This window comes from Bacillus cereus group sp. MG4, assembly GCF_040460055.1.
GTDB lineage: Bacteria > Bacillota > Bacilli > Bacillales > Bacillaceae_G > Bacillus_A > Bacillus_A wiedmannii.
The window spans coordinates 1,153,432-1,211,102 of record NZ_JARVGZ010000001.1 but is presented as its reverse complement, the minus strand read 5'-3'; the positions used below and the strand labels follow the sequence as shown (position 1 = coordinate 1,211,102).

Sequence of the window (57,671 nt, the reverse complement as noted above, 5' to 3'; positions counted from 1 at the left end):
AATGCTATCTTCACCGCCAATATTCGCAATAATTGCTTTCACGCGCGTATTTTTAAATGCTGTCATTAAATCTTCCGCACGAGCCTCTGGGTTGTTATAAAGGTATTCGCTACCTTTTAAGCTATTTGGCATTGGAATAACCGTAAGACCAAAATCTTCTTCTAATCTTTTTACTCCTTGCTCATATCGCCATCTTATTTCAGAATCGCCTGCGCCTCCCCATGAAGGGCTTACTGTTGCTACGATATCTCCTGCCTGTAACCTCTTTGGTTTTATTAACATGTTAACACCGCTCCTACATAATGTAATGGACTACGATTATACAAACTGTATCATTGAAAAAACATGATGCATGACATTAGTTTCTTCATCATCAATCCGTTTACCTGCTGATATGCAAGAATTTAGCATTCGTGATGAATATAGGAATAATCGATTTAAATTTAAAAATCACAGTATGCAACATTGCATAAGAAAGATGGTTGCTATTTTCTACAACCTGTAACTATAATAGTTACAGGTTGGTCGTATCCAATCGAAAATAAAATCATCATGAATGGAGATGTTACATATGGGTATGAAAAAATTAATTTTAGCAGGTGCTTTAGGTATCGCAGCATTATCAGGAACGAATTTACCAGGATTAGAAGTAACAAAAGCGAGTGCGGCTTCAATTGAATCGAATTTCTCGACGTTAGAAGGACGAGTAGTAGAAGTAGATAACGGTGTGATTGTCGTAAAATCTAAGCAATACGAAGAACCTGTTAGTGTATATATGGATTCACTTTCAAACGTGAAAGTAGGAGATGAAGTAAAAGCTACTGGATCTATGATGCGTAATTTTACAGAATATATGGTTGCAACTGCAGTTGAAAATACAACAAATAAGTTAGGCATGCATATGAAAGAAGATGGTTCTCCTGATTATGTGATTGGGGAAGTATCAAAAGTAGGAACGAGGGAAGAGGAAGGAGAAAGTTCTACTAAATATGTCGTAGTTGAGTATCCATCACTAAACGGGAAGAAAGTTATTATTGATGTTTTCTTAACGAAGGGACAAGTATTTCATACGGGCGAGAAAGTAAAAATTGATATGAAGTTTGTAGGCTGGGGTGGAAGTTCTATTAACTGGAACACAACGGATCATATTGAAAAAGTTCATGATGTAAAGAGCGACGTTGAAAATAATGATGATGTTTGGATTTGGTCTTAATTAGACGCTTGTAAATAACAAATGTATCATGCAGTACCCATCGAATCATCATATGTATGATAATTCGATGGGTACTTTTATGTTTTTTTGAGAATAACGGATTTCTGATTAGAATATGATGTTAACACTGGAGCGAAGGTGAAAAAAACAATATGGAAAGAGGTGTTTAAGGGTGGAGCAAGATGAGGTTTATTTACGAGCTAAAAAAAGAATGGAGAATTTAAAAGCATTTTACATTCACTTAACGGTTTATATACTAGTGAACTTAATGCTTTTTATTATAAATATAAGTTCTGATTCAAGTAAATTATGGTTTTTATATCCACTTGCAGGTTGGGGGATCGGTATCGTTATACACGGATTGACAACTTTTCCATTTGGGATATTCGGAAAAGAGTGGGAAGAACGAAAGATTAAAGAATATATGGAGAAAGATAAGTAAATTTATTTCCGGAAATTATGAATATAAAATCTCATATGAATCTCTATGATCACACGCTTGATGCGAAGTCTATTTTATAGCTTCGCCTATTTGTTTTGTATTCGAAGTTAGTGCGAGTGAGTGTTCATATTCATTTCAAGCATCAATTGTATGTGAAATCAAAACTTTATTTGTAGTACATAATAAATACAGTTGTTTTACTTTTTTAATTACTTGTGGATGTAGGATGAAGTTGATTTATTACCCTATATTAAAATAAAAATAAACCACTGTTCGATTTGAATATTCCACGATATAATGATGAGAGTTTATGACAGAATAAATATTTACATAAGAAGTGAGGTACTGTATGAAAAAAAGAACGACAGACATTATTTTTATTATTATCGGTGCATTTCTTTTTGCGTTAGGTGTCAATTTGTTTGTTATCCCGAATGAGTTTGGTGAGGGTGGAGTAACTGGTATCACGATTATTACGTACTATTTATTTGAATGGTCACCGGGCTTAGTTAACTTAATTTTAAATGCGATTTTGTTAATAGCTGGTTATAAATTTTTGAATAAGATTACAACAATTTATACGATTATCGCTGTAGTTACGAACTCGCTATTTCTTCATTTGACAGAAGGTTGGACGATTGCTTCGGATGAAATGCTCGTAAATGCCATTTTCGGTGGAATATTTATTGGATGCGGGATTGGTCTTATTATTCGCGTTGGTGGAACAACTGCAGGTACTACCATCTTAGCAAGGATGACGCATAAATATTTAGGATGGAGCATTAGCTATGGTTTACTGTTCTTCGATTTAATTGTTGCGTTTTCATCTTATTTCATCATTGGTGCAGAAAAACTGATGATAACAATTATTATGCTATATGTAGCAACGAAAGTGATGGAGTTTGTAATTGAAGGTTTAAATCCGAAGAAAGCCATTACGATTATTTCTGATAACCCGAATGAAATAGCTGGGAAGGTAACTACGTTAATGGGCAGAGGGGTTACGGTGTACTCAGGTCATGGCTATTACACGAAAACTCCGAAGGAAATTCTTTATGTTGTTATTAATAAGCAAGAAGTAGTGAAGCTAAAACGAATTGTTCAAACTACGGATCCAGCTGCGTTCATCGCTATCCACGATGTTCGTGACGTATTTGGAGAAGGATTCGTTGATATTTCTAAAGCTTAGAAATTATTTTTTATTAAAATAATCTTAATACTAAAACGTAAGAATCTATTTTGAATAATCTTTTTTCAAAATAGATTCTTTTTATTTATCTTAAAATGTTGGTTTGTTTTTCTTTTTCTTGCAAAAAATCTAATTGTTTCTTAAGGTAAGGATGTAGAAGGATGAACAAGAGAGGGTTTAATGAAGATGATACATATTTTATTAGCTGATGATGATAAGCATATTAGAGAGTTGTTACATTACCATTTACAAAAAGAGGGGTTTAAAGTTTTTGAAGCAGAAGATGGAAAGGTAGCGCAAGGCGTATTAGAGAAGGAAAATATTCATCTTGCGATAGTAGACATAATGATGCCGTTTGTTGATGGTTATACGTTATGTGAAGAAATCCGGAAGTATCATGATATACCGGTTATTTTATTAACTGCGAAAGATCAGTTAGTTGATAAAGAAAAAGGATTCATTTCTGGTACGGACGATTATATTGTAAAACCATTTGAGCCAGCTGAAGTCATTTTCCGTATGAAAGCTTTATTGCGCCGTTATCAAATGCTGAGTGCAGACATTATTACACTTCACGGGACGACAATTGATCGTAAAGGTGTTGAAGTAAAGTGTAACGGGCAGACGATTTTGCTTCCGCTAAAGGAATTTGAATTATTATCACAATTAGCTAGTTATCCTGGGAGAACATTTTCAAGAGAAGAGCTAATTGAATTAGTATGGGGAATGGATTTTGAAGGAGACGAACGAACGGTTGACGTTCATGTGAAGCGACTGAGAGATCGTTTCTCAAAACGAACTGATGATTTTCAAATTACGACAGTGCGCGGACTCGGTTATAAGTTGGAGCTGAAATAAGATGAAATCACTATATTCTAGATTTGTTTTTATGACAGTTGGGATCATGCTTCTTAGTAGTATTATCGGTTTTTTATTAACGAACGTATATTATCAAGTGAAGTTAAAACCGTATAATAGTGAAAAGATTTTAACGTATGCGAAAGAAGTTAAGTCATTATATGAAAAGCAAAGTGATGGAAATCAAGAGGCGTACTTGCATTCTATTGCGAAATTAGGATATGAAATTTATATTGTCGACGACAAAAAGAATGGAAAACGTATCGGTAATGCGTTTCGTAAGACGACAATAAGTGATGATACCGTTCATAAAGTATTGAATGGCGAAACGTTTAATGGTGTTTCTACATATCCGACTCGCCTATTTATTACCGGTTTTTTCGATAATGAATTAATAAATAGTGTCGGTGTACCAGTGCAACACGGTGATAAACAATATGCTTTATTTATTCGTCCTGACATTCAGAACCAATTTGGTGAGATGCGAATTTTCTTAGCGGTATTGCTTGGGTTTATCGTTGTATTAAGTATTATTTTTATTGCGATTGCAGCAGGTTACATCGTTCGTCCTATTCGTAAATTTACGAAGGCTACGCAAAAAATTGCGAGTGGCGAATATGAAATTGAACTAGACGTAAAGCGAAAAGATGAAATAGGAACGTTATCTACAAGCTTCCAAAAGATGACAAAAAGTATAAAAGAACTAGATGAAATGAGACAAGAATTCGTTTCGAACGTTTCACATGAATTCCAGTCACCGCTTTCTTCTATACAAGGCTTCTCGAAAACATTGCAAACAGAAAAGATGAGTGAAGAAGAAAGAAACCATTACTTACGAATTATTGAGGGTGAAAGTAAGCGAATGTCTAGTTTATGTAAACAGTTACTTACGCTTGCTTCATTAGATAAAGAAGAGAAAGTGTTGCAAATAAAAGAATTTAATCTACAGAAGCAAATTAAAGACGTTATTTTTATGCTCGAATGGAAATGGCGGGAGAAAGATATCGCCGTTGAATTTGATGTACCAGACATTACAATACAAGGTGATGAAAACTTACTTCATCAAGTATGGAGTAATGTTTTCACGAATAGTATTAAGTTTTCAAACGATGGTGGAACAATTGAATTTGTTGTAGAAGAATTAGAATCAAGTGTGATGATCTCTATATCAGACAACGGAATCGGTATGGAAAGAGAAGAGATGGATCGTATATTTGATCGTTTTTACAAAGTAGATACGGCAAGGGCAAGAAACGTAGAAGGTAGCGGTTTAGGATTATCGATTGTGCAAAAGATTGTGGAACTGCATAACGGAAACGTTTCAGTGTATAGTACGAAAGGGGAAGGGACGACTGTTCAGGTGGAGCTTCCGAAATAGATAAAAGAGGCTGTTTGGGAACAGCCTCTTTTATGTCGTTTTTTGTCGATAAGTCGATATAATCGAAAAATCGTTGATATATTTTGAGTTGCGTCGATATATTGTGAAAATCGCTGATATAAATTTCACGTACTCCTATTTCTGCTATAAAGCAGTACCTTTCCCACGCTCTTCCTTAAACCGAACTCCAAAAGTATCCGCTGTAATCTCATCAGCTTTCGGCAATGCCCGTAATTTCGGATGAAGCAGCCATACGAGAGAAATAAATAAAATCCCGATGCTAGCGAGCGCGAAAATGAGTTGGCTACTAAATATATTTGCAGTGTATCCGCCAATTAAAGAACCGAACGGCATAGCAATTGTGCCCATACTTCGCACGACTGAATTGATCCGTCCAATATATTGATTTGGAATTACAATTTGGCTAATTGTCGCGAATAAGATGTTCGTGGCTCCAATTGGAATCCAAGCTAGCCCGAATAAGAGAATAGACAGCCATTGAAACGGTACGATCGTAGAGAGAAACCAAAAGAAAGCGCCAGCCGCAAAGCTAATAATAGAGACACGGCCAACATGACGTTTGCCAACCCATGAACTGAATAATGCACCGATGAGACTACCTGCTGATATAGCAGCTAGGAAGAAGCCATATGATTTCACGCCTCCTAAAGAATCAGCGAAAGAGGGGAGTATCGCCATCGTCATACCGATAGAAAAATTAGCGACAACCGAACCGATTAAGAATACGCCCATTAATGAACGGAAGACGATCGAAAAACCTTCTTTTAAATCAGAGAAATATTGTTTAGTCGAAAGTGTTGTACCCGTTTCGGTTTGCGTTGGCATTTTTAGTGAAAAGAACAAAAGGGCAGTAATCGCGAATGTAAAAGAGTCGATTACATATAAAGTAATTGCGCCAAATAGTGCTACTAATATTCCAGAAAGAGTCGTGCAAATTAAATCAATGCCTTGATACGCAAATGAAAAGAGTGAATTTCCTTTTAATAATTGTGTTTTATGCAGTAGAAGTGGTAAAGCTTTTGATTGTGCGGGATAGGCGAATTGTTCGATAAAGGATACGATGGGCATGATGATAAGTAGTAGTTGAACAGTTAATAGGTCGAAGTAGTGTGTAATAGGAATGATTAATATAAGAATACATTGCAAAACTTGTGTAATGACGAGGGTGTTTTTGATTGACCATCTATCAACGAATGGACCGGTAAGAAATTGAAGTGCAGAAGGTAATAATGTAAGGAAACCAGCCAATCCAGAATAAAAAGGATTACCACTCAGTTTATATACGAGCCACATCGCCGCTACATAGTACAAGCTATCTCCTATGTTTGTGAAAATTCTCCCTAAAAACAGTAAGAGGAAATTCCGGTTTTTTAATATGTCCATTTTATCTACTCCTTTATAAAAATTTTATTCGGTAAAATAAATTTGACCGTTTACGTAAAAAAAATCGTATTACGATTTTTCTTCTTTTTTCACAAAGCGCTGCATCGCTCGTTCGTCGATTTGTAGTGCAGTAGTAGAAATGTAATAAGATTTACTATTTGGATCTTTATCTGCGTCTTTTGCGATATCATTTAATTCAGCCATTAATTCATGAAATTTTTTCACCCACACTTGAAATTGTTCTGGCGTGGCATCAAACTCCCAGCAAGATGAAACGTAATTCCACTCTGCTGGGTCTTCGCTTACTTTTCGTAATGTAAAAGCTTCTTCTGGTGCAGCGAGAATATGGCTTTTCGTTCTTTCTGTCATTTGTAAAAAGATTTGGCGACCTGATTCGCTTAATATTTCTAAATGAGGTAATAGTTCCGCGGCAGGGGTGAAGCCTCTAGCGACAGATTGATAAAACTTTTGAATGATGCCATTCTTTTCTTCTGTATAAACAATTTCTATAAAACCATTCTTTTCTAATTCTTTTAAATGATAATGAATTTTAGCCCTTGGAATGCCGAATTTATCAGATAGTAGTTGTCCTGTATAAGGACGTTCGCATAGACGCATCATCATTTCGACACGAAGTGGATCGCTTATTGCTTTTAGTTGGCTATAAGTAGTTAGTGTTAACATGGGCTTCAACAAGATCAACTCCTCAAATAAAATTACTCGGTCAAGATTATTTGACTGAATTGTATCAAGGATTCTGATTATTTTCAATACTTTTCGAAAATTAAATCTTCTCCTCTGTAATCTTCTGTTCATATTCCGTTCATATTTCTTTTTTATGATAAGTGCATAGAAAGAAAGAGGAAGGAGCGAGCGAAATGTTTTTAGCTCTGCGTGAATTAAAACAATCAAAATTAAGATACGGATTAATCGGACTGATTATGGTGTTATTATCATTTTTAGTTCTTGTTATTTCAGGATTAGCAAATGGATTATCATATGATAATGCTTCATCGATTCAAAATATGGAGGCAAATAAGTTCGTTTTAGCAGATGATGCGGAAAATAAATTACTTCGTTCACAAATTAAGAAAGAAGATGTAGATAACGTAGTCAATCAAGTAGGCGACAAAGAGGCCGTTCCGTTTCGTGTGAAAGTTTCAACGTATGAAAAGAAAGATAGTTCGAAAAAAGTGGATGTTGCTATTTTCTCAAGTGAACGTGATTCATTTTTAGAACCGAACATTGTAAAAGGTAAGAAATTAAGTACAGCAAATAACGAAATGGTTGCTGACGAATCTATTAAAGAAAAAGGAATCGATATTGGCGATACAATTATTGATCCTGTTTCAAAGAAAGAATTTACAATCGTTGGATTTACGAAAGACCAAATGTTTAGTCATACACCAGTCGTGTATGTAAATGAAGACGTATGGGGCGCTATTTCACAACCAAACCAAAAAGATTATAGTGCAATTGCGCTGAATACAGATAAAGAAATTAAAAATGAACATGTTATCGACAAAAAAGAAGTACTACAAAGCATTCCAGGATTTAAAGAGGAGCAAGGAACATTAACGATGATCATTGCATTCTTACTTGTTATCGCTGCGTTACTAATCGGTGTATTTTTCTACGTCATTACATTGCAAAAAACACAGCAATTAGGTGTATTAAAAGCAATCGGTACGAAGAACTCTTATTTAGCAAATAGTTTAGTCGTGCAGGCGTTATTCTTATCAGTCGTTGCGATGGTAATCAGTATTGTTCTTGTACAAGGATTAGAACAAATTTTACCAGCGGGTATGCCGTTCTTATTAACAACACCGATGATTGCACAATATGCAGCAATCTTTATCGTAATTAGTATTTTAGGAACACTTATTTCGTTATATCAAGTATTAAAAGTTGATGCATTAGAAGCAATTGGAGGCGGGATGTAATGACTTCATTATTAAAATTAGACAAAATAAGTAAAGTGTACGGAGAAGGGAATACGGAAGTAACAGCCCTTCATCCGATGTCACTTAATGTGAAAGCTGGAGAATTTATCGGAATCGTTGGTCCTTCTGGATCAGGGAAAAGTACATTATTATCAATCGCGGGTGCTTTATTATCACCGTCAAAAGGGGATATTTACATTCGTGAGCAAAATATTACGAAGTTATCGGAAAAGGAAATGACAGACATTCGCTTGAAAAAAATCGGCTTCATTTTCCAATTCGCAAATCTTGTTCCATATTTAAATGTAAAAGAACAATTACTTTACATTGCAAAGCTTAAAAAAGAAAGTAAACAAGACTCAGAAAAGCGTGCGGATCATTTATTAGCGGCATTTGGATTAGGAGAAAGAAAAAGTCATTATCCAAATCAACTATCTGGTGGGGAAAAACAAAGGGTAGCAATCGCTCGCGCGTTCATGAACAACCCAGATTTAATATTAGCGGATGAACCAACTGCAAGCTTAGACTCAAAACGTGCACGTGAAGTCGTTGAAATGATGAAACGTGAAGTGAAAGAGAGCCAAAAAGCAGCAATTATGATTACACATGATGAAAGAATGCTTGATGTATGTGATCGAATATTGACACTTCGAGATGGGAAGTTAATATAAAGAAAAAAGACAATCGCACAAGTGTGCGGTTGTCTTTTGTATAAGTGCTTTATTTTGAGAATAACGCTTTAATTTTATTTCGTGTTACTAATAAAACGCCACCTAATACAGATAACATACCTAAAGCCATATTGTTTGATTGCTCACTACCAGCGTTAGGGAGTTCTCTAGCATTGTTGTTTGCATTTGTAGTACCAGTCTTTGTTTCTGTTTGTTTCGATTGAGATACTTCATTAATTTTGTTATCTACATTTTGCTTCGTTGTATGTACCTCAGCTAATTTGTCATCAATTTTTTTCTCAGTATGTTTAAAGTCGTTGATTTTAATATCTAAGTCTTGTTTTTTCTTTGTTAAGTCATCTGAAACAGTTTGTTTCGCTTGTTTCATTTCGTTAAGTTTATTTAGTAAATCTTCTCTAGCTTTTTGTAATTCAGCTAGTTTGTTTTTTACATCTTGTTTAGCTAGTTCTAAGTTAGCGGAAAGACTATCTAAATTGCCTTTAATTTTCTTAAGTTCCTCTAACGTGTTCCCAGTATTCGGCTTATTTTCTTTTAGCTCAGCAAGTTTGTCCTCAGCAGTTTGTTTCGCTTTCTTTAACTCAGCTAATTTTTCATCTACTTGTTTTTTAACTTCCTTAAGTTCATTAACCTTTTGATCAATGTTCTCTTTATGTTGCTTAATTTCATTCACTTTTTCATCGACAGTTTGCTTATGTTCTTTAATCTCATTCACTTTGTTATCGATATTTTGCTTATGTTCTTTAACTTCAGCAACTTTGTCTTCTACTTGTTTTTTATGCTCTTTAATTTCAGCGATTTTATCTTCGGCGATTTGCTTATCTTGCTGAAGTTTTGCATCTAACTCTTGTTTACGTTGTTTCATTTCGTTAATTTTTTCATCAGCAACTTGTTTACGCTCATGTAGTTCATTAACCTTCGTATCAACATTTTCCTTAACTTGGTTAAGTTCATTCAATGTTTGATCCACGTTTTCTTTGTGCTGCTGCAATTTCGCATCTAATTCTTGTTTATGTTGCTTAATTTCAGCTAATCGATCTCCCGTACTTTGCTGAGGAGTAGCATCAGTTACTTCCGCATGAGCAGAGTTTGCGCCAGCAATCATTGCTAAAGCTAGTGTAGACGCAGCAATTGTTTGTTTTGTTTTCATATTTTTGTACCTCTTTTCTTTCATATGCATGAGCTGTTTTGTGTAAAATTGAGCATATAGAAGTAGATTATCTTATCATTATATACCATGTTCGGCGCTTAGAGGAAGGATTTGCATAATAATCTATGATTATGTAATTTTTAAATTCTCTTATTTTGGGGTAGGGGAGAGATCTTTAGCTAGATGAACAATTTCTTCTATAGTAGAGTTTACATCCTTACAATTACGAATAACAAACAAATAATCAGCCTCGTTTTCTATCGGATCTACGACATCTTCGTGAAGTGACTCGGCCTGTTGGCGATTCAGAACTTCTTTGAAACTAGAATAACTACCTCTAAAAATATTGGTACTTCGCGTGCTTCGAGCTACTCTTTCATAAAGTACATCATCTGGGACGTCAAAATGAACGAGTATACGTACATATTCATTTTGTGGAAATAATTCGTTTAGTAAATATAACCTTCCGTTTTTACTGCGATTGGAGTTACTAATAATAAGGTGTAAATTTGTATGTTCTTTCGCATAATCAACAATGAATTTCGAAAGACCGTGTTTAAATGTATTTGAGCCTTCGTCCGGCTGTAATTTTTCATAATGCGTGTTAATGAATTCAGCTTGGTTATCTTGATCCATAACGAAAGAGTGGGGTAACTTTTTTTCTAGTTCTTTAGCAAATGTAGTTTTTCCACTGTGTGTTTTTCCTACTGTAATGATTACTAATCGTTTCATATTGGCCTCCATATGTATTGTTATCATTTGGGGTATTCGGTGTGAATCGACAATTTTCCTGCTAGAGAATATACAAAGTTTCGGAGTGCTAGTAGGCTGAAAACTTGACAAAAAAACTTATTTATGCTATAATTTACCAATATAAAAATAAAGTGTATAATAGGGTTCTCCTGGCCAGGGGAACCCTATTTTTGTTGTGAAAATGAAGGAGTGTATGTGCGTGAAAAAAGGTGAAGCGAGTGTAACGTCGCTAGTATCAGCTTTCGGAAGGGCGTATCATAGTGAATTTGATCGTCCTAAAATCTTTGATGATTATGTAGCTAAAGATTTTATTTCACAAAAAGAACGTAACGATATTGAAACGAATATGGTTCAAGGGATCCATTTTTTCAATACAGACATTGCACAAAAGTTTCAAAATAATCCACAAGAAATATTAAAATGGATTACACAAGTACAGTTATCACCAACACCTTTGGCACGCGCAGCATATTGTGAAAGAGTATTACTACATGAAATTGCATTAGGCGCAAAGCAATACGTCATACTCGGTGCGGGCTTAGACACATTTAGTTTTAGACATCGAGAATTAGAGAATGAAATAGAAATATTTGAAGTGGATCATCCTTCTACGCAGCAGTTTAAGAAGGAGAGAATAGAAGAAGCAGAGTTTGAAATTCCAAACAACCTTCATTTTGTTTCGATGGATTTCACGAAAGGATTTTCCTATGAGCAGTTACGGAATGAAGGATTTGAAAATAAAAAGACGTTCTTTAGTCTATTAGGTGTAACATACTATTTAACGAAAGAGGAACTTTCTAGTTTAATAGAATGTCTATTTGCGATGGTTCCAGAAGGAAGTTCTATCGTATTCGATTATCCAGATGAAAACTTATTTACGGAAAAAGGATTGTCCAATCGAGTTGAAAATATGGTAAAAATGGCTGCAGTAGGCGGGGAAACGATGAAATCGTGTTTTTCTTATACGGAAATGGAAGCACTGTTAGAGAAGGCGGGCTTACTCATTTATGAGCATTTATCACCAGAAGACATAAATAAATTATATTTCGAAGGACGAAACGATTATTTAAAAGCTTTTGAGACGGTGCATTATGTGCATGCGGTGAAGAAGTAGGAATTAGTAGGCATGGGGAGAGATCTCTGTGTCTTTTTTTGTGGAAAAAGGAGATGGGGAGCAATTGGAAGGGAAATTCGATAATTTGCAGAATATGCAATATGAATGTAAAAGTTTAAGTAGCGATGTTAAAGGAGAACGTAATGTACACAATTGGACAGGTTGCAAAATTTTTAGATGTATCTAGAGATACTTTGAAGTATTATGAGGAAAAAGGTTTGGTCAAGCCGAAGCAAAATATTGAGAATGGGTATAGAAAATATAATCATTTTGATATATATGATATAACAACGGTCAATTTCTATAGGGAAATGGATATCGAAATAAAAAAAATCCAGGAATTAAGAAAAAGTAAGAGTATAGAGGGAATAAAATCATTGTTAGAAGAGAAAGAACAAGAAGTTTTAGAGGAGATAGAATATAAAAAACTTCTTTTAAAAAAGCTTCAAATTGTAAAAGAAGATTGCGAAAAAACAACGCAATTCTTAGGGGAATACGTAGTAAAAGAAATGAAGCCATTAGAAGTAAACGGAGAAATAGAGCATTTTACTGCGTATGATGAATATGAATCTTTGAAAAAGAATACGGATAGTTTAAAAAAAGCAGTTACTTTAATATCTTTACGAAGAGTTATAAATTTCAACGAAGAAGGTATTATAGAAGATAAATTTATAATTGTAAGAAAGGTAGAGGACTTTGATAAAGAATTAGAAGGGGAAATTCTATCGCATCCAAAATGTATTTATACAGTTATTGAAAATGGAAGATGGGCAACTGGTGGGAAAAGTATTGATCATAATGTGGAATCCAGTTTAAGAAAAGCAGCAATAGAACAAGGGCATGAACTTTTGGGGATAGTGTATATAAATATATTACTTACCACATATGAAGAGGAACTTGAGCGTATATTTTTAGAAATTTATGCACCTGTAAAATAATGCTGACATGTATTGACCTGTGAGTAACCCCCAGGTTTAAGCTGAAAGTATCTGTAAATATAAATACTATTATGTTTACGAAATACTTAGTTTGAAATGGGGATTGTGCATGAATAGGGAAAAGAAACTCAAAAGACCAGTAGTGAGTTTTATCGTACTAACCAATATCATTTTTCTGCCACTTTTTTTGCTTGTAGGAGCTATAAGTATGCTAGGATTCCCAGCATGGTTTTTTGATGTAATGTTTTGTATATCGTCTTGGTCCTCAACTTTTGCTTTTGCCGTGTTATTTAAAAAAATCTATCCGGGGCAGAGCTTTATACAGTTTGTAAAAGACAAGTTCAAGAATAAACTTAAAGTTTCTGTAATTCTTATTGTGAGTATGATTCAAACTTTCATATTTTTAATGATTTTGTTTGTTGTGTCTAAAAATAGTGAAGTAGATTCTATTTTTACTGTCACTTCACGGGGAATGCTAATCTATTTCTTTGTTAAAAACTTTCTTGCGGGGCCATTGGGAGAAGAGATAGGATGGAGAGGTTTTGCGCAAATTGAACTCCAAAAGAGGCATTCACCATTAATAGCTTCGCTAATTATAGGGTTTTGGTGGGGAATGTGGCACCTACCTATTTGGTTTACTACAGGATTTGTAGGCATGGACCTAATTAAATATATTCTATTTTTTATGATCTCTATCATATCTATAAAAATCGTTATGACTGCATTTTATAATTTAAATCAGAATTTAATTATCCCAATCATCATTCATCAATTTTTTAATTTCTTTATTGGTATTATAAAAGGAAACTTAATCGATTTAATTATGTATAACGCGATTTTTTATTTAGTAGTTGCAGTTTTTCTAATTATTATAAATCCAAAGAGGGCTCTGTATGGAGTGGAAGATATAAATAGCAGGTATGGAAAGTATTATAGGGCATAGTGATGCATTTATGAAAGACAAGGAAAGCAAATTTAGTGATGGTAGATATGTTTGTTTTATGCAGTATCACTTAAAGCTCCGCCAATTTAATTATATAAATTATTTTTTTATGGAAACAAAAAGGGACAAGAAGATGTTGAAATGAGTTGTATGTACACTCCATATGTGTATATTTGCTGCTCAATAAACTACCATCTCACGTAAATTTATACCACATTTTCACTTTTATTTACAAAAAATACTATTAAATATTTTCGGATAATTGTTATAATATAATTAAATTGATATAAAAATTTTTTTCTAGATTGTGTATTTGAAGAATTCTCATGCAAAAAGAGCAAGTTCTCAAGTAGAGAGCTTGCTCTTTTTTGAAGAGAAATATGATTAGAAGTACATAAGGGGATAGCAGGATTTTATAAAAATACTTTCTGTATGTATCCACAACAATGTTTAGATGTAAAGGATTTTTAAATTTATAAAAAGATTAAGAGGCGATAGAGAATGAAAAGATATATTAGTATAAAAGGAATTGGAACATATCTTCCGAAAAGAAAGGTAGAATCTTTTGAAATAGATCGCATGCTACATGTGCCAGAAGGCTGGACATTAAAAAAAGCTGGGGTAAAAACAAGATATTTTGTTGATGGAGAAACGTCTTCTTATATGGGTGCAGAAGCTGCAAAAAAAGCTGTAGAAGATGCGAAGTTAACTTGGGACGATATCGATTGTATTATTTGTGGAAGCGGAACGATTCAACAGGCGATCCCTTCAACTGCATCACTTATTCAAGAACAGCTCGGGCTACAGCATTCTGGTATTCCATGTTTTGATATCAATTCAACATGTCTAAGTTTCATAACAGCACTTGATACAATTTCGTACGCAATGGAATGCGGGAGATACAAAAATGTTGTTATCATTTCTTCTGAAATTTCTTCTGTCGGATTAAATTGGGGACAAAATGAAAGCAGCATTTTATTCGGTGACGGTGCGGCAGCTGTTGTCATAACAAAAGGCGATCATACATCTTCTATTATTGCTTCCCATATGGAAACATATAGCTCTGGTGCGCATTTATCAGAAATTCGTGGCGGTGGAACGATGATTCATCCTCGCGAGTATAGTGAGGAACGAAAAGAAGACTTCTTGTTCGATATGAATGGAAGAGCCATTTTTAAACTATCTTCTAAGTATTTGTTGAAGTTTATTGACAAGCTACTTATGGATACTGGTTATACTCTAGCCGATATTGATTTAATTGTTCCTCACCAAGCAAGTGGACCAGCTATGAGACTCATTCGTAAAAAATTAGGTGTTGATGAAGAGCGCTTTATGACCATTTTTGAAGACTACGGTAATATGATTTCCGCATCTATTCCAGTCGCTCTTTTCGAGGCGATTAAGCAAAAGAAAGTGCAACGTGGAAATAAAATACTACTATTAGGTACTTCTGCAGGACTTTCAATCGGGGGCATCCTTCTTGAATACTAAGAAAACAGTATTAATTACAGGGGCACGTGCACCAGCAACTCTGCATGTATGCAGACTGTTTAATAACGCTGGACATACCGTTATTATTGCAGATAGTATTCCGTATCCATTAAGTAAAGTTTCAAAGAGTACGGATTACTTTTATGAAATTCCTTCTCCAAAGTGGAAAACAAAAGAAAGTATCCGTGCGCTACTATCCATTATTAAACGTCACAATGTGGATTTGCTTATTCCTACTTGTGAAGAAGTGTTTTATATATCTAAATATAGAGAAGAATTAAGCGCATTTTGCCATGTATTAGTAGATGATTTTCAAAAGCTATCATTACTGCATAATAAGTGGGAATTTATTCAGTTCGTAGCGAATTTAGGGTGGAAAGTACCTGCAACATATAGAATAGATGATGAAGAAGCGATACGTTCAATGATGCATAAAACGCCAGCTCATACTCCTTTTGTACGAAAACCGATTTTTTCCCGGTTTTCTGATAAAGTGGAATTTATTACAAAAGAGGATGCTCTAAAAGAAAGCATGATAGATAAGTCGAATTATATTATGCAAGAGTTTATAGGAGGGACGCAGCATTGTTCTTACAGTATCGCACAATCTGGGGAAGTATTAGCTCACGCTACGTATAAAACGGAATTTACGGCAGGCTTAGGTGCTACCATTGCGTTTCAGCATATGAATCAACCTAAAATTGATCAGTTTGTGAGACATATTGTAAAAGAGCTAAATTTCTCAGGACAAATTGCTTTTGATTTTATCGTTACAGAGGCTGGAGATGTGATTCCGATTGAATGTAATCCACGTACTACAAGTGGATTACATTTATTCGATGAGGAAATATTGCCGGCCTTCTTTCATGAAATGGTAAACAATACACTCATTCCAAAACAAAATTCGGAGTGTGCAATTCGGTTAGCAATGCTTTTATATGGATCTCCTTATTTAAAAAGTAAACAAAAACGTAAGCAATGGTTAAAAGTTTTATGCTCTTATCCAGATATCGTTTATCGTCACAATGATTGGAAACCATTTTTTTATCAGTTTTTTAGCATGTATAAATTGTGGCGTGAAAGTTATAAACAGGAACGGACTATTTTAGAGCAAACAACATATGACATATCGTGGGATGGTGAAGATTTATGAAAATGCTAGTAACTGGTGGAACGGGATTTCTAGGACAAAAACTCGCCTTTCGACTGAAAAATATGGGCCATGAAGTAACGGCAACGGGGAGAAATAAAACAATTGGTAAGGTATTAGAACAAAATGGAATTGAGTTTGTTCATTGTCCTCTTGAAGACAGGGATCGTGTGCTACAAGTTTGTAAAGGTAAAGATTACATCTTTCATAGCGGCGCACTTTCTTCCCCTTGGGGCAAATATGAAGATTTTTATAATGCGAATGTGTTAGGAACGAAACATATTATCGAGGGATGTCAAAAGTACGGTATAAAACGCCTGATCCACGTATCAACACCAAGTATTTATTTCTATTATGATGAGCGACAAAATGTAGTTGAAAACGCGAAACTTCCTGATACATTTGTAAATCATTATGCAACAACGAAGCACATGGCTGAACAAGCTATTGATCAAGCTTTCGCGCATGGTTTACCAGTTATCACAATACGCCCGCGCGCTTTATTCGGACCAGGAGATAATGCGATTCTTCCGCGTCTTATTAAAGTATGTGAAAAGGGTGCTTTACCGAGAATTGGTACTGAAGATGTTCTTGTTGATATTACGTATGTTGAGAATGTTGTAGATGCTTTACTTCTTTGTATGCATTCCCCAAAACATACATTAGGGCAAAAGTACAATATAACAAATGACGAGCGTGTAAATTTATATGAGGTTATAGAAAATGTAATGAAGCGTCTTGATAAGGAAGTAAAATATAAAAAAATTTCCTACAAAACCGCTTTTTCACTAGCTGCTATACTAGAAGGAATCTCAAAAACTATTTTATTCGGAAAAGAACCTATTCTCACAAAATATACTGTTAGTGTCCTTTCAAAAAGCCAGACATTAAATATTGATAAAGCTAAAGAAGAACTAGGATATGCTCCAAAGATCAGTATAGAAGAAGGAATTACAAAATTTGTAGACTGGTGGAAAATACAATGAAAATCAAATCTTTAAAGCTATATGATACAGGATATTGCACACATCCAGAAAAAATTGCATACTCCAAGGGCAGTTGGAAACAAATATGCTTTCCTGCTACAGTAGGGTTACTCGAGCATCCAGTATTAGGATATATTTTATTTGATACTGGATATGCGGGACATTTTAAAGAGGCGACAAAAAAATTCCCTTACTCTGTATATGCAAAACTTACGCCTGTTCATTTCACGGAAGAGCAATCTATTAAAGAGCAACTTTTTCTTGATGGTATTCAGCCAGAAGAAATTAAATATATTATTCTATCTCATTTTCATGGCGATCATACAGCTGGTTTACCTGACTTTCCAAAAGCGAAAATATTAACCTTCGCAAAAGCTTATGAGGATATTAAAAAGAGAAGTAAATTTGGTGCTCTATTAAAAGGGTGTCTAAAAGATACACTGCCGATGGATTTAGAGAAAAGAATGTCATTCATTGATCAAACTCCATCCCTTAACTTACCTTCTACATATGGAAAGTTTGAAGAGGGGTATGATGTATTTGATGATGGCTCATTATTTGCTGTTGACTTAACAGGACATGCAACGGGACAATTTGGTATATTCGTCCATTTACAGAGTGGAAAAATTGTCTTTCTTTGTGCAGACGCAGTGTGGCTAAGTAAAACGTATCAAAACCTTGTATTTCCTAGTAAGGTTGCCAACCTTTTAACTAGCGATCCAAAATCTTACCGAAAGAATATTGAGAAGTTACACCATTTATCACAAACATCACCTGAGATTGAAATTGTACCAACTCATTGTGAACATACATGGGATAAAATTAAATCAGGGGTGTACTATGAATAAACTACGAATTCTCAAGCAATACTTGAAAACAAAATATGGCTCGAGATTTTCAAATCGTAAACAGTTGGAACAGTTTCATAAACAACAAATAGAAAAACATCTTTTGTTCACGATAGAGGCGTCTCCGTTTTATCGCCAGTTATATACGCCTTTTTTAAATGAAATTCAAAAGGGGGATTTGTCTGCACTCCCTATTATTGATAAAGAAGTAATGATGGAACATTTTGATACATTAAATACAGCCCATATTTCAAAGGAAGAAGCGTTTCATGTAGCATTTGAAGCAGAAAAGACCCGGAATTTCTCCCCAACCATTCGTAATATAACTGTTGGTTTATCATCAGGAACTAGTGGAAATCGTGGGGTTTTTCTCGTTTCTGAGGAAGAACAAACGTTGTGGGCTGGCTCGATTATTGGAAAGGTGCTTCCTTCTAGCATTCTACATAAACACACGATTGCTTTTTTCTTACGTGCAAATAGCAATTTATATGAAGCGACAAAAAATAAGCGAATCTCATTTCATTTTTTGGATTTACTAGATTCGTTTCAGCAACATATCACGCGATTAAATGAAATACAGCCATCTATTTTAATTGCACCTCCGTCTATGTTACGGAAAATCGCTTACTGGCAGCAAGAAGGACTCATTACGATTTGTCCTCAAAAAATTATCTCTGTAGCAGAAGTGCTTGAAGATATTGATAGAGAGTTTATTTGTGCAACTTTTAAGCAGACAGTACACCAAGTTTACCAATGTACAGAAGGTTTTCTTGCTACCACCTGCAAGGAGGGGACGTTACACATTAATGAAGATCTCGTTCATATTGAAAAAGAATACTTAGATCAAGAGAAGGGGATATTCGTTCCTATTATTACTGATTTCATGAGGAAAACACAGCCGATTATACGATATCGTCTCAATGACATATTAATTGAGAAAAAAAAGCCGTGTAGCTGTGGCTCACCATTCTTAGCGTTAGAACGAATTGATGGTCGATGTGACGATATATTTATTGGAATAAGTGAATTGGATAATAAAGAAATATCTATTTTTCCAGATTTCATTAGAAGAGCAATTTTGTTTGCATCTAGTGACATTCAAGAATTTAAAGTAATACAACAAAGCGTAGACAAAATTGAAATTAAACTTAAAGCACTACCTGAAAATCTGGAATTATGTCAATCAAATGTAATGAAAGAGTTACATACACTATGGTCTACTAAAAAGTGTGCGATACCACAGTTCTCCTTTTCACATTACGATATTCAAGTATATGATAAAAAATTAAAAAGAATAGAGAGTCTTGTAAGGCGTGGTGAGCATAAATGATTCAGTTACATGATGTTCATTCCTTGCATAGCATTGATTGGGAATCCAAAAAAGATGGGGCATATGTGCGAGATAGTTTCCTGCCTCTTTTTCAAAAGGGCGTTACAGCATGTATCGAAAATGTTAACACGGAGCTCTTTCTATTAGAAATCGATGATCTCATCTTGCCAGTTACTCTTAATAACGCAGAGTTCGAAAATTCATATGTATGTTCTCCTTATACACATTACGTATCTTATGCGTTAGAAGAGCTATGGGAGTTGAAAAAACCATGGCTAGAGAAGCTATTAACCTATCCGATTCATCTTATGGGAAGTTGGCTACGACGAACGAATATTAATAAAGTAATAGTCGTAAATAATTGGATGCTTTCAACAAACCTTTATCACTCTATCAACGAACAACAAATCGAACAAATAACAAATCTATTTGTTGAGAAATTTCCAGAGCATACAATTCTATTTCGCTCTTTAAATAACGAATTATATCCCGTAACGACAGAAGCACTATCTACAGTAGGTTACAAGAAAATTATGTCTCGTTCTATATACTTATTTGATCCGAAACACTATAAAAAAATGAATCGAAAAAAACGAAAAGACTTATTAAACGATAAAAGCTTATTAGAGAAAAGCAATTATGAAATCATTACGAATGAAGAATTAACAAAGGAGGATATTTTACAAATTTCCCATTTATACAACCAACTATATATCGAAAAATATTCCGCCCATAACCCAATGTTTACACCCGCTTATTTATGGAATGCTCTTCAGCATCGTTTATTTGAGATAAAGGCCATAAAAAAAGGGGATACAATTGATGGTGTTATTGCTTATTTTATTCGGGATGGAGTTATGACAACGCCGATCCTTGGCTATAATACAAACTCTGACCAGCAACAAGGTTTATACCGTATACTTTCTCTCCTTATTACAATGGATTCTATCGAAAAGAATTTAATTTGCCATTGTAGTGCTGGGGCTGGAGAGTTCAAACGAAATCGTGGTGCAACACAGCAGATTGAATACAGTTATGTATATAACGATCATCTACCCCCTAGTCAACAAAAGGTATGGAAAGTATTAATGTTGATATTAAATACATATATAGAACCGATGGCAAAAAAACATCGCTTTTAAACAAAAAAACTTTTAAGATTGCTTGTTACTAGGAACTCTTTATTTAAGTGTAGCTGCAATACCTACGTTATGGAGTTTATATAGTATATTTTTAATAATTTATTTTATATTTATCGTTTGGATGAAAGAGAGAAGTGCTTGAAGAGTAGTTCTCTTTTTTCAGTTTTTGAAACGGAAATGAAAGGGTGAGAGGTGTAGTGAAGCAGAGATTATCGAAATTAGCAGATATACTAGTCAATCATTCTACGAAAGTACAGCCTGGTGATCAAGTGTTGATCCAAAGTGTTACAGAAATAGATCCCGCAGTCGTTCGTGAAATTATTAAGTCCGTAGAAAAAGCAGGTGGATATGCGCATGTATCAATGCGCGATGTGTCTGTAACGAGGCAATTAATTTTGTCAGGATCTGAAGAACAATTTAAGTTGTTAGCAGATGGGGAGTGTTACCGATTAAGTAAGATGCAAGTGTATATTAATCTCCGAAGCCCTAGAAATGCATATGAATTAGCAGATGTACCAGCAGAAAAAATGAAATTATATCAAAAGGTATTTGGAAAAACGCATAGTGAAGCAGTGTATAAAACGAGATGGGTGACAACGCGAATTCCGAATGCAGCATCTGCACAAGAAGCGAATATGAGTACTGAGGCTTATGAAAAATTTTATTTTGATGTATGTACGCTAGATTATAATAAAATGTCCAAAGCAATGGAGCCATTAAAAGAATTAATGGAAAAGACAAAACGAGTGAGGATTATTGGAGAAGGAACGGATTTGGAGTTTTCCATTGAAGGAATAGGCGTTTTAAAGGGGGATGGCACGGATAATATTCCGGATGGCGAAATATATACAGCACCTGTCAAAGATTCTGTAAATGGAGTAATAACATGTAACACAGTATCTGTTCAACAAGGTTATGCATTTCGAAATATAAAGTTACATATGAAGCATGGGAAAATAATAGAGGCATATGCAAATGATACAGAACGAATAAATCGAATTCTTGATACGGATGAGGGAGCAAGATATATTGGAGAATTTGCACTGGCGTTTAATCCCTATATATTACACCCGATGAATAATACGTTATTTGATGAAAAAATAAACGGTAGTTATCATATAGCAATTGGAGATTCGCTACAAGGTGCAGACAACGGGAATAAATCAGCGATACATTGGGATTTAGTAAACATTCAAAGGCCAGAGTATGGCGGCGGTGAAATTTGGTTTGATGATGTACTGATAAGAAAAGATGGACGGTTTATTTTACAAGAGTTGTTCGGATTAAATGAAGAAAATTTGAAGGGGTAAAGTGCTTTATTGAAACGATTGTCACTTTACCTATAAGTGACCGTTTAGGCCATCTTATTCTTCTTGTTACAATGATGTAAAGCAAATTAAAATACAACGCATTGAATTAAGTGATTTTTCGCATAATTTTACATTCAGTTAACATTAATAGGTTAATAGAAAAATTAGTACGAATTGTTATATAAGACGTGTAAAAAAGACAAAACCCCTTAAAAAACTCTTAATTTTTTACCCAATCAACCTTTACAATCCCTCCCTATAATGTGAATTGGACAAGCAACTAAGAGAAAGCAGAACATGTCAGTTTATACATTCAATTATTAGGGGGAGAATTTGTATGAAAAAGGCAGTTGCTTCATTAGCTGTTATGGCGGCATTATTACCGACATTTTCAGCACATGCGGAAGGGAAAGAGCAAACCCGAAAATCAGCTACAACTTTTAATGTTATTAGTGACATTCAAGGGGATTTAGGGGATTTTGATCACGTATTAAAAGATATGGACAAAGTGACACCACTTTCTAGAGCGCTTATTATGAATGGGGATATAACGCCAACTGGACAGCAGTCACAATATGATGATGTAAAGCGTGTGCTAAACAAAAATAAGCATCCAGAGAATGTATGGTCAACTGTTGGGAATCATGAGTTTTACGCTGGTAAATGGACAGCTGATGGGAAGCTCTCTCAAAGTACATGGCCAAATGGTGTAACGGAAGAAACGCTATTTAACCGCTACTTACAATTTAGCGGGCAAGAAAAGGTATATCATAAAAAAGAATTAGACGGTTATCCGCTTTTATTTTTAGGAACTGAAAAATATATGAAATACCACGATTCAAAAATGTGGGATGAAGTATTTATGAGTGATGAGCAATTAGGTTGGTTAAAACAAAATTTAGAAGAATATAGCCAAAAAGATAAAAATAAGCCCATTTTCATTTTCTCTCATCACGTTTTACCGGATACAGTATCTGGATCAAGACAATCACCGTATTTAAATGACTATTTAAACGTGGATAAATTGTACGATATATTAAAAGATTACCCGCAAGTTGTTTTCTTCACGAGTCATACGCATTGGGATTTAAACTTACCGGACTGGGCTGGAAAAAAGAAAATTGCAGGCGGAGATGAAAAAGGATTTACAGTTGTAAATACGGGCGGTATTGAAACTGGATGGATGTCGGCTGGACCAAATGGCGGAGAGAAGACTGCTCCTGATGGCTATTCATTTAAACAAGGGTTACAAGTGAAAGCATATGGTAGCGATGTGATGTTGACAGCCTATGATTACAAACGTGATAAGGAGATAAAAAAATTATTAATTAGTAATGCAAAAGTTGCACAAATGGCACCAAATGTAACCGCTGATGATAGTAAAAATGTAATCGTCGGTGCAACGGAGTATATGGAGTACTCTGTAGAGGGAACGAGTGAGTGGAATACGTATAATCCAGGAAACCCACCAAAATTTGATGGGGACAAAATTGTACACGTACGTCATAAAGGCGAAATGAATTTAGAGCCAGGATTAACACAGCTTCTTCGATTTTCGGCAAATAAGTGATTAGTAAGGGCCTACTTTTGAATGAGTGGGCTCTTTTTGTTTTGTCACTTTTTGTCGGCAAGTCGATATCTCATGTCGAATCGTCGATATATTGAAAAAATCGCTGATATATTTCAAGTTATGAACGATATATTTGAAAAATCGTCGATATAAATTTCATGTACCGTAATTAGGTTAAAATCATTAATGTAATTTCACGTACCGTATTGAAGTTAAAATTATTAATACAATTCCATTCACAAAAAACGAATTCCAATACATTTTTCCACCAGAAAGATGACTTCATCATTTTTACATGTAATAATAGTATCGTTACATACATTGTGAAAGAAGTACAAAAGGAGCGTTATTAATGAATTTAGCTAAATTCCCGAGAAAAAAATATACAGAGTCATATACTCCAATTGAAAAATTAAACAATTTTTCTGAAGCACTTGGTGGGCCGACTATTTATTTTAAACGAGATGATTTACTTGGTTTAACAGCTGGTGGTAATAAGACGAGAAAGTTAGAGTTTCTAGTTGCGGATGCACAGGCAAAAGGTGCAGATACGTTAATTACAGCTGGTAGTATTCAGTCAAATCATTGCCGGCTAACACTTGCAGCTGCGGTAAAAGAAAAAATGAAATGTATTCTTGTATTAGAAGAAGGGCTTGAGCCAGAAGAGAAGCCAGACTTTAACGGAAACTATTTCTTATATCATTTACTAGGTGCTGAAAATGTAATTGTTGTACCAAACGGAGCAGATCTTATGGAAGAGATGCATAAAGTAGCGAAAGAAGTAAGTGAAAAAGGTAATACACCATATGTCATACCAGTTGGTGGATCAAATCCTACTGGTGCAATGGGATACGTTGCTTGTGCGCAAGAAATTATGGCACAATCATTTGACCAAGGAATTGATTTCAGTACAGTTGTTTGTGTAAGTGGTAGTGCTGGTATGCACGCTGGTTTAATTACTGGTTTTGCTGGAACACAAAGTCACATTCCTGTAATCGGAATCAACGTAAGTAGAGGAAAAGCAGAACAAGAAGAGAAAGTAGCAAAACTTGTAGAGGAAACGTCAGCTCACGTTGGTATTCCGAACTTTATCCCGCGCGAAGCTGTTACATGCTTTGATGAATATGTAGGACCGGGTTACGCGTTACCAACGCCAGAAATGGTGGAAGCAGTTCAATTACTTGCGAAAACAGAAGGTATTTTACTCGATCCAGTGTATACAGGTAAAGCGGTAGCGGGATTAATCGACTTAATTAAAAAAGGTACATTTAATAAAGAAGACAACATTTTATTCGTACATTCAGGTGGTTCACCAGCGTTATATGCGAATACATCTTTATTTGCGTAAGTGTAAAAAAGCATTGGGTATCCAATGCTTTTTGTTATATACTGGAATTAATGGGAGTGAGAGGATGGAGTATATGAGTTCAAATGTAAAATGGACCATATATACGGTACTTAGCATTTCTATGTTACTAATTTTATTTGTGGCTTATGGAGTTTATTTATATTTCAATTAAGTGAAATGGTAACCAAACCAAAGGAAAAATAAAATAATCGCTGTGTTAAATAGAGTAAAACATAAACCGATAATGGCTAAAATTTTCTTCTCAGCTCGGCTACAAAAAGAGATAACCGCTAATATTATTGCTATAACAGCGGAAGCTAATATGAAATAGGCGAAAGGCACGACATATTCTACTCCAACTCTGTCTAAAATAGGTGAGAAGAGAAAGAGATTAATAGTAACGAATATACTTATAATGAGAAACGTATAACTTTTCCAAGTGTATGTTTGTAACTGCATGGAACGATACTCCTTTCTCATTATTATTTATATTTTTAAGTTTAAATTAATTACCTTTATTTTACAAATTAAAATATTTTGTATTGAAAAGAGGGTATTAATATGAAAATTAGAAATTGGTCTCTAGTCTTTATTGCAATCTGTATACTCATAATAACCGGTTGTTCAAATATAGTAGGAAATGAAGATCAAAGAATCCAAGTGCAAAAACATATTGGTGATAATGAATATAAAGATCTTAAGGTAGTGAAAGATAATAACGAAGTGTTGCAAGTAAAGAAAATATTAAATGATACTACTTTTGAAGATAAAAAAGTGGAAATGTCTCGTCTAGCTGATTATCACTTTATTTTTCAATTTAAAAATCCGAAAATAGAGGCGAAAGCTGTGTTGTATCAAATTTGGGTAAGCCCTAATAAGGATAAAATAGAAATCAAGGCGGGGGATAATCGGTACGCTCAATTAGAAGGGAAACATGCAGCCACTTTGTTTCAGGTTGTTACAGGGGAGAAACTAGTTGAATAAAAGTATATAGGGTTATAGGAACTCAGCTCGTATTTTTCATTTTGGAGATAATTAGTATTCAACAAAAATAGCTATCTTTTTATATTGGAATAAATATTGAGAATCGGATAAAATGAAAATTGGACATTGACCTGATGAGCATGAGGTTCTCCGCTTATAAGCAGATTAATGAACCTTAAGGTTTCCATTAATCCGCTATTGAATAATAATACTAGGAAATATATTGTTTTTACAAAGATTCGATGTTATGTTTAATTTTCTCGATATAATATTTTCCTTATATAGGAGTGGCTATTTGAAGAAGTTAATATTATTAGTTTTATTGGCTACATGCTGTCTCACCATTGCAGGATGTTCTAATAATAGGATTACACCAAAGAATGAGTCTAAAACTTCAACATCTGTAAAGATTAAACGTATCAACAAAGCGTGGTACAAACATATTTAATAGTTTTAAGAAACTTGAAATTGTTGATGATAAAGGTCATAAGGTGAAATTCGTTAGGCTGATAGTAGAGGTTGTGAAATCTGGTGAAAAGCGGGAAGAATAGTTTGCATTTGAATTTATAAAAAATGCGACATTAAAATATTCACAAAAAAGAGTCTACATGTAGTCCTTTTTTTGTGGATATTTTTCATAAATAAAAGACATTCTAATGTGCCTGCCTCTAACTTTAACCTTCTAAAAATTATTTTACTAGGTTAAAATGTTTATAGAGAGTATCGCCCTTCAAAATTCAGTGAATGTGAGGGCTCATAATAACTCGATTGGTGTGGTCTTTTTCACTTTATCTACCATCTTTATATATCTTTCTATTAAAAAATCTAACTTTAATCGATTAAATGGAATAAAACTTGGTTAAAAATAATGAAATTTCAGGAAAAATAAGGTACACTAATCAATGGTTTTGGTTTAAATCAATTGACGTTTATGTATACGGGGGAAAGATTGATGAATAACAATATAGTAAATGAATCTGTTGAAGAAGTTGAGAAAAAACGGGTAAGATCAAAAAAACGTTTTACAAATTGGAAGCTAATCGCAGCGGGTGGCGGTTTCATTGCACTTCTTATTGGAGGAATGAGCTATTATCAAGCAACTCACTTCAATTCGAATGTTACGATTAACGATACAAAAGTCGGTGGTTTGAGCGCTGATCAGGCAATACAGGAATTAAAAACATCTGGACTAGCAAACAAAGTCTATATTGATCAACAACAAATTTTAGATGAACAAGATACAAAAACGGAACTGACGGAAAAAGACTTGCCACAAGTTAAGAAACTATTAAAAAGTCAGTGGACATTTTTCCCTTCCACAAAGGAAAAAGATTATTCATTGCTACCGAAAGAAGCGGATCAGTATCGTAGTGAAACGATGAAAAAACTTGTAGAAGAAAAGCTTGTCTCTATAAATGAAAAATTAAAAGCACCTCAAGATGCTATGGCTAAGCTCGAACAAGGAAAAGTTGTTATTGCGAAGAGCGTTGATGGAAAACAGTATGACGTTACGAATCTATTAAAAGATTACGACAAGCAGAAGCATAAAAGCGAAATTCATCTAAAGTCTGCATACATACAGCCTATTAAAGAAGACAATCCGATTATTAAAAAAGAAGAGGAAGCATTACAAAATCTTCTTACGCAGTCTGTTGATTATAAAGTGCAGGATGAAGTGTATTCATTAAAAGCGAAAGATTTAATTCAAAATGCTACTATGTCAAAGGATATGAAAGTAACAATCGATGCGAGCGACATTAAGAATAAGGTTGCTGAAATTAATAAGGCTAAATCTACATTACATAAAGACTTCGCTTTTAAAACACATTCTGGTTCGGTTATATCAGTAAAAGGACAAGGATACGGCTGGGCACTAGATGTGGAAAAAGAAACAAAACAAGTTCAAGAAGCCTTTGAGAAAGGCGAAAAATCGCTTTCTGCTTCTAATATTCACGGGAATGGTTGGGAGAAGGAAGGAATCGGCTATAAAACAACATCGAATAATGGCATCGGAGACACATATGCAGAAGTTTCCATTGCAAATCAACAAATTTGGATTTATAAAGATGGGAAATTAGTTGTCACAACAAATGTAGTAACTGGTAAACATAGCACGAGTGAAGATACATCACCAGGTGTGTGGTACGTTCTATATAAACGAACACCATACACGCTTAAAGGAAGCGCAGTAGGTAAAGCTGATTATGCAGTTAAAGTAGATTACTGGGTTCCATTCACAAATAGCGGTCAAGGATTCCATGATGCAGGCTGGCGAAAAGACTGGGGAAATAATGCTTATTTAACAGGAGGATCAGGCGGGTGTGTAAACCTTCTTCCTAACGTTGCAAAAACTGTGTATGATAGTTTGAACACATATGATCCAGTTATTGTGTACTAGAAAATAGCTGCGTATCAAGAAATAAATAAAGCAGGAAATCTTACCTGATGGTACATGAAAATACACCTCGTGAAATTGCATACTAAGTGTGCAATTTCAATGGAGGTGTTTTTGTTTGAAAACAAGAGTTCATTGCTTCTAAGAACCAAAGTAGAAAGTGATTGAGATGAAGAAACAAGTATTCAAATAGTCAATAAAATTGACATTGAATATCATTTTCACTTAATATAGAATCGTTGCATTTAATTAGACATGATTTTTTTATTAATATAATAGATTTCTAATAAGGTGTCCCATTTAAGAATTTAAAAGTAGGAAAGGGTAATATAAAAATGAACTGGAAAAAAGGCGGATTATGGATTATTATTTTTTTCATTATAAAAGGTACGATTTCTACACTGTTAATCGTTACAGGTGCTAAATATTTTGATTTATCATTTATGCAACTTTTCGTACTAATACTGATTTTATTACTGATTTCTCTCATAAGCCGAAAATTGCTGCATAGACATAAACAAAACAAAAAGCAAAAAGAGCTAAATATATAATAAAACCCCAGAGACCTTTGGATTTCTGGGGTTTTATTTCGATATTTTTCCATATGCATATCAACTGAACAGAACAGGTTGTCAAAAATGATAAAATCGATGCTGATTAAAATGCATCGGTTACTTTTATATAAGGATTGAAGAGAGCTTTTGAATCAATCTTTATTCTGAAGCTAGGGACACTCATAAATTATTCTCGTTTTTCAATTGGTAGTTTAAATGTAAAAGTACTTCCTTCTCCTAGTTCACTTTCAACCGTAATTTCTCCTCCGTGTAGTTCGACAATCCATTTTACCATCGATAATCCTAAACCTGTGTTTCCGGTGCTTGAAGATGTTCTTGCTGCGTCAACTCGATAGAAGCGGTCCCATATTTTTGTAATATGTTGCTCGCTGATGCCTATGCCATTATCGGAGACTTTACCTATTATGTTGGTTTCATCGCCGAACAATTGCACATGTACAGTTCCGTTCGCTTTACTATAAGCAATCGCATTCGTTAGTAAATTCATTAATAAACGCATCATCAATGTTTGATCTGCTTTCATAAACAGGTCTTCCGCTATATGAGTTGTTATATCAATCGAAGCTTCTTGAACCATTAATGAAAGCTCTTCTACAACGATTTCCGTTAATTCACTCATATTGATACATTCAAATTGGAACGTATTATGCTTACCTTGATCAGCTCTTGCTAATAATAAGAGTTGTGAGAGTAGCGCGGACATTTTACGTGATTGCTTTAAAATCACTTCTAACGATTCTTCCATTTCTTTCGGATTATTCCTCTGCAATAAAGCGTATTCGCATTGCGAAATAATAACAGATGTTGGTGTTCTTAATTCATGAGATGCGTCAGATGTAAATTGTTTTTCACTTTCAAATGATGTTTCCAATCGCTCAAACATTTTGTCAAAGGCTTGTGCTAAATGATACATTTCGTCTTTCGGTGAACCTTTTAAATTAATTCTTTTCGAAAGGTCGTTACCATCACCAATTTTACTAGCTGAATCACTCATTTGTTGCACAGGTCGAAACGCTCTTTGCGTAATAAAATATCCTCCCACTGCCGCAATGAGAATAAGTAATGGAAATGAGATGAGTGTTATCACGATAAGCGTATTCATCGTCGATGATAATTGGTTCATGGTCATTATTCCACGCACCCAGACTTGCTCACCGCCGCCTGCATTATGGAGAAAATCATATACTATCCATTCTTTATGACCGTCTGTAATAGTTTGTATTTCATCGGATTTAAGCGAAATCTTTTTATTAAAGCTTGTTGGACTATTACCTGCCAGCAGCTCACCTTGTTTATTATAAATGATGATATTTACTCCATCTTCAAAGGTTTCAAAATCATCGTCCATCTTTAATTGTCCATGCTTATACTCGATATCTTCCATGCTTTCTTTTACTGTGCTCTTCAATTGATCTTTCATATTAAAAAGCAAAACTTTATCTGAAGAAGTTAAAATAAAAGCTAACACGAGTGCCATAATCATTACAATAAGCCCCGTATACCACAGGGTTACTCTCATTTTGATTGATAGTCTTTTCATGATTCTACTCGCAATACGTAACCAGTTCCTCGTACTGTATGAATTAACTTCGTTTCAAACTGGCTATCAATTTTTTTACGAAGATAGCGGACGTAAACATCAATAATATTCGAGCCACCTGCATAGTCGTAATTCCACACATGTTGCTCAATTTTATCTCGTGTTAACACAACTTCTTTATTACGAATCATATATTCTAAAATAGCAAATTCTTTACTGGAAAGAGTGATAACCTGATCTCCTCTTGTTACTTTATGCATATTACAATCTACCACTAGGTCAGCGATTTCAAACACATTAGATGCGTTTCCTGATTTTCTTCGCATTAACACTCGAATTCTTGCTAACAGTTCGTCAAAAGCAAACGGCTTTACTAAATAATCGTCCGCACCTAAGTCGAGTTCTGTTACGCGATCATCAATTGTATCTTTAGCTGTAAGAAGCAAGACAGGAGTTGTATGATTGTCCGCGCGTAATCTTTGTAATACTTGTAAGCCATCTATTCCGGGAATCATAATGTCAAGTACAATCAAATCGTAGGTAGCCATGTTTATATAATCCAAAGCATCTTCTCCATTCCCACATGCATCGACACTATAATGTTCAGCATTTAATCGTTTTACCAATATATTTTGTAAGTCTTGTTCATCTTCCACAATAAGAACTCGCATTACCATTCTCCTTTTCTTCTTATTAATATGTATCACTATAATTCAAAAACATTAAAGAAAGATTAGAAACTATTTAATTATATCATTTTATTTTTTTGTACATTAATCTTCCTTTAATGTTTGTTCAGTAATATAAAGGCAAGGATAAGGTGCACATGTAAAGGGAGGAAACAGAATGAGAAAGTGGATGTTGATTGGAGCATTCTCTTGTTTATTGTTAACAGCTTGTTCTACTCAAGCTGATAACAATACAGAAGTACAACAACTGAAAGTGGAAAATGATACATTGCAAAAAGAAAGTGCTCAACTACAAAAAGAATCAATCAAAACACAAGCTGCTGCGAATGATACGAAGCAAATACAAGATTTCAAAAACGAAGTCACATCTATCGTTGAAAAGGCAAATAACACAAAACCAGTTGGAGCAAAGGAAGAAAACTTAAATACGTACTTAGCAGCAAAAAAAGAAATTGATCAATTAGATGACAAAATAGATCTATCTGATAATCAGCTAGAAGCAGATTATCATGCTGGAACGATAACTATTGAACAATATAAAGCGCAAGAAAGAGAACACGATATACTGGAAGATCAATTAGAGCAAGCAGAAAATGCGCTTGAAACAAGATTTGGAATAGATGATTAATCATTAAGGAGTGGATGAAAATGTTAAAACATAAAAAGAAAATAATGATAAGTGTAATTGCTATTTTAGTAAGTGGTATTGCTATTGTTGGTGGATATTATGGTATGGGTTACAACTATGCAAAAAAGAACGAAAACTACACAGAGAAACAAGTTCGTGAAATTTCTTTAGCTCATACAAAGGGAGAAATTATTAATGTGAAAAAAGAATTCGAATTAGAAGATGACAACTTAGCACAATCTACATTTGAATATGAAGTGGAAATCAAGACACCGGATAATCTGTTAAATAGTTTAAAAGTTAGTGCTAGAACAGGTGCAATAGAAATCAATAGTGAAGATTAAAAAAATATCGCGTATTTGAAAAAACTCCTAACGAAATTTGTTAGGAGTTTTTTCATGTTTTGTGTTTGGATATTCGCTTTTCTTAGCATGATGGCAATGTAGTTCTACCCCTTATAAATGTTACAAAAATCTTTCAAATAGTTCTAACTTGCACAATGCTTCCCATTAATATAATACGCTGATTCTGTGAAAACCGTAAATACAACCTCTACTTCTGGAAGTCCAAAATCCATTACATATGTAGTAATAGCCTTGGCAAATCGATCACGAATTTCCTGTCCACGCTCGAACCATTTCACTTCAATAAGAGGAAACGCTTCTATTTCTTCTCCATTGAATACAAACGTAGAACTTGGTAGTTCCAACGTAAAATTATCCGTACCACACTCACAAATCTCTGCGAGCTCTTCTACTAATGGCTTGCTTATGCTTTTTAATTGTTCAGTAGTAATTCCACGAAACACCACATGCGGCATATGAATCCCTCCGTTAGATAGCTTTCTATTTGCTCACATCATAACACAATTTATTTTGCTGCACTAACATCTATTGGTACATTTTAATGACATTCTTAAGAATGATTATATGTTATTGAAGCAATACATGTATTGTAACTATTTAAAACATTTGAGAGCTCGGTAATTGGGTAAATAAAAAAAGCCTTATCATTCTCCCTGTAAGGAGGTATGAGGGGGAGGCCTCTATTATGAAAGGGATGGTGCGCTTATATATTTTAAAAAGAAAAGACACCCTAAGGTGCCTTCCTCCGACTTGATAACCACTTTAATTTTAATAACATTGGATTCCCATCCGAATACTATTTTACCACGTTAAATAATGTTGGTCATTGAGAAAGTCAAATACGTAGCGTTCATATATAGTGACCCCTTGGAGGCAAGATTTAATACAGTTTTTTGTTGATTCAACAAAAAAAAGAACCCTAAAACCGTGCCAGGATAGGAATGTATAAAAAAATGCATAGGTCGATAGAACAAAGAAAGGAGGTTCCCTTGTAAGGGGAAGATTCCTCCTTGTCCTTGCTACTGATAATGATGCGTTATGTTAACTCCATATGTATAGAGTATACAGTTAAAAAAGTACAATACATCGCTTCTTCTAAATGGTACAATTAGGGAAAAGGGGTGGAAGAATATGTATGATTACAAATTTGTGAAAGTCGAAATTGATGGATGGAAAGGGCAACCCAAAGAAGATTATAAGCGTATTATTATAGAACATGCTGAGGATGGTTGGGAATTTGTTCAAGTCCTTACGCTAACACTCGCAGGATATACGACTTCTTTGGAGATTATCTTTAAACGAACCATTTGACAAGTATTTAGAGGGAATAAGTGATGTGAACGATATATATTTAAAAGAGATTGAAGACGTTGCTGAAACAATAGGAAAATAGGTAAAATAAACGATATTTGTAGTGCCAAATAAAATGGAAACAAATATAAAAGTGGAAAGAATAGAAAAAGCATTTTAAAACAAAGGGGTATATGTCAATGAAACGTAAGATTTTATCTTTTTTAGTAGTTCCAATGTTAATGTTAACTGGGGTTGGATGTGAGACAAAGGTTAAGAAAGATGAAGCAATGGAAGCTTCTGTTAAACAGAATAAAAAAGAAGACTTCAGTAAAAACCTAGAATATTTAATGAAAGATTTCTCCGAACAATCTAAGGAAATAGACGGTATTGTAAAAAGTAGCAAGTCAATGAAGAAAAAGTCAGAAGAGTTAAAAGAAGTATCTAAACCTTATTTAGAGTTAGTGGAAAAAATAAGTAAGTTAGAGTATAAAGAAAAAGATCACCCAGTACAACATAATGTAGGTGTAGCGATGATTCATGTAAAAGATGGAGTGGCAATCATACAAGAAGGTTTAGATAAGGGTAAAGAAAATGAAGTTGATGCTGGGGTTGAAAGATTAGAGGCTGCTTCTAAGTTAATAGATAAAGCAAACAAAGAATTAAAAAAATCTAAGTAACCTAACTATAGGGGAATGTGTTATATCTACAGGCCATCCTATAATTAATGAATCCTAAAGCTTAATATCATTTAAAATACCGGTTCTAATAAGAACCGGTATTTTAAATGGTGTTATTTTGAAGTACACACTAAATGAAAATTCTCTTTCTCTACAATTAGTTATTTTGAGAATTCAACTCATTTTTTCTTTTTTGGGGGTATTTACTTTTCTTAGCCTGATTGCGATGAGCGGTACCCCATAAAGGCCCCTGATACATAATTGATGTTCTGCCATTTTTAGAAAACAATCCACTTATACCATTTTAACAAGAAGAAATATCTCGTCCATGTTGTAATATTGGCTTACGTTAAGCTTGTGAAAAAAACATATTCATGTATAATGCAATTGATGTATGATACATTAGTTGTAGGAGGGTGACCTTTTTGAAAAGAGAAGATGCTTTAAAACTAAGAACAGATATTAAGAAAATGATTATAATAACTGGGGTTTTTGAATCTCAAAATTTGCCCAATGGACCATTTGAAAAACCTTTACCAACTTCTCAAATGATGGCGTTAGAGGAACTAGAGGTGGAAAAATTAACTGTTTGGCAACTATCCAATAAACTTAGATTAGAGACTTCAACTGTAAGTAGATTGGTAGATAAGTTAGTAAAAAAGGGGCTTATTTATCGTGAAGTAAATGAAAAAAATAGGTAACTACTCAGCCACCTTTTGGTGTCTTTTTTTATTTTACTTGTTTCATATGCCTCCCATTTGTAAATACTGAGTATATCAAACAGGGAGGTGAATAGGATGATCCATCGAAAAATCATTTTAGATGCATATAAAAAAGGACCTGAAGCTGTTATTTCTTTATTTGAAGAAACATTTTCTAAGTTAGAAAAACGTATACAAGAACTAGAAAATGCTTCAAAAAAAAACTCCAAAAATAGTCATAATCCACCTTCTACAGATGGTTTGGGTAAGCCCGTTACAAAAAGTTTGCGCAAACCGTCTCATCGTCAAACCGGTGGCCAGTTGGGCCACAAAGGACATACGCTTTATTTGACAACGACTCCGGACCATACGATTACCTATTCTCCTACACATTGTACTTGTTGTAACACTTCCTTACACCAAGAACCTGTAAAAGGATACCGCATTCGCCAAGTGTATGATTTACCACCTATCCAGATAGAAGTGACAGAACATAAAGTGTCACAAAAAGAATGCCCACATTGCCATTCTATCCAAGAATCACAATTTCCTTCTACTGTCTCTCGTCCTGTTCAATATGGTCCAAATATAAAAAGACTGATTCCCTATTTAACGCATTATCAGTGTCTTTCTTTGAAACGAACGAAAGAATTCTTTCAAGATTATTTTGGGCATTCGATTAGTGAAGGAACGTTAGTCAATCATACAAACAGTTTTTCGGCTCAATTGCAGCCCTTTCTTCAAGAAGTAAAAGACAAGATCCTTCAGTCTTCTGTTGTCCATTTTGATGAAACCGGTATGCGAGTAAAAAATAAAACACAATGGTTACATACCGCTAGTACACCGGAGGTGACCTTGCAACATATTCATCAAAAACGCGGAAAAGAAGCAATGGATGCAGGCGGAATTTTACCGTCTTTTTCTGGAATTGCGATGCATGATGGTTGGAAATCGTATGATGCGTATACAGATTGTCGACATGTATTATGCAATGCCCATCTCTTACGAGATTTGCAAGGAATTATAGATAGTACGGGGCAAAAATGGGCTCAACAGATGCAGAAATTTCTCACGCAAGCTTTAACGCTGAAAAAACAATACAAAGGAAGTCTGCCAAAAGCAAAGCAACAGAATCTGTTTACTGTCTATCAAGCCATATTGAAAGAACAACCAGTCTTTTCTGCAAAATTAAAAAAGAAAGGAAAGCAGACGCCTGCTCAAAATTTATGGAATCGCTTCGTCAAATATGCTGATAGAATTCTAGCATTCTTGGAACATCCAGACATTCCATTTGACAATAATCAAGCGGAACGGGATATTCGAATGACGAAAGTCAAACAGAAAGTGTCTGGGACTTTTCGAAGTAAGAAAGGCGCAGAATCCTTTTGTCAGATACGAAGCTTTATAACTACCATGAAAAAACAAAAACAATCTGTCTTACGAGCAATAGGCCAGGTTATAGAAACCGGAACGGTTCCTTTGAATCGCACAACTTCATAAGAGAAATTCTCTATTTGATCTAGATTCTTTCTCTTATTGGAGTATTTTCTTTTCATGTTTTCGAATCGGAAACATGTATTTGGCCTGTTTTTTTATTTGAAGAAGCTGAGTAGTTACAAAAATAGAAGAGAACTTTTTCTCCACCTCACAGAAAAAGGTCACATAACTGTTAATTGCTTAAGAGAGCAATCCATTACATTTTATCAAAGTATTCTCGATAATTTATCAGAATCAGAACAAAAAATAGTTGTGGATGGTTTTGAATTATTTATTGATTCTATTTCTAAGCCTTTTGATTAGAGTGAGGTAAATCATAACATTTGGAGGGTAAAATGAGTTTGGATTTTGAACGTCCTATTATTGAATTAAAAGAGAAATTTGATGAATTAAAGAAAATTATGAAAGAAAATAATGTAGATTTATCGCCAGAAATTCATGTATTAGAAAAACGTTTAAATAAAATGCAAGATAAAATTTATTCTAATATTACACCTTTTCAACGAGTTCAAATTGCAAGGCTACGTAACCGGCCCACGACATTGGACTATATACCTTTATTGTTTACAAACTTTCTCGAACTTCATGGTGATCGATTATATGGTGATGATAAAGCAATGATAGGTGGTATTGCAAAATTTAAAGGGATGTCCGTTACGGTTATTGGTCATCAAAGAGGTAGAAATACAAAGGAAAGTATAGAAAGAAATTTTGGAATGGCACATCCAGAAGGTTATAGAAAAGCGCTAAGACTTATGAAACAAGCTGATAAATTTAATCGCCCTATTATTACATTTATTGATACAATAGGCGCCTATCCAGGGAAAGGGTCTGAAGAACGTGGAATTTCTGAAGCGATAGCTCGAAATCTATTTGAAATGGCTACACTTAAAGTGCCAATTGTTTGTATTGTAATTGGAGAGGCATCAAGTGGTGGAGCTCTTGGCATTAGTGTCGGTAACCATATCCATATGTTAGAGTATTCATGGTACTCGGTAATTTCGCCAGAAGGAGCAGCATCTATCCTATGGAAGGACGCTAAGTATGCTCCAGAAGCTGCTGAACATATGAAAATTTCAGCAAAAGATTTAAAACATTTAGGAATTATTGATGAAATCATTCCTGAAATTAAAGGTGGAGCACAAAATGATATAAAATCACAGGCAAAAATGATTGAATCTGTAATCGAATCATCTCTAAAAAAATTGATACTATCATCCTCGGAAGAGCTTATACAACAGCGATATGAAAAGTATAGACAAATAGAGAATTATAAATGAAAGTATTTAAAGTCCGTATTACATTTCGGAGGATTATCGCAAAAAAATTCTAAATATTTTGTAAGTAACCTCTTAAACTGGGATATGCTGATACTATTACTCTACAAAAGATGTGTGATCGATATGGAAAAGGAAAATTTGTTCAAATGGAAGCATTATCACATACCCATCAACTTAAGAAATTGATTGTTCCCCAAAACGAAAAAATGAGCTGAATTCTCATAAATAACTGTAAAAAGGTGAAAATTTCGTTATGGGGGGTATCTCAAAAGCTTAGGTTGATGGCAATGGGGTGGGCCCCCTTTTAGCAAAACCGGAGTGGAAATGATGAGTATAAACAATTTTGTGAGATTGATAAAGGACGAATTATTAAAAGAGGTAAGCATTAGAAGTGAGGATGAATTCGAGCCTGTAGTAGTTAAAGATATTCCTAGACTTTGGAAGTGTTTAGGGATAGGTAATTATGCCGCAGTATTTATGCATAAAGGATACAAAAATTGGGTAGTGAAAGTTTACGCACGAGAAGGAGAAGGAATTGAAAAAGAGTCAGAAGTATACCGAAGAATCGGAAATCATCCTTCTTATTCAAAGCTTATATATAAAGGAGAAAATTTCATAGTATTGAAACGTTTAAAAGAAATTACCTTATATGATGCTATTCATAAGGGGATTAAAATTCCTAAGCAGGTGATCTTTGATATCAATGAAGCTTTAGAGTATGCAAGAGAACAAGGATTAACTCCTTGTGATGTTCACGGGAAAAATGTGATGATGGAAAACGGAAGAGGGTATGTAGTCGATGTATCTGACTTCTTAAAAACAAAAGAAGATAGTAAGTGGAGAGACCTAGAAAAGGCATATTTTACATTTTATTTTCCTTTCATTTATAAATTTCCTTTCCCTATTAAAATACCGTATTTTATGTTAAACATTGTTAGACGTTCGTATAGAAAATATAAGAAGCTTAAAAAGAAATTCAAATTGTAAAAAGACCACATACTTATCTTTAAGTTAGATAAGTGAACCACTAGTAAACAAAAGGACCGTGCATTTTAGATATGTCTAATATGTACGGTCCTAATTTGATTACTTCATGAAGTAATCAGTAAGCTTTATATTTCCTTTTTCACACAATTACTTATTTTTTCTTCAAGCCCTCTATACTTTTTACTCTATCTTTTCAATTCTTCTTTCAAGAAAAGCAACGACGTCATTTTGATTGTTCTCGTTTTGTTTAAACCTAGAGCTTTTTCTTGTTTATTTCGCAAGAATTGATGCGTTCTTTGAGCGCTGTATGGTTATACAGCGTGGTTTTACTCACTCCGGCTTCTTTCTGTCACACTCTTGAAGTTAATTATATTTTTCTACGTACTAAATAAAAAGATAAGGACCCCATAATAACAGGTGCAACGAAATCAAAGAAATGGGAAAAATTAAAAGGAAAAAGAAAAAGAAATGGTATAAGTGTATAGATAACTGCTTGTCCTATAAATACAGGAATTCCAAATTGAAATTCTCTACATCGTTTGATTTTTCTGTATAACACTTCCCCAATGAGACAAGCTACAAGAGCCGGTATACTACCATAAGTGACGATTGTTTTAATGAATCCTAATACAACGTTCGGGTGGATAAAGCTAGGATGAGAAATATATGAAATCAAGAACCATCCAAAAATAAAAGCAAACAGACTTGCAGCATAACTAATTACAAATTTTATCAACGTAACCATCCTCACAGTTTTCTAATATTAACTCCATTGTATGACATGAAATCCTATTATTGGTAGCGAGAAAAAAGCGGATCCCTACTCTAAACAGGCATCCACTCATCCTGCTATACTTGTTTTATTTTCTTTGCCCTTGCAAACTTCCAAAAAGCTGCAAGTAGTATGAGAAATGGTATTCCCTGAATGAAGAGAAATCCTCCAAAAAAATAAAGCGCACGACTAACTAGAGGAGGGGCCGTTTCCGACTCACCCGCAAAATAAGCTCCATAATTAGCCGCCACTCCTGCATAATCAGCTATCCCGCCTATAAGAAAAGCCGCTGGACTTATGATTAGATTTATCCCTAAACAGACCATTATCGATGATAGGTTTTTAGCCTTAATTTTTGGTGAAACAGACAAGAAAAATAAGAATATTGCAGTGCCGTTTATAAGAAGTAGTGTTATTACATAATAAATTCCCATAATACCCCTCCATGATTTTAATTGTACCATCAGCAAGGACAACTTTGTGTAAATTTGGATGAATAGGGTCTTCATGTGAGGTTAACATAACGTCTCATTAACAGTAATTAATGATGCATATAATTTTCGTTTTTTGGGGTAGGTGCTTTTCTTAGCTTGATAACGATGGGATGAGTCCTCAATAGTGGCAAATATCCATACTGCTATTAACTGGTTAATTAAAGAAGAATTTGTTCCACAACTCTTAAGTTATTATAATATGAAAAAATGAAATTCTCCTTCTTTAATTCATTCAAATGGTTCAATCCTCGCATCTTATGAATTCCCTGAAAGTGCTAAACTTAAGCAAAATAATTAACCATCCTATGCAAGAAAGTTTAGATGGCTAAAAGCATATGTTTTATTGAAGGGATGTGATTGAATTATGGAACGGCCGAATTGGGGAATTGGAGGATTAGTATTTGTTGGCTGCATGTTTCTTGGCGGAGGAGTGGGATCTATATTAGGCGATACGCATGCTGGATGGCTAATAGGGATGGGGGCTGGATTTATTGGGATGGCTTTAACGAGACTGATCAGAAAGTAATATAACGGGATTCTGCTCCCAGTAAATAAGGAAATATGTATGTAATTCATGGCATAATAGCTTTATAAATTATAGTTAGAACCTTCTCTTTTCTAAATTTCTCCATACATAGATATGATTCTCAAGTCGGAGGATGGCACCTTAGGGTGTTTTTTTGTGCTCTCTAAAAATGCCTTACCATATAATAGACTTCGTTAGATTTCGATAATATTTTTTGTAATAGAATAGATTCATTACCGTTTCAGACCTAAGTATTCATTCATAACCTAACAGTAAAAGGGGGGATGATTAAAGGTATGGCGTTTCATGATGAATTAATTTGTCAACAGTTTGCAAGAATTATCGGTGGCCAAGAAGGGTTCGCCGGTGGAAAATGCGTGGCTACAATAAATCGGGATGAAATACAAGCAACTATCTTAGGAAAACGTTTTAGAGTAACAACTTCCTTCTCATTCGAATCAAGAGATAATAAAACTGGACGGGCATTATGTCTAGGCCGGGTAGCGCTATTGCAAAAAGAAGTCAATGGATTTGTTGCTACAATTATTAAACAAGGAATAATCGTTTCGTCTATACACAATGAGTGGTTATGTGATGATCCGAATTTAATTTACGTTAATATCGAAGACGTAGATGATCCGCTAAGTTTCGCAAGGAAAGTTAGAAGAGCGTTATGCAATTAACCAATTTATTTAGTTAAATGAGCGATATAAAAGGATCTTTAATTGAAAGATCCTTTTATACATAAGATGAAGGTTTTTCTTTGTATTTTATTAATTAAGTTCACTTGACTAGTAAACGAACGTAATTCCTGTGCACGAATCGATATAATAATCTCCGCTTTTATTGTAGTGTCAGTCTTTTAGTAGAAATTAAATATTTACGACAAATTTTGACAAAGAAAGACTTATATTTTTGTTATGCTATGAAAGTTATTAATTTGTAATGTATGTATAGGAGGATTTTTTAATGTTAAAGAAATTGTTATTATGTGTACTTATGAGCTTGTGTGTAATTGCTTTAAGTGCTTGTAAAGGTGATGAAGAAAAATTAAAAGTAGCAGAGGATGAGCAAAAAATAGATGAAGATAAAAAAGTAGCAGAGGAAGAAAAACGTAAACAAGAAGAGCAGCAAAGGGTAGAAGAAGAGAAGCGTAAACAAGAAGAGCAGCAAAGAGTAGAAGAAGAGAAGCGTAAACAAGAAGAGCAGCAAAGAGCAGAGGAAGAAAAACGTAAACAAGAAGAGCAGCAAAGGGTAGAAGAAGAGAAGTGTAAACAAGAAGAGCAGCAAAGAGTAGAAGAAGAGAAGCGTAAACAAGAAGAGCAGCGAAGAGTAGAAGAAGAAAAGCGTAAACAACAAGAGCAGAAGACTCAGCAACAACAGTCTATACAACAAGAGAGAACACAAAAACAAGAAAAAACAACACAAGCAACCGGTGGGAAACCAACAAGATCACAAATTTCAGTTGGTTCACATGTAGTTATTCAATTAGATAATGACTATAGCAAAACTGTAAGTGGTGTTGTGAAAGACATTTTGACACATAGTGAAACACATACATACGGCATTAAAGTTCGATTACAAGATGGACAAATTGGCCGTGTTCAAAGTGTTAACTAGTGAAAAAAGATTTGACTACTTTTCAAATAAATAAAAACTACAAAAAACCGGTTCATTCGTAAAGGAACCGGTTTTTTGTAGCGTTTTGCTTAGTGTACGAAATTTGCGTTTTGTTGATGTCACCACATCTCTATCAAGTTATCACATACAAGGTAATAGATGTTTTTTATAATTTGAAAGGAGAGGAGACGAACTTGGAGGGAGTACTGGAACTATACAATAAATACACTCAGGGGGCATGTTTGAGAAGAGTAAATCAATGAAAAAGGAAATTGTTTTTAAGTTTGGGCTATGGACCTATCCGCCTGTTCTAATTAATTAAAAGAAGAACTTTCCCATACCGATTAGACTACTAAGCATTCCGATTCCATTCATGGTGCCTTTTCCTACTGTCAATAAGTTTCCAAACATTCCTGGTTGACCGTTATTCCCCCACCCCATGGGACTTACCTGTCCTCCCCATTCTAGAGGGTTTCCAAAAACACCCCAGTTATTGGTATTGAAATTAAAAGCTTTGGCTGGCGGCGATAGTAAAGCGGCAAGATGACCTTGTGCGAACATCCCTGTATGATTGAATGGTTGAGCCCAGGGGAAGGGAGGTTTTTGAAAATTAAAACCTGCATGGCCTGGTAATGGAGTCCAATTAGCAGGATGTCCTTGGGGCATCATCCCTGCATAATGGATTGGCTGACCTAAAGAGAAGGGAAGGGGCTCGGGATTGAAACCCGTATAGTTAGCTGGTGAATCCCAACCAAATGGATAGACTCGACAACTCCAATTCTCAGGAGTCTTTAGACCATTCATTCCCTCAGCCTTAGTTATTTGGGGCTGTAAATATAATGATGACATTGCGATTTGGTTATTATATTGCTCTCCATTTCCCTCTGAATTCAAATACCAATATTGGTGCATAAGTTTATTCCCCTCACTTTAAAAATGTAATGTTAGACTTAGCCTATGTAATATTCCTTTTTATGGATGGTTACATAACTAGATTTACAAGCCTGTATTTAAAGGAATAGGTGTATGGTCTTGTTGATTTATCCTACTATTTGTGGGCAATAAGACAACTCCACCTCAAAATTCAGCCTAATTTAATTTCGGTTAACAAACGTGTTTATAAAGGTTTAATCAATAAAAGAGATTTTAAAATGTTATGTTGAGCAAATAGAATTGCTAAAAAGAGAATATCCATTCGAAGAGTTTGGCAAAATACTGCAAGGATAATGTATCCTTGTGCAGATATACAAACGACTTAAACGAATTAATGGAATTTATAATGAAGGGGCAAATGAATATATGAGTGAAACATTACATAAAAGAAAACCACCATATTTAATGCTTGTGATCCTTTTTATTGGAGCATTTGTTTCATTTCTAAATAACTCGCTTTTAAATGTAGCCTTGCCATCAATAATGAAGGATTTAGACATTAAAGATTATTCAACGATTCAGTGGCTTTCTACAGGGTATATGCTTGTAAGTGGTATATTAATTCCGGCCTCAGCATTTTTAATAACCCGCTTCTCCAATAGGAGCTTATTTATTACATCTATGTTGATTTTTATTCTTGGTACGGCTTTAGCGGCTTTAGCACCGAACTTTAGTTTATTACTTACTGGCCGGATGGTTCAAGCAGCAGGTTCTTCAGTCATGGGGCCTTTATTAATGAATATTATGCTAGTAAGCTTTCCAAGAGAAAAAAGGGGAACAGCGATGGGGATTTTTGGATTAGTTATGATTACAGCTCCAGCAATTGGACCGACACTATCGGGTTATATTGTAGAATATTATGACTGGCGTTTGCTTTTTGAAATGATTTTACCGTTAGCAATCATTAGCTTACTGTTAGGGGTTTGGAAATCGGAGAATGTCATGAGACAAAACAAAAATGCAAAACTTGATTATCTCTCATTACTATTATCTTCTGTCGGTTTTGGCGGTTTGTTATATGGATTCAGTTCTGCAAGCTCCGACGGTTGGACGAATAAAGTTGTTTTAACAACCTTAATTATAGGCGCTATTGCCCTAATTACTTTCATTATCCGCCAATTAAAAATGAATGAACCGTTATTGGATTTACGTGTTTACAAGTACCCAATGTTTGCACTTGCGTCTGTAATTGCGATTGTTAACGCAGTGGCCATGTTTTCGGGTATGATTTTAACACCAGCTTATGTACAAAACGTCCGCGGTATTTCACCGCTGAGCTCTGGGCTGATGATGCTTCCAGGTGCGGTAATAATGGGGATTATGTCACCAATTACAGGTAAACTATTTGATAAATATGGCCCTCGTATTCTTGGTATAGTAGGACTTTCCATTACAGCCGTTTCAACTTATATGCTAGCAAACCTGCAACTCGACTCTAGTCACACACATATTATTCTTATTTACACACTGCGGATGTTTGGGATGGCGATGGTGATGATGCCGCTTATGACAAATGGCCTTAATCAATTGCCAACTCGCTTAAATCCGCACGGTACAGCTGTTAATAATACAGCTCAACAAGTGTCCGGTTCAATTGGTACTGCTATTCTTGTTACGATTATGAATTCTGTAACAAAAACAAAAGCTGAAAGTCTAATGGCTGATGTAGATCCAACAACCTTCACAGAAGCTACGAAGGCAATGTTAACTCAGAAGGCTTTATTATCCGGAATTCAATATTCATTCTATGTAGCGCTTGGCATGAATGTTGTTGCACTACTATTAGTTTTTTTCGTTAAACGTGTAGATACAAGCCCGGAAGCTATTGAGAAGTTAAATCGGTAGAGTAAAATAAAACTTTAGATCATGACTCCTATAAGTTTTTACTGTTTAGTTAGACTATGAAGAAATGCAAATTTCTGCTGCTAAGGCGCTGGTATTTAAATCTGGAAAAGAACCAGTGAAATAATTATATATAGTAAAAAGGATCTGATATTTATATCAGATCCTTTTTCATTAACGATACAGTATACGTGCTTATCGTATTTGTTTGAATAGACATTAGAAACTACTGGTTTTCCAAATGCTACAATCTTTAGCTCTCAATTTCTGATGAATATTATAATAATACGCTTTATTTTAATTTAGTATTTTTTCTGCAAGTTATAAATCTAATGTCAACAAACAACTTAGATCACCAACCTTATAAGCAATATCATAATCATGAATAGTTAGGGAAAAGATAAAATAAGGTAATCAATTACATATCTTTATCCCAGGCGATTCATTGCTATCTTCTCTTTATTGAATGGGATATTTTATCCCGAATTAACGAGCAGTAAGACCCCCACCTCAAAATTCAGCGGAAGCAAAGAAGTTAGGCGGGGGATCAACTGCCCGTAAAAGCCCGATTGGTTCAACTAATAATCACTGGGGGATGAACAAAACCCCCACTGATTAAAGTTTCACTTTATTTCATGCTTTTTTGAAAGGGTGTTTTTAATGGAAAAAAAAGTATCTGCCATTCCTCAACCGAAAACATATGGACCGCTGGGGAATCTCCCATTAATCGATAAAGATAAACCGACCTTATCCTTTATCAAGCTAGCGGAAGAGTATGGCCCCATTTTTCGAATTCAAACTTTAAGTGATACCATCATTGTCGTTTCGGGACATGAACTGGTAGCAGAAGTCTGTGACGAAACTCGTTTCGATAAAAGTATAGAGGGTGCTTTAGCAAAGGTTCGTGCCTTTGCTGGAGACGGATTATTTACAAGCGAGACTCACGAACCTAACTGGAAAAAAGCTCATAATATTTTGATGCCTACATTCAGTCAACGGGCAATGAAAGATTACCATGCCATGATGGTCGATATTGCCGTACAACTCGTTCAAAAATGGGCAAGACTGAATCCGAATGAAAATGTGGATGTTCCGGAGGATATGACTCGACTTACATTAGATACAATTGGTCTATGTGGTTTTAATTACCGATTCAATAGCTTTTATCGTGAGACATCTCATCCTTTTATCACTAGCATGACCCGTGCTCTAGACGAGGCGATGCACCAATTACAGCGACTGGATATAGAAGACAAACTCATGTGGAGAACGAAACGTCAATTTCAACATGATATTCAATCCATGTTTTCTTTAGTAGATAATATTATTGCTGAACGTAAAAGTAATGGAAATCAGGAAGAAAATGATTTACTTTCCCGTATGTTAAATGTGCAGGATCCGGAAACTGGTGAAAAATTAGATGATGAAAATATTCGTTTCCAAATTATCACTTTTTTAATAGCTGGGCATGAAACAACAAGTGGATTGTTATCTTTTGCAATTTATTTTTTATTAAAAAATCCGGATAAGTTGAAAAAAGCATATGAAGAAGTAGATCGGGTATTGACAGATCCTACTCCAACATACCAACAAGTTATGGAACTTAAGTATATCCGGATGATTTTAAATGAATCGCTACGTCTATGGCCTACTGCTCCAGCATTTAGTCTCTATGCAAAAGAAGATACAGTGATTGGTGGGAAATACCCAATTAAGAAAGGAGAAGATCGTATTTCTGTTCTTATTCCACAGCTACATAGGGATAAAGATGCATGGGGAGACAATGTGGAAGAATTCAAACCTGAACGATTTGAAGAGCTGGATAAGGTTCCTCATCATGCTTATAAGCCATTTGGAAATGGTCAACGGGCATGTATCGGTATGCAGTTCGCACTTCATGAAGCCACACTCGTAATGGGAATGCTTCTTCAACATTTTGAATTAATCGATTATCAAGACTATCAGCTGGACGTAAAACAAACATTAACGCTAAAGCCCGGTGATTTTAAGATTAGGATTCTACCCCGAAATCAAACTATCAGCCATCCTACTGTTCTTGCACCTATAGAGGAGAAGCTGAAAGAACATGAAATCAAGCAGCAAGTTCAGAAGACTCCTTCTATTATTGGAGCCGATAATCTTTCGCTTCTTGTTCTGTATGGCTCGGATACAGGTGTAGCAGAAGGTATTGCAAGAGAATTAGCAGATACAGCTAGTTTAGAAGGTGTTCAAACGGAAGTGGTAGCTCTTAATGATCGAATTGGAAGTTTGCCAAAAGAAGGAGCGGTTCTTATTGTAACTTCTTCTTATAATGGAAAACCGCCAAGCAATGCAGGGCAGTTTGTGCAATGGTTGGAGGAATTAAAACCGGATGAGCTAAAAGGTGTTCAATACGCAGTTTTTGGTTGTGGAGATCATAATTGGGCTAGTACCTATCAGCGAATTCCAAGATACATTGATGAGCAAATGGCTCAAAAAGGAGCAACAAGATTTTCTACACGTGGAGAAGCGGATGCAAGTGGTGATTTCGAGGAACAGCTCGAGCAATGGAAACAAAGTATGTGGTCTGATGCGATGAAGGCATTTGGATTGGAACTTAACAAAAACATTGAGAAAGAACGCAGTACATTAAGTTTACAATTTGTTAGTCGGCTTGGAGGATCTCCTCTCGCGCGAACATATGAAGCAGTTTATGCATCTATACTAGAAAATCGTGAACTTCAATCATCTAGTAGTGAAAGAAGCACGCGACATATTGAGATATCCCTGCCAGAAGGCGCTACGTATCAAGAAGGAGACCATCTTGGGGTGCTGCCAATTAATAGTGAGAACAATGTCAACCGAATTTTAAAACGCTTTGGATTAAACGGGAAGGATCAAGTCATATTGAGCGCAAGTGGGCGTAGTGTAAATCACATACCTTTAGACAGTCCTGTTCGTTTATTTGACCTTCTTAGTTATAGTGTAGAAGTTCAAGAAGCAGCCACTCGAGCACAAATACGAGAAATGGTGACATTCACAGTATGCCCTCCTCATAAAAAGGAATTGGAATCATTATTGGAAGAAGGAGTTTACCATGAACAAATATTAAAGAAACGTATTTCAATGTTGGATCTTCTTGAAAAGTATGAGGCTTGTGAAATCCGATTTGAACGTTTTTTAGAACTTCTTCCGGCGCTCAAACCGCGTTACTATTCTATTTCAAGTTCTCCACTCGTTGCACAGGATCGTCTGAGCATTACGGTCGGTGTTGTGAATGCGCCTGCATGGAGTGGGGAAGGGACATATGAAGGAGTCGCTTCTAATTATTTAGCTCAGCGTCATAATAAAGATGAGATTATTTGTTTCATTCGAACGCCACAATCAAACTTTCAATTACCTGAAAATCCAGAAACACCAATTATCATGGTTGGACCAGGTACTGGAATTGCACCATTCCGTGGATTCTTACAAGCGCGTCGTGTTCAAAAACAAAAAGGTATTAACTTAGGACAAGCACATCTATATTTTGGTTGTCGTCATCCTGAAAAGGATTATCTCTATCGTACAGAACTAGAAAATGATGAAAGAGATGGATTAATCTCTTTACACACAGCTTTTTCTCGCCTAGAAGGACATCCTAAAACATATGTACAGCATTTAATAAAACAAGATAGAATCAATTTAATTTCGTTATTAGATAATGGAGCTTATCTTTATATATGTGGGGATGGAAGTAAAATGGCCCCTGACGTAGAAGACACCCTTTGTCAAGCATATCAAGAGATTCATGAAGTCAGTGAACAAGAAGCAAGGAATTGGTTGGATCGTGTGCAAGATGAAGGGCGATATGGAAAAGATGTTTGGGCTGGTATATGAATTTTTCTTAATTAGATAAGTAATATGTGACGAATGAACTTCTTTCGAATAAGTGAATAACTCATTTATAAAAATCCCGTATTTTTATTAAATACGGGATTTTCTTATTTTTAATAAGCTGGACTGATATGGAACAAACTTGTTACTTAAGTTGTCTATTAAGTATACGTATAAAACAGGTGTTCATGATAGTTTGCTCATTTTATGAAAAGTGAGACACAAGAAGAATGATATCTTATAAATTCTTTAATTGTATTGGTATGTATAACACCTAGTAAAAACATATATTCTTGAAAGAGGTTGAAAATGGATGATAGTCTTAAACAAGTTTTTTAACATTTTACATTACAAAAAGATGGTACCTGTAGTATTTCTTTCATGTGCAACGCTTATAGGCTGTTCCGATAGTAATACTCAATCTGAATCACCTAAACAAACGAAACAAACAAATCAAATCAAACAAGAAACTACTGGTAATGATTCTTTTGCTAAACTTGAAAAAGAATTTGATGCTAAACTCGGTATTTATGCATTGGACACTGGTACGAATCAAACCGTTACTTATCAATCAGATAAACGGTTTGCATACGCATCTACCCACAAAGCTTTAGCTGTGGGAGTACTTTTACAAAAGAAATCAATAGAAGATCTAAATCAAAGAGTTTTGTATAATCGTGAAGATCTTGTTAATTACAATCCAATTACAGAAAAGTATATTGATGCAGGTATGACTTTGAAAGAGCTTGCAGATGCTTCCCTTCGATATAGTGATAATACTGCACAAAATCTTATTCTTAAACAATTAGGTGGACCTAGTGAATTCAAAAAATCACTGAGAGAAATAGGAGATACCGTTACAAATCCTGAACGATTTGAACCAGAATTAAACGAAGTGCATCCAGGAGACGTACATGATACTAGTACCCCAAAGGCATTAGCTACTAGTCTTCAGGCTTTTGCGCTAGGAGATGTACTTTCAACTGAGAAACGGGATTTATTAATAGATTGGATGAAAAGGAATACTACGGGAGATAACTTAATTCGTGCTGGAGTTCCAGGAGGATGGGAAGTAGCTGATAAGACGGGTTCGGGATCTTATGGAACTAGAAATGATATCGCAATTATTTGGCCACCAAATAAAAAGCCAATTGTTCTTGCGATACTTTCTAATCATGATAAAGAGGATGCTAAATACGATGATAAGCTTATTGCAGAAGCAACCAAAATAGCGTTAGATGCCTTGAAAGCTAAAAATAAATAATAATAGTAATTAGTTATTGAAATTTTCCTGCTTTTCCGTCACAATACTGTGACGGCCTTTTTGTGTACTTTACAAAGAATCGTCTGAAGTAAAGAAAAAAGATAGAAACCATCTCTATTAAGTTTATTAATTAAGTAACAACAAATATATGCTTTATTGGATACTTATTGCATTTAATGTGGAGGAATAAAATGGAGTCGAAAATTCTTATTGTTGATGATGATAAAGAGATTAGAAATCTTATCTCTGTATATCTGGAAAATGAAGGCCTAAAAACTCAAAAGGCAGAAGATGCTATACAAGCTTTACAACTGTTAGAAGAAAAAGAATTTGATTTGATTATTTTAGATATTATGATGCCGAATATGGACGGCATTGAAGCATGTATAAAAATTAGGGAAGATCGCAATATGCCTATCATTATGCTATCTGCAAAATCTGAGGATATAGACAAAATTCAGGGTCTAGCCTCTGGCGCAGACGATTATTTATCAAAGCCGTTTAACCCATTGGAATTAATCGCTAGGGTAAAATCTCAATTAAGAAGATTTAAAAAATACAATTCATCAATAGAACATAATAAAAGCATTCTAGAAATTGGTGACTTAACCGTGAATACAGATACACGTCAAGTATGGGTAAGAGGAAAAGAAACAAGGTTAACTCCAAAAGAGTTTGCTATTCTCGAACTACTTGCCCGCAACAAAGGGATTGTCCTGAGTGTAGCAAAAATATATGAAGCAGTTTGGAAAGAGGTTTTTTATAAATCAGATAATACAGTTATGGTGCATATTACAAAAATAAGAGACAAAATTGAAGAGGATTCAAAACATCCCATTTATATTAAAACTGTTTGGGGAATTGGGTATAAAATATGAAGAAAGTTAGTTTCAGAAATAAGATTATTATAAAACTTCTTGCTGCTGTTGCAGTTAGTTTTTTTATTTCATTTGGCTTAACAATCCTCATTTTGTTATACGTCATAGATCCATTATTTATAAAACACGAAGATTTTGGCATATTTGAATTGAGAATTGTAATGTTGTTCTTATTCACGTTCGCAATCTTCAACTTTATAATAATTTTTTTGATATTGGTTCGAAAGAAACTAGTATATTTGAAGCTCATTTCTGATAATGTGAATGATATTGCCAATGGAAAACTAGGTTTGACTATTGGGATTAACGGGAAGGACGAATTGACCCAACTTGCTCAAAATATCAACTATATGTCCAAGGAATTGGAAAATACATTTGAACAAGAAAGACGATTAGAACGTACAAAAAATGAACTTATCACCAATGTATCTCATGACTTACGCACACCGTTAACATCTATTATTGGCTATATAGATTTATTAAAAAGAGGGCAATACAACAGTAAAACACAATTACAGGAATACCTTGAAACTACTTATTCAAAGTCACAGAGACTGAAATATTTAATTGATGAGCTGTTTGAATATACTCGTTTATCAGGCATAGATGCTAAGTTAAATCTTAATGAAGTTGATTTATCAGGTTTGTTGGAGCAAATAGTTGGAGAATACATTCCTATATTTGAAAAGGAAAGCTTAATCGTTCGAAAATCAATCACACAAGAAACAATACCTATCTTCATAGATGTAGAAAAAATGGTACGTGTATATGAAAATCTCTTTATGAATGCTATAAAGTACAGCATAAAACCATCCGAATTATCCGTATGTCTTGAATTAATGGATAACAAAGCAATTTTGAAAGTATCAAATAAAGTCGAGAAACCGCCTGTCAGCGATCCAAATAAATTGTTTGAAAGGTTTTTTAGGGGTGACAAGGCAAGACAAGATGACCAGGGGAATGGTCTGGGGCTTGCTATCTCAAAAAGAATTGTTGAACTTCATCATGGTAATATATATGCAGAATATAAAGACGGCTGGATGTCCTTTATTGTTGAACATCCAATTAAATAGAATGGCTTATGGAATTATAGTTTCCATAAGCTTTTTTTTATAAAAAACTTAAGAAATCTTAAGAATTTTACGGGGTGTTTCCTAATTTTCATAGTTTATCATGGTTGTATTCAAAGTGATGAGGTGAGTGAAGAAGATAAAATGAAAGTTTTCATTGTAGCTTAAGGGTGGATGCAACATGACTATTTTGTTAGTAGTAAATAAAAATAGTAGCTTAGTGCAATGAAATAGAAAAAAACAAACGTAGGAGGATATATATGATAAAACCAGTTGTAGATGTAAAAAACATTCAAAAATTGTACGGTAAAAAAGGTGAGAATCAATCACACGCCTTAAAAGGTGTATCATTTTCAATTCAAGAGGGGGAGTTTGTCGGTGTTATGGGGCCATCTGGTTCTGGTAAAACAACATTATTAAATGTAATTTCAACGTTAGATAAAGCGACAGGCGGCGTTGTTGAAATTGCAGGTACGGATATAACGAAAATGAAACAAGGTGAGCTTTCTGATTTCCGTTCGCAAAAATTAGGATTCATTTTCCAAGACTTTAACTTATTAGAGAATTTATCTATATATGAAAATATTGCGCTCCCACTTTCGCTTCAAGGTGTTTCATCTCGTAATATTGGAAAGAAAGTAGAAAAAGTAGCTGATATGTTAGGTATTACAGCAATACTTCAAAAGTATCCTTCTGAAGTATCTGGTGGACAAAAGCAACGTTCCGCAGCAGCACGTGCGTTAGTTCATGAACCTGCAATTATTTTAGGAGACGAGCCGACTGGAGCTCTAGATTCTAAAAATGCAACGAGTTTACTTGATGCCATGACAAGCTTAAATAAAGAGCAAGGTGTATCCATTATGATGGTTACGCATGATCCTTACAGCGCAAGTTACTGTCAGCGTATTTTATTCATTCAAGATGGTGAGTTATATAAAGAAATTCATTGCGGTGGTACCCGTGAAGAATTCTATAAAGAAATTTTAGACGTGCTTGCAAACTTAGGCACACAAAAAGCGTAAGAAAGGAAGTTCAATCATGTTATTTAAGCTTTCTATGTCAGGCCTAAAAAGTAAGTTGCAAGATTACATTGTTTTACTTGTTGGTCTTATTGTCTCTATTTCAACTTTTTATATGTTTCAAACGCTAGCATCCAATAAAACATTCCTTGAATCTAACTCTTCTATTAGAGATATTGTGTCTGTATTTAAAATTGGTTCCTTTTTGTTAGCGGTTATCACATTTTTCTATATTATATATGCAAACTCTTTCTTATCAGCTCTTCGTCAAAAAGAATTTGGTATGTATATGATGTTAGGAGCAAAAAAGCATAAAGTTACCTTACTTATGTTTATCGAAACAATCATATTAGGTGCCACATCTCTTTTGATTGGAATTACAATTGGTGTAGGACTTGCAGAAGGTATCGGTCAGCTATTAATGAAACAACTCGAGTTTGCTGGCGAAGGGTATAAAGCATTTTATCTGCCATCTATAGCTATTACTTGCCTCTTCTTCTTTGCACTATTTGTTTTATCGGCAATTATGAATAGTATTAAATTATCTCGTATTTCTGTACTGCAACTTGTACATGCAGATGAACAAACAGAACGTGTTGCCATAAAAGGAAAAATGACAGTTGTAATTGCATTCCTTGGTATTCTTTTATTAGGTATTGGTTATGCATCATTGATCTATATGTCACATGCAAATCCGCTAATTGCTTTGGGATTAATGGCCGTTGGATTAATCACAGCAACCGTTGGTACTTACCTTATATTTGGATCACTTCTCCCAGTTATGATAAACAAGTTAAAGAGTAATAAAAAACGTAGTGAAAGAGGCCTCAATGCTTTTACTTTTGCACAATTAAATTTCCGCATTAATAGTCTAACAAATGTGCTTGCAACAGTAGCGATCTTAGTAGCTCTTGGTGCTGGCGGAATTGCTTGTGGTATGGCATTTAAAAACAACATCTTAAACATGACAGATCAAATGCGAATTTACGATTCAGTCATTCATAATCCAACAGCGGAAGAAAAGACAATTTTGGATGGTATCTTATTTCAAGAAAAACTTGAATATCATTACAAAGTTGATGATAGGTATGTTTATTATCTCAAAGAAGATGTAGAGAAAAATCGCCCTTTCATACAAGGTTTGAAGATAGAAAAAGTTTCAGAGGGATTACCAATTGGTGTATTTTCAATAAAACAGGTTAAAGGAGAAATCGACACAAAACAGTGGATTCAGGCTTTCAGAACGATCCAGCCAAATTATGTGTATCCTGATTATGAAATAGAAATTGTAAATCAAAACATATACGATGGGTTGAAGGGTAAAGAAAGTACTGTGTTTATGGGGAAAACAGATGATTTTGGATCATACATAAAAGAATGGAAAAAACTTGATGAATTACAGATAGCAAAATATAAAAATGTGAAAGCAGAAGAATTGGATAGTAAGTATCAAAAATATATTATGAGTCATGATTTTTCCAGCGGACTAATGTTTATGGGGTTTTTCGTTGGAGTTGCATTTTTAGCAATGATGGCAAGTTGCTTAATGTTTAAAGTTCTGTCGGGAGCATCAAAAGATGTAGCACGTTATCAAATGCTTCGTAAAATTGGTGTCCGCCGAGAATTATTAGCAAAATCAATCTATAAAGAGTTATTCTTCATATTTTTATTTCCAGCAATTGTCGGGATTACTCACATATTAGTTGGTATGAACATGTTTGGATCTCTTTTAATCGATCCGTACTTTCGTATTTGGTTACCACTTGTTATTTTTGTAGTAATTTACTCGATTTATTACTTGATTACAGTTCAATTATATAAAGGAATTGTACTCCCGAAAAAAGATTAATGTAATGATGTTATTTATCCCGCTATTTGCCGGGCAGTAGGACCCCTACATCAAAATTCAGCGGAAGCAAAGAAGTTAGGTGGGGGTCCTACCGCCCGTAAAAGCCCGATTGGTTCAACTAATAATCAGTGGGGGATGAACAAAACCCCCACTAATTAAAGTTTCACTTTATGCGTTCAAGTTACTATCGTTTTGTGATTATTTTACAAATAGGGTGTTTCTCCAATTAGTGCTTGAATAATAATAGCAATATGAATTTAGACATTACTATCATTCGAATCATAATCAGTAAAAGAATGGGAAGGATTTTTATACAAATGAATTCCTGATGAATTTTATATTAAAAATAGGAGTGAGTGAAGATGGCATATTTATTACAAGTTGATTTTCCGTTTGAAGGTCCTTTTGCTGAAGAAATGGAAAAAGGATTTTGGGATTTAGCAAAAAGTATTAACGAAGAAGAAGGATTCCAATGGAAAATATGGACGGAGAATGAAGAAACAAAAGAAGCTGGAGGCATTTATGTATTTGAAGAAAAACAAGATGCTGAAAAATATGCGGAAATGCACAAGGGCAGACTTCAAGAAGCTGGTGTTAAAGATATTAGAGTAAGAATTTTTAACATTAATGAAAAGTTAACTAAACTGAATCGTGGTTATAGTAAATAATGAGGGACACATAATTCAAAAAAAGAAGGGGATAATCTCCTTCTTTTTTTGAATTCTTCTTTTATGTCTTATTATGTTTTATGCAAAAAATCCCTATATAAATAAGGATTCGTGTATCGGCATATAGTTCCTTAGAAAAGGTTGTACTAAGTCTAACATATGAGAGTTCTTATATTTGGGAAATTAAAGTGAAAGTAATGTGAAAAAAGTTGTATTGAAATAATTATTTATAAAAGGGTACGCCCCTTACTGGGAGGTAAGGGGCACAGGAAATGCAAATTTATTTGTAATTTGCTAAGTTGATCATAACACGTATGATCGTCTATACATGTTACAAAAATATGAACATATCTGTTGATTAGTAACTAGAGATAACGAAGGTTGGATGAATTAAGCTGTTTTTAAAGGGTTATAACAGAGAAAATGTAAGAAAAGACCTGATAACAGGTCCGTTTTTGTTATTGTTTTTCAGACTTCGCCTGTTCTAGAATGTATGCTTCTTCTTGTTCCGGTGTCGCTAATTCGTATGCTTTACCAGTGCTGTTATTGTCCCATTCCCATAATAAATTATGCTCCTCAACCGATTGAGAGAAATCGCCTTCATACCAACGAACCAAAATCTTGAGATACTGTTCTTTATGTTGTAAGGTGCCACTATTACTTTCATCAATTACTTGACGTATTTTTTCAATGTTTTCTGGAGTCATTTTAATAAATCCTTGCTTTTCGTGAGATAATACTTTTTGATGAGTCATTTTGTGCATGGCATTGATTATATGACGATCAGAATTGAGGTCAAGTATTACATCTTCCCCTTTAATTCTTTCAGTCTGCTTTTCCTTAACGTCTGAACCTGCATATGTACCGACTTTGTAACCAGTAAAAATACCAACTGCTATAGCAATAACTAAGCTTGATGTGATTTTAATCCACTTTTTCAAAATTCTTCCCCCCTTTTTATTGAAGTGTATCATAACAGAAGAGCTATATACTCCTATCTGTCTGTATGATTTACATAAAGCAGCATTATCAGTAATCAATGATGCATAAAATTTTCGCTCTGGGAGTAATTAAAAGTCTTAGCTTGATGGCGCTACCTTATCGCTATTAAGCTAAGCTCATACAACGTCAATTATAGTAGAGTTTGTTTCGTTTTTCTAAAGGCTAGGTGTAGGGAATTGAAAGATTTGCATACGAAATAAACCCTAATGGGGTTCATTTTTTGATTTAAGCCGCTTGATTATTAGACATGGTACAATTGTAAACGACACCCAATATATCAAAGACTGTTTTCTTCTCATACCTATGAGATTTTCGCCCGTTTTGCTGTAGGAGGTTAAACAGACGAAGGAGAGCCTTTGATAATTCTTGGGTGTCTTTCTGTATAGCTTGGAAAAGAAGAAAGTAATCTTTAACCATATACATGGTCTTATATTCACTCAGTTCTCGTTTCTTTTTTACAAGAAGTAATTGCCACATTTACATGCCCATCAAGCTAAGAAAACAGATTAACCCCAAAACAAAAAAATCCTTCGTATAATATGTGAGAGAAAAGGAGAGATAAAGGTATTTTAACCTTATCTCTCTTTTTCTATATTCATTTATTTTCAGGTAAGGAGTTGATTAGTTATTACTATTTATAAGAACGTGAAGAAGTGTTGATGCCGGTTGGAACTGTTGTAAAGGTTGAGGGGGACCCAAGGAAATGTCAGAGATGTGCATGATGATTTGGCGCAGGGTTATGAATCCATCTTCTATGAAATCGTGTGATTATATAAGCATTTATTATCCTGGAGATTATAAAATAAAACCTACCTAATTATAGAAGTGATTTGAACGTAAGGAAATTGTAAGAAATGGATAAGAAAAAAGAAATTTTTATTGTATAGGATACAAATATAGAAAAGCGTAAAAGAGGGAGGGTAAATAGGATACATTTATACGAAAAACAAACTAGTAATAAGAGCATTCTATTGGTGGCAATTACTGAAAGAACAGCAACTAAAACAAATACTCACTACAGTTCCTGCAGGAAAGGGAGGAATCAATGGATATGGTCTAGGAATCTATGAAATTAAACT

53 protein-coding genes and 4 pseudogenes (2 of these 57 only partly in view) are annotated in these 57,671 nt (G+C 34.6%); 43 read left to right on the top strand and 14 right to left on the bottom strand.

Features of this window, described 5'->3' with window-relative positions; translation table 11 throughout:
- Window positions 1–282, bottom strand: the beginning of a protein-coding gene (locus QCI41_RS06270; protein WP_353837922.1) for a S66 family peptidase. 750 nt of this gene lie to the left of the window's left edge; the window shows 282 of its 1,032 coding nt (coding positions 1–282); its start codon is at window positions 280–282; its stop codon lies beyond the left edge, outside the window.
- 289 nt (window positions 283–571) lie between these two features.
- Here QCI41_RS06270 and QCI41_RS06265 point away from each other — a divergent pair, with 289 nt between their 5' ends.
- From QCI41_RS06265 to QCI41_RS06245, 5 genes are all read left to right on the top strand, one after another.
- A complete protein-coding gene (locus tag QCI41_RS06265; protein ID WP_353837923.1) occupies window positions 572–1,213 on the top strand; it encodes a hypothetical protein in 642 nt (213 codons plus the stop codon).
- A gap of 172 nt (window positions 1,214–1,385) precedes the next feature.
- The gene (locus QCI41_RS06260; RefSeq protein ID WP_000434262.1) at window positions 1,386–1,655 is read left to right on the top strand and encodes a 2TM domain-containing protein; all 270 of its coding nucleotides are present in this window, start codon (window positions 1,386–1,388) and stop codon (window positions 1,653–1,655) included.
- A gap of 349 nt (window positions 1,656–2,004) precedes the next feature.
- Entirely contained in the window at window positions 2,005–2,844 is an 840-nt protein-coding gene (locus QCI41_RS06255; protein ID WP_000747488.1) for a YitT family protein, read from the top strand.
- Between the two features lie 180 nt (window positions 2,845–3,024).
- Complete coding sequence (locus tag QCI41_RS06250) at window positions 3,025–3,702, top strand: response regulator transcription factor (RefSeq protein ID WP_000781972.1); 678 nt, start codon at window positions 3,025–3,027, stop codon at window positions 3,700–3,702.
- A 1-nt stretch (window position 3,703) separates the two neighbouring features.
- Window positions 3,704–5,080 carry a sensor histidine kinase gene (locus QCI41_RS06245; RefSeq protein ID WP_353837924.1) on the top strand — a complete coding sequence of 459 codons (1,377 nt, stop codon included), beginning with the start codon at window positions 3,704–3,706 and terminating at the stop codon, window positions 5,078–5,080.
- Window positions 5,081–5,224: 144 nt separating this feature from the next.
- Here the strand turns inward: QCI41_RS06245 and QCI41_RS06240 are convergent, their stop codons facing one another.
- Both QCI41_RS06240 and QCI41_RS06235 read right to left on the bottom strand, forming a co-directional pair.
- Window positions 5,225–6,484, bottom strand: a complete 1,260-nt coding sequence (locus tag QCI41_RS06240; protein WP_353837925.1) for an MFS transporter — start codon at window positions 6,482–6,484, stop codon at window positions 5,225–5,227.
- A gap of 69 nt (window positions 6,485–6,553) precedes the next feature.
- Window positions 6,554–7,177, bottom strand: coding sequence for an ArsR/SmtB family transcription factor (locus QCI41_RS06235; RefSeq protein WP_353837926.1), 624 nt, complete (start codon window positions 7,175–7,177; stop codon window positions 6,554–6,556).
- 185 nt (window positions 7,178–7,362) lie between these two features.
- On the opposite strand from QCI41_RS06235, the gene QCI41_RS06230 reads away from it, so the two are divergent.
- Together QCI41_RS06230 and QCI41_RS06225 are read left to right on the top strand one after the other, a co-directional pair.
- Entirely contained in the window at window positions 7,363–8,427 is a 1,065-nt protein-coding gene (locus QCI41_RS06230; protein ID WP_353837927.1) for an ABC transporter permease, read from the top strand.
- A complete protein-coding gene (locus QCI41_RS06225; protein ID WP_353837928.1) occupies window positions 8,427–9,098 on the top strand; it encodes an ABC transporter ATP-binding protein in 672 nt (223 codons plus the stop codon). The genes QCI41_RS06230 and QCI41_RS06225 overlap by 1 nt, the downstream gene beginning before the upstream one ends.
- 49 nt (window positions 9,099–9,147) lie before the next feature.
- Here the strand turns inward: QCI41_RS06225 and QCI41_RS06220 are convergent, their stop codons facing one another.
- Together QCI41_RS06220 and QCI41_RS06215 are read right to left on the bottom strand one after the other, a co-directional pair.
- A complete protein-coding gene (locus tag QCI41_RS06220) occupies window positions 9,148–10,266 on the bottom strand; it encodes an LPXTG cell wall anchor domain-containing protein (protein WP_353837929.1) in 1,119 nt (372 codons plus the stop codon).
- A gap of 150 nt (window positions 10,267–10,416) precedes the next feature.
- Complete coding sequence (locus tag QCI41_RS06215; protein ID WP_353837930.1) at window positions 10,417–10,998, bottom strand: ATP-binding protein; 582 nt, start codon at window positions 10,996–10,998, stop codon at window positions 10,417–10,419.
- Between the two features lie 214 nt (window positions 10,999–11,212).
- Here QCI41_RS06215 and QCI41_RS06210 point away from each other — a divergent pair, with 214 nt between their 5' ends.
- From QCI41_RS06210 to cuyA, 12 genes are all read left to right on the top strand, one after another.
- Window positions 11,213–12,133 carry a class I SAM-dependent methyltransferase gene (locus tag QCI41_RS06210; protein WP_353837931.1) on the top strand — a complete coding sequence of 307 codons (921 nt, stop codon included), beginning with the start codon at window positions 11,213–11,215 and terminating at the stop codon, window positions 12,131–12,133.
- Window positions 12,134–12,276: 143 nt separating this feature from the next.
- On the top strand, window positions 12,277–13,071 hold the full coding sequence (locus QCI41_RS06205; protein ID WP_353837932.1) for a MerR family transcriptional regulator: 795 nt from the start codon (window positions 12,277–12,279) through the stop codon (window positions 13,069–13,071).
- A 109-nt stretch (window positions 13,072–13,180) separates the two neighbouring features.
- Complete coding sequence (locus QCI41_RS06200) at window positions 13,181–14,014, top strand: CPBP family intramembrane glutamic endopeptidase (protein ID WP_353837933.1); 834 nt, start codon at window positions 13,181–13,183, stop codon at window positions 14,012–14,014.
- Between the two features lie 501 nt (window positions 14,015–14,515).
- Window positions 14,516–15,505: a beta-ketoacyl-ACP synthase III gene (locus tag QCI41_RS06195; protein ID WP_063218008.1), complete on the top strand. Its 990-nt coding sequence runs from the start codon at window positions 14,516–14,518 to the stop codon at window positions 15,503–15,505.
- Window positions 15,495–16,658, top strand: a complete 1,164-nt coding sequence (locus QCI41_RS06190) for an ATP-grasp domain-containing protein (protein ID WP_353837934.1) — start codon at window positions 15,495–15,497, stop codon at window positions 16,656–16,658. Before QCI41_RS06195 ends, QCI41_RS06190 begins: the two co-directional genes overlap by 11 nt.
- Window positions 16,655–17,641 carry an NAD-dependent epimerase/dehydratase family protein gene (locus QCI41_RS06185; protein WP_046958036.1) on the top strand — a complete coding sequence of 329 codons (987 nt, stop codon included), beginning with the start codon at window positions 16,655–16,657 and terminating at the stop codon, window positions 17,639–17,641. Before QCI41_RS06190 ends, QCI41_RS06185 begins: the two co-directional genes overlap by 4 nt.
- The gene (locus tag QCI41_RS06180; RefSeq protein ID WP_353837935.1) at window positions 17,638–18,489 is read left to right on the top strand and encodes an MBL fold metallo-hydrolase; all 852 of its coding nucleotides are present in this window, start codon (window positions 17,638–17,640) and stop codon (window positions 18,487–18,489) included. The genes QCI41_RS06185 and QCI41_RS06180 overlap by 4 nt, the downstream gene beginning before the upstream one ends.
- Window positions 18,482–19,819 carry a F390 synthetase-related protein gene (locus QCI41_RS06175; RefSeq protein WP_353837937.1) on the top strand — a complete coding sequence of 446 codons (1,338 nt, stop codon included), beginning with the start codon at window positions 18,482–18,484 and terminating at the stop codon, window positions 19,817–19,819. The genes QCI41_RS06180 and QCI41_RS06175 overlap by 8 nt, the downstream gene beginning before the upstream one ends.
- The gene (locus tag QCI41_RS06170) at window positions 19,816–20,961 is read left to right on the top strand and encodes a hypothetical protein (RefSeq protein ID WP_353837938.1); all 1,146 of its coding nucleotides are present in this window, start codon (window positions 19,816–19,818) and stop codon (window positions 20,959–20,961) included. Before QCI41_RS06175 ends, QCI41_RS06170 begins: the two co-directional genes overlap by 4 nt.
- Before the next feature lie 197 nt (window positions 20,962–21,158).
- The gene (locus QCI41_RS06165; RefSeq protein ID WP_353837939.1) at window positions 21,159–22,271 is read left to right on the top strand and encodes an aminopeptidase; all 1,113 of its coding nucleotides are present in this window, start codon (window positions 21,159–21,161) and stop codon (window positions 22,269–22,271) included.
- A 337-nt stretch (window positions 22,272–22,608) separates the two neighbouring features.
- Window positions 22,609–23,841, top strand: coding sequence for a DUF4073 domain-containing protein (locus QCI41_RS06160; protein ID WP_353837940.1), 1,233 nt, complete (start codon window positions 22,609–22,611; stop codon window positions 23,839–23,841).
- Between the two features lie 352 nt (window positions 23,842–24,193).
- Window positions 24,194–25,189, top strand: coding sequence for a D-cysteate sulfo-lyase (gene cuyA / locus QCI41_RS06155; RefSeq protein WP_353837941.1), 996 nt, complete (start codon window positions 24,194–24,196; stop codon window positions 25,187–25,189).
- A gap of 168 nt (window positions 25,190–25,357) precedes the next feature.
- On the opposite strand, the gene QCI41_RS06150 is transcribed toward cuyA, so the two are convergent.
- Complete coding sequence (locus tag QCI41_RS06150) at window positions 25,358–25,648, bottom strand: hypothetical protein (RefSeq protein ID WP_353837942.1); 291 nt, start codon at window positions 25,646–25,648, stop codon at window positions 25,358–25,360.
- A 102-nt stretch (window positions 25,649–25,750) separates the two neighbouring features.
- On the opposite strand from QCI41_RS06150, the gene QCI41_RS06145 reads away from it, so the two are divergent.
- The 3 genes from QCI41_RS06145 to QCI41_RS06135 all read left to right on the top strand — a co-directional run bounded on the left by QCI41_RS06145 (window position 25,751) and on the right by QCI41_RS06135 (window position 29,119).
- Window positions 25,751–26,173, top strand: a complete 423-nt coding sequence (locus QCI41_RS06145; protein WP_353837943.1) for a hypothetical protein — start codon at window positions 25,751–25,753, stop codon at window positions 26,171–26,173.
- A gap of 952 nt (window positions 26,174–27,125) precedes the next feature.
- Window positions 27,126–28,571 carry a L,D-transpeptidase family protein gene (locus tag QCI41_RS06140; RefSeq protein WP_353837944.1) on the top strand — a complete coding sequence of 482 codons (1,446 nt, stop codon included), beginning with the start codon at window positions 27,126–27,128 and terminating at the stop codon, window positions 28,569–28,571.
- 332 nt (window positions 28,572–28,903) lie between these two features.
- Entirely contained in the window at window positions 28,904–29,119 is a 216-nt protein-coding gene (locus tag QCI41_RS06135; RefSeq protein WP_353837945.1) for a hypothetical protein, read from the top strand.
- 190 nt (window positions 29,120–29,309) lie between these two features.
- Here the strand turns inward: QCI41_RS06135 and QCI41_RS06130 are convergent, their stop codons facing one another.
- Together QCI41_RS06130 and QCI41_RS06125 are read right to left on the bottom strand one after the other, a co-directional pair.
- On the bottom strand, window positions 29,310–30,683 hold the full coding sequence (locus QCI41_RS06130) for a sensor histidine kinase (protein WP_353837946.1): 1,374 nt from the start codon (window positions 30,681–30,683) through the stop codon (window positions 29,310–29,312).
- The gene (locus QCI41_RS06125; protein WP_353837947.1) at window positions 30,680–31,354 is read right to left on the bottom strand and encodes a response regulator transcription factor; all 675 of its coding nucleotides are present in this window, start codon (window positions 31,352–31,354) and stop codon (window positions 30,680–30,682) included. Before QCI41_RS06125 ends, QCI41_RS06130 begins: the two co-directional genes overlap by 4 nt.
- Before the next feature lie 175 nt (window positions 31,355–31,529).
- On the opposite strand from QCI41_RS06125, the gene QCI41_RS06120 reads away from it, so the two are divergent.
- Window positions 31,530–32,000, top strand: a complete 471-nt coding sequence (locus tag QCI41_RS06120) for a putative periplasmic lipoprotein (protein ID WP_353837948.1) — start codon at window positions 31,530–31,532, stop codon at window positions 31,998–32,000.
- Window positions 32,001–32,020: 20 nt separating this feature from the next.
- Window positions 32,021–32,344: a PepSY domain-containing protein gene (locus tag QCI41_RS06115; protein WP_353837949.1), complete on the top strand. Its 324-nt coding sequence runs from the start codon at window positions 32,021–32,023 to the stop codon at window positions 32,342–32,344.
- Window positions 32,345–32,487: 143 nt separating this feature from the next.
- Here the strand turns inward: QCI41_RS06115 and QCI41_RS06110 are convergent, their stop codons facing one another.
- Window positions 32,488–32,820, bottom strand: coding sequence for a DUF1904 family protein (locus tag QCI41_RS06110; protein WP_001120973.1), 333 nt, complete (start codon window positions 32,818–32,820; stop codon window positions 32,488–32,490).
- 676 nt (window positions 32,821–33,496) lie between these two features.
- Here QCI41_RS06110 and QCI41_RS06105 point away from each other — a divergent pair.
- The 7 genes and pseudogenes from QCI41_RS06105 to QCI41_RS06075 all read left to right on the top strand — a co-directional run bounded on the left by QCI41_RS06105 (window position 33,497) and on the right by QCI41_RS06075 (window position 38,800).
- The gene (locus QCI41_RS06105) at window positions 33,497–33,676 is read left to right on the top strand and encodes a DUF4177 domain-containing protein (protein ID WP_088080346.1); all 180 of its coding nucleotides are present in this window, start codon (window positions 33,497–33,499) and stop codon (window positions 33,674–33,676) included.
- A gap of 173 nt (window positions 33,677–33,849) precedes the next feature.
- A complete protein-coding gene (locus QCI41_RS06100) occupies window positions 33,850–34,335 on the top strand; it encodes a hypothetical protein (RefSeq protein ID WP_353837950.1) in 486 nt (161 codons plus the stop codon).
- Between the two features lie 425 nt (window positions 34,336–34,760).
- Window positions 34,761–35,033: pseudogene (locus QCI41_RS06095) on the top strand (MarR family winged helix-turn-helix transcriptional regulator); the annotation flags it as partial.
- 99 nt (window positions 35,034–35,132) lie between these two features.
- On the top strand, window positions 35,133–36,536 hold the full coding sequence (tnpC, locus tag QCI41_RS06090; RefSeq protein ID WP_353836579.1) for an IS66 family transposase: 1,404 nt from the start codon (window positions 35,133–35,135) through the stop codon (window positions 36,534–36,536).
- 117 nt (window positions 36,537–36,653) lie between these two features.
- Window positions 36,654–36,836: pseudogene (locus QCI41_RS06085) on the top strand (MarR family winged helix-turn-helix transcriptional regulator); the annotation flags it as partial.
- Between the two features lie 32 nt (window positions 36,837–36,868).
- Complete coding sequence (locus QCI41_RS06080; RefSeq protein WP_353837951.1) at window positions 36,869–37,813, top strand: acetyl-CoA carboxylase carboxyltransferase subunit alpha; 945 nt, start codon at window positions 36,869–36,871, stop codon at window positions 37,811–37,813.
- 327 nt (window positions 37,814–38,140) lie between these two features.
- Entirely contained in the window at window positions 38,141–38,800 is a 660-nt protein-coding gene (locus QCI41_RS06075) for a protein kinase family protein (protein WP_353837952.1), read from the top strand.
- A 367-nt stretch (window positions 38,801–39,167) separates the two neighbouring features.
- Here QCI41_RS06075 and QCI41_RS06070 read toward each other — a convergent pair whose 3' ends face one another.
- Both QCI41_RS06070 and QCI41_RS06065 read right to left on the bottom strand, forming a co-directional pair.
- Window positions 39,168–39,545 (bottom strand): hypothetical protein, encoded by a 378-nt coding sequence (locus tag QCI41_RS06070; protein WP_353837953.1) that lies wholly within the window; start codon window positions 39,543–39,545, stop codon window positions 39,168–39,170.
- A gap of 104 nt (window positions 39,546–39,649) precedes the next feature.
- Window positions 39,650–40,006, bottom strand: a complete 357-nt coding sequence (locus QCI41_RS06065; protein WP_353837954.1) for a hypothetical protein — start codon at window positions 40,004–40,006, stop codon at window positions 39,650–39,652.
- Window positions 40,007–40,430: 424 nt separating this feature from the next.
- Here QCI41_RS06065 and QCI41_RS06060 point away from each other — a divergent pair, with 424 nt between their 5' ends.
- From QCI41_RS06060 to QCI41_RS06050, 3 genes are all read left to right on the top strand, one after another.
- The gene (locus QCI41_RS06060) at window positions 40,431–40,592 is read left to right on the top strand and encodes a hypothetical protein (protein WP_000441003.1); all 162 of its coding nucleotides are present in this window, start codon (window positions 40,431–40,433) and stop codon (window positions 40,590–40,592) included.
- A gap of 284 nt (window positions 40,593–40,876) precedes the next feature.
- Complete coding sequence (locus QCI41_RS06055; protein ID WP_353837955.1) at window positions 40,877–41,275, top strand: DUF1259 domain-containing protein; 399 nt, start codon at window positions 40,877–40,879, stop codon at window positions 41,273–41,275.
- Window positions 41,276–41,561: 286 nt separating this feature from the next.
- Entirely contained in the window at window positions 41,562–42,212 is a 651-nt protein-coding gene (locus QCI41_RS06050; RefSeq protein ID WP_353837956.1) for a YwbE family protein, read from the top strand.
- Between the two features lie 318 nt (window positions 42,213–42,530).
- Here the strand turns inward: QCI41_RS06050 and QCI41_RS06045 are convergent, their stop codons facing one another.
- Window positions 42,531–43,124, bottom strand: a complete 594-nt coding sequence (locus QCI41_RS06045) for a hypothetical protein (RefSeq protein WP_353837957.1) — start codon at window positions 43,122–43,124, stop codon at window positions 42,531–42,533.
- A 387-nt stretch (window positions 43,125–43,511) separates the two neighbouring features.
- On the opposite strand from QCI41_RS06045, the gene QCI41_RS06040 reads away from it, so the two are divergent.
- The 8 genes from QCI41_RS06040 to QCI41_RS06005 all read left to right on the top strand — a co-directional run bounded on the left by QCI41_RS06040 (window position 43,512) and on the right by QCI41_RS06005 (window position 55,590).
- Window positions 43,512–44,990, top strand: a complete 1,479-nt coding sequence (locus QCI41_RS06040) for a DHA2 family efflux MFS transporter permease subunit (RefSeq protein ID WP_353837958.1) — start codon at window positions 43,512–43,514, stop codon at window positions 44,988–44,990.
- Window positions 44,991–45,647: 657 nt separating this feature from the next.
- Entirely contained in the window at window positions 45,648–48,845 is a 3,198-nt protein-coding gene (gene cypD, locus QCI41_RS06035) for a bifunctional P-450/NADPH--P450 reductase (RefSeq protein WP_353837959.1), read from the top strand.
- A gap of 310 nt (window positions 48,846–49,155) precedes the next feature.
- Window positions 49,156–50,106, top strand: a complete 951-nt coding sequence (bla, locus tag QCI41_RS06030; RefSeq protein ID WP_353837960.1) for a class A beta-lactamase — start codon at window positions 49,156–49,158, stop codon at window positions 50,104–50,106.
- A 191-nt stretch (window positions 50,107–50,297) separates the two neighbouring features.
- Window positions 50,298–50,984, top strand: a complete 687-nt coding sequence (locus QCI41_RS06025) for a response regulator transcription factor (protein ID WP_282895984.1) — start codon at window positions 50,298–50,300, stop codon at window positions 50,982–50,984.
- Window positions 50,981–52,057 carry a sensor histidine kinase gene (locus tag QCI41_RS06020; RefSeq protein WP_353837961.1) on the top strand — a complete coding sequence of 359 codons (1,077 nt, stop codon included), beginning with the start codon at window positions 50,981–50,983 and terminating at the stop codon, window positions 52,055–52,057. The genes QCI41_RS06025 and QCI41_RS06020 overlap by 4 nt, the downstream gene beginning before the upstream one ends.
- A 257-nt stretch (window positions 52,058–52,314) precedes the next feature.
- Window positions 52,315–53,076: an ABC transporter ATP-binding protein gene (locus tag QCI41_RS06015; protein ID WP_353837962.1), complete on the top strand. Its 762-nt coding sequence runs from the start codon at window positions 52,315–52,317 to the stop codon at window positions 53,074–53,076.
- A 16-nt stretch (window positions 53,077–53,092) separates the two neighbouring features.
- Window positions 53,093–54,922 carry an FtsX-like permease family protein gene (locus QCI41_RS06010; protein ID WP_282895981.1) on the top strand — a complete coding sequence of 610 codons (1,830 nt, stop codon included), beginning with the start codon at window positions 53,093–53,095 and terminating at the stop codon, window positions 54,920–54,922.
- Between the two features lie 362 nt (window positions 54,923–55,284).
- Window positions 55,285–55,590: a monooxygenase gene (locus tag QCI41_RS06005; RefSeq protein WP_353837963.1), complete on the top strand. Its 306-nt coding sequence runs from the start codon at window positions 55,285–55,287 to the stop codon at window positions 55,588–55,590.
- A gap of 458 nt (window positions 55,591–56,048) precedes the next feature.
- Here QCI41_RS06005 and QCI41_RS06000 read toward each other — a convergent pair whose 3' ends face one another.
- On the bottom strand, window positions 56,049–56,531 hold the full coding sequence (locus QCI41_RS06000) for a PRK06770 family protein (RefSeq protein ID WP_353837964.1): 483 nt from the start codon (window positions 56,529–56,531) through the stop codon (window positions 56,049–56,051).
- Between the two features lie 286 nt (window positions 56,532–56,817).
- Window positions 56,818–57,069, bottom strand: a pseudogene (locus QCI41_RS05995) (IS4 family transposase); the annotation flags it as partial.
- 501 nt (window positions 57,070–57,570) lie between these two features.
- Here QCI41_RS05995 and QCI41_RS05990 point away from each other — a divergent pair.
- Window positions 57,571–57,671 (top strand): annotated as a pseudogene (locus tag QCI41_RS05990) (serine hydrolase domain-containing protein); its annotated part runs 157 nt beyond the window's last position; the annotation flags it as partial.

Excerpts from the sequence above, each read along its gene's own strand:
- QCI41_RS06105 (WP_088080346.1), top strand. The coding sequence starts at position 33,497 with ATGTATGATTACAAATTTGTGAAAGTCGAAATTGATGGATGGAAAGGG.
- QCI41_RS06060 (WP_000441003.1), top strand. The coding sequence starts at position 40,431 with ATGGAACGGCCGAATTGGGGAATTGGAGGATTAGTATTTGTTGGCTGC.
- QCI41_RS06130 (WP_353837946.1), bottom strand. The coding sequence starts at position 30,683 with ATGAAAAGACTATCAATCAAAATGAGAGTAACCCTGTGGTATACGGGG.
- QCI41_RS06025 (WP_282895984.1), top strand. The coding sequence starts at position 50,298 with ATGGAGTCGAAAATTCTTATTGTTGATGATGATAAAGAGATTAGAAAT.
- QCI41_RS06195 (WP_063218008.1), top strand. The coding sequence starts at position 14,516 with ATGAAAAGATATATTAGTATAAAAGGAATTGGAACATATCTTCCGAAA.
- tnpC (WP_353836579.1), top strand. The coding sequence starts at position 35,133 with ATGATCCATCGAAAAATCATTTTAGATGCATATAAAAAAGGACCTGAA.
- QCI41_RS06075 (WP_353837952.1), top strand. The coding sequence starts at position 38,141 with ATGAGTATAAACAATTTTGTGAGATTGATAAAGGACGAATTATTAAAA.
- QCI41_RS06175 (WP_353837937.1), top strand. The coding sequence starts at position 18,482 with ATGAATAAACTACGAATTCTCAAGCAATACTTGAAAACAAAATATGGC.
- QCI41_RS06145 (WP_353837943.1), top strand. The coding sequence starts at position 25,751 with ATGAAAATTAGAAATTGGTCTCTAGTCTTTATTGCAATCTGTATACTC.
- QCI41_RS06140 (WP_353837944.1), top strand. The coding sequence starts at position 27,126 with ATGAATAACAATATAGTAAATGAATCTGTTGAAGAAGTTGAGAAAAAA.
- QCI41_RS06070 (WP_353837953.1), bottom strand. The coding sequence starts at position 39,545 with ATGGTTACGTTGATAAAATTTGTAATTAGTTATGCTGCAAGTCTGTTT.
- cuyA (WP_353837941.1), top strand. The coding sequence starts at position 24,194 with ATGAATTTAGCTAAATTCCCGAGAAAAAAATATACAGAGTCATATACT.
- QCI41_RS06080 (WP_353837951.1), top strand. The coding sequence starts at position 36,869 with ATGAGTTTGGATTTTGAACGTCCTATTATTGAATTAAAAGAGAAATTT.
- QCI41_RS06160 (WP_353837940.1), top strand. The coding sequence starts at position 22,609 with ATGAAAAAGGCAGTTGCTTCATTAGCTGTTATGGCGGCATTATTACCG.
- QCI41_RS06250 (WP_000781972.1), top strand. The coding sequence starts at position 3,025 with ATGAAGATGATACATATTTTATTAGCTGATGATGATAAGCATATTAGA.
- QCI41_RS06230 (WP_353837927.1), top strand. The coding sequence starts at position 7,363 with ATGTTTTTAGCTCTGCGTGAATTAAAACAATCAAAATTAAGATACGGA.
- QCI41_RS06040 (WP_353837958.1), top strand. The coding sequence starts at position 43,512 with ATGAGTGAAACATTACATAAAAGAAAACCACCATATTTAATGCTTGTG.
- QCI41_RS06240 (WP_353837925.1), bottom strand. The coding sequence starts at position 6,484 with ATGGACATATTAAAAAACCGGAATTTCCTCTTACTGTTTTTAGGGAGA.
- QCI41_RS06120 (WP_353837948.1), top strand. The coding sequence starts at position 31,530 with ATGAGAAAGTGGATGTTGATTGGAGCATTCTCTTGTTTATTGTTAACA.
- QCI41_RS06015 (WP_353837962.1), top strand. The coding sequence starts at position 52,315 with ATGATAAAACCAGTTGTAGATGTAAAAAACATTCAAAAATTGTACGGT.
- QCI41_RS06115 (WP_353837949.1), top strand. The coding sequence starts at position 32,021 with ATGTTAAAACATAAAAAGAAAATAATGATAAGTGTAATTGCTATTTTA.
- QCI41_RS06215 (WP_353837930.1), bottom strand. The coding sequence starts at position 10,998 with ATGAAACGATTAGTAATCATTACAGTAGGAAAAACACACAGTGGAAAA.
- QCI41_RS06110 (WP_001120973.1), bottom strand. The coding sequence starts at position 32,820 with ATGCCGCATGTGGTGTTTCGTGGAATTACTACTGAACAATTAAAAAGC.
- QCI41_RS06020 (WP_353837961.1), top strand. The coding sequence starts at position 50,981 with ATGAAGAAAGTTAGTTTCAGAAATAAGATTATTATAAAACTTCTTGCT.
- QCI41_RS06150 (WP_353837942.1), bottom strand. The coding sequence starts at position 25,648 with ATGCAGTTACAAACATACACTTGGAAAAGTTATACGTTTCTCATTATA.
- QCI41_RS06125 (WP_353837947.1), bottom strand. The coding sequence starts at position 31,354 with ATGCGAGTTCTTATTGTGGAAGATGAACAAGACTTACAAAATATATTG.
- QCI41_RS06045 (WP_353837957.1), bottom strand. The coding sequence starts at position 43,124 with ATGCACCAATATTGGTATTTGAATTCAGAGGGAAATGGAGAGCAATAT.
- QCI41_RS06245 (WP_353837924.1), top strand. The coding sequence starts at position 3,704 with ATGAAATCACTATATTCTAGATTTGTTTTTATGACAGTTGGGATCATG.
- cypD (WP_353837959.1), top strand. The coding sequence starts at position 45,648 with ATGGAAAAAAAAGTATCTGCCATTCCTCAACCGAAAACATATGGACCG.
- QCI41_RS06220 (WP_353837929.1), bottom strand. The coding sequence starts at position 10,266 with ATGAAAACAAAACAAACAATTGCTGCGTCTACACTAGCTTTAGCAATG.
- QCI41_RS06180 (WP_353837935.1), top strand. The coding sequence starts at position 17,638 with ATGAAAATCAAATCTTTAAAGCTATATGATACAGGATATTGCACACAT.
- QCI41_RS06200 (WP_353837933.1), top strand. The coding sequence starts at position 13,181 with ATGAATAGGGAAAAGAAACTCAAAAGACCAGTAGTGAGTTTTATCGTA.
- QCI41_RS06065 (WP_353837954.1), bottom strand. The coding sequence starts at position 40,006 with ATGGGAATTTATTATGTAATAACACTACTTCTTATAAACGGCACTGCA.
- bla (WP_353837960.1), top strand. The coding sequence starts at position 49,156 with ATGATAGTCTTAAACAAGTTTTTTAACATTTTACATTACAAAAAGATG.
- QCI41_RS06210 (WP_353837931.1), top strand. The coding sequence starts at position 11,213 with ATGTGCGTGAAAAAAGGTGAAGCGAGTGTAACGTCGCTAGTATCAGCT.
- QCI41_RS06100 (WP_353837950.1), top strand. The coding sequence starts at position 33,850 with ATGTCAATGAAACGTAAGATTTTATCTTTTTTAGTAGTTCCAATGTTA.
- QCI41_RS06265 (WP_353837923.1), top strand. The coding sequence starts at position 572 with ATGGGTATGAAAAAATTAATTTTAGCAGGTGCTTTAGGTATCGCAGCA.
- QCI41_RS06205 (WP_353837932.1), top strand. The coding sequence starts at position 12,277 with ATGTACACAATTGGACAGGTTGCAAAATTTTTAGATGTATCTAGAGAT.
- QCI41_RS06055 (WP_353837955.1), top strand. The coding sequence starts at position 40,877 with ATGATTAAAGGTATGGCGTTTCATGATGAATTAATTTGTCAACAGTTT.
- QCI41_RS06255 (WP_000747488.1), top strand. The coding sequence starts at position 2,005 with ATGAAAAAAAGAACGACAGACATTATTTTTATTATTATCGGTGCATTT.
- QCI41_RS06050 (WP_353837956.1), top strand. The coding sequence starts at position 41,562 with ATGTTAAAGAAATTGTTATTATGTGTACTTATGAGCTTGTGTGTAATT.
- QCI41_RS06005 (WP_353837963.1), top strand. The coding sequence starts at position 55,285 with ATGGCATATTTATTACAAGTTGATTTTCCGTTTGAAGGTCCTTTTGCT.
- QCI41_RS06225 (WP_353837928.1), top strand. The coding sequence starts at position 8,427 with ATGACTTCATTATTAAAATTAGACAAAATAAGTAAAGTGTACGGAGAA.
- QCI41_RS06185 (WP_046958036.1), top strand. The coding sequence starts at position 16,655 with ATGAAAATGCTAGTAACTGGTGGAACGGGATTTCTAGGACAAAAACTC.
- QCI41_RS06010 (WP_282895981.1), top strand. The coding sequence starts at position 53,093 with ATGTTATTTAAGCTTTCTATGTCAGGCCTAAAAAGTAAGTTGCAAGAT.
- QCI41_RS06135 (WP_353837945.1), top strand. The coding sequence starts at position 28,904 with ATGAACTGGAAAAAAGGCGGATTATGGATTATTATTTTTTTCATTATA.
- QCI41_RS06170 (WP_353837938.1), top strand. The coding sequence starts at position 19,816 with ATGATTCAGTTACATGATGTTCATTCCTTGCATAGCATTGATTGGGAA.